This window comes from Billgrantia sulfidoxydans (assembly GCF_017868775.1).
In the GTDB taxonomy this organism is placed as follows: domain Bacteria; phylum Pseudomonadota; class Gammaproteobacteria; order Pseudomonadales; family Halomonadaceae; genus Halomonas; species Halomonas sulfidoxydans.
Map to the genome: position 1 here is coordinate 1,003,381 of NZ_CP053381.1, position 56,864 is coordinate 1,060,244.

The window sequence follows — 56,864 nt, forward strand, 5'->3', positions numbered from 1 at the left end:
GGCTGCGCGTGCAGTTCTTCAACTACCCCGGTTTCGTCGTCCACGAGGGCGATGCGCTGAAGTTCGACTTTCGGGCGCTGCGCGGCGATGGCGAGCCGTTGCGGGTGGTGGGCAATCTGCCCTACAACATCTCGACCCCGCTGATCGGCCATCTGCTCGAGGCCGGCGATGCCATCGCCGACATGCACTTCATGCTGCAGAAGGAAGTGGTCGAGCGCCTGGCTGCCAAGCCGGGCGGCGCCGACTGGGGCCGGCTGTCGGTCATGGCCCAGTACCGCTGCCGCGTCGATGACCTGTTCACGGTGCCGCCGGAGGCGTTCGTGCCACGGCCCAAGGTCGACTCGGCCATCGTGCGGCTGACCCCCTTTGCCGAGCCGCCGTGGCCGGCCGCGGACGAGGCGCTATTGTTCCGCGTCGTGCGCCAGGCGTTCGCTCAACGGCGCAAGACCCTGCGCAACAATCTCAAGGGGCTGGTCGGGCACGAGGCCCTGACGGAACTCGGCATCGACCCCGCCCGGCGACCCCAGACCCTCGCGGTGGAGGAATTCGTCCGCATCGCCAATCATCTGGCCGCTACGGAGACGACACCATGACCCAGGTACCGGAGACGCCTTTGGAACGGGAAGTGCTGGTCGACGTGGAGCCCGCCTTTCGCGACGACGAGTCCTCTCGCGACGAGTCGCGCTACGTGTTCAGCTATACCGTGACGATACACAATCATTCGAAGCATAGCGTCCAGCTGTTGGCTCGCCACTGGCGCATCACCCAGGGCAGCGGCAAGGTGCAGGAGGTGCGCGGCAAGGGGGTGGTGGGGCAACAGCCGCTGATCGGCCCCGGCCAGACCTTCCGCTACACCAGCAGGGCCATTCTCGACGGGCCGGTCGGCGTGATGGAGGGGGCCTACACCTGCGTCGACACCGCCAGCCAGCGCCCCTTCGAGGTCGCCATCGCCCCCTTCCGCCTGGCCGGTCCCAACCAGGTACACTGACGTCGGCGGCCTGAGGGCTCTCGGCCGCCGGATATCCAACGCGACGCAAGGGAAAGTGCCATGACCGTCTATGCCGTCGGCGACCTGCAGGGCTGTCACGCCGAGTTCGTCGAACTGCTGGAGCGGATCGACTTCGACCCCGCCCGCGACCGGCTGTGGCTGGCCGGCGACCTGGTCAACCGCGGCCCCGAGTCGCTCGCCTGCCTGCGTGAGGTACGGGCGCTGGGCGATGCGGCGTCGACCGTGCTCGGCAATCACGACCTGCATCTGCTGGCGGTGGCGCGCGGCGGGGCGCGGCTCAATCGCAAGGATACCCTCGACGAGATCCTCTCCGCCCCCGACCGCGAGCCGCTGCTCGACTGGTTGCAGTCGCGCCCGTTGCTGGTGCGCCAGGATTTTGCGGACCATGAAGATACGCTGATGACCCATGCGGGGCTTCTTCCCCGCTGGTCCGCGGACGAGGCGGCCGCACTGGCCGCGGAGGTCGAGGCGCGGCTCGCCAGCGAAAGCAGCGGGGCCTTCCTCGAGCGCATGTACGGCAACGAACCGTCATGCTGGCAGGCCTCCCTCGACGGCATCGATCGCCTGCGCGTCATCGTCAACGTGCTGACACGCATGCGCTTCATCGATGCCGACGGTTGCCTCGATTTCCGCGCTAAGGAGGGGCTCGACAGCGCCCCGGCGGGCTTCGCCCCCTGGTTCCGCTACCCTCGCCGCGATGACGTACGGCTGCTGTTCGGCCACTGGGCGGCCCTGGAGGGGCGTGCCGAGGGCGCCCGGGTACGCACCGAGGCGCTGGATACCGGCTGCGTCTGGGGCGGCTGCCTCACCGCGCTGAACCTCACCACCGGCGAACGCATCGGCGTGCCCGGTCGCCGGCGCCGCTGATCACGCTCACCACCGAATTCGGGAGGCCCGATGGCAACCCCATTCCAGCATCTGACGATCGACACCCTCGAGCGCTGGCTCGAGAACGACACCTCGCTCACCCTGGTCGACATCCGCGATCCGACGAGCTTCGCCGGCGGCCATATCCCCGGTAGCCGCCACCTCGACAATGACAGCGTCGCCGCGCTGTTCGAGGCGGCCCCCCGCGAACGTCCGCTGGTGGTGGTGTGCTATCACGGCCACTCCAGCCAGCAGGCGGCGGCCTGGCTGGCGGGGCAGGGCTTCAGCGAGGTCTACAGCCTCGACGGCGGCTTCAGCGAGTGGGAGTATCGCCTGCCCGGACGGGTGGAGCGTGGCGGCCCATGAGCGCAGCGCGCGACCGTTCGACCGAAGGGCTCGAGGTCTACCGCGTGGGTGGCGCCGTGCGCGATGCCCGGCTGGGCTGGCCCACCGCCGACACCGACTGGGTGGTGGTGGGGGCGACCCCCGCAGAGATGCAACGCCGCGGCTTCCGCCCGGTGGGGCGCGACTTTCCCGTGTTCCTGCATCCCGAGACTCACGAGGAGTACGCCTTGGCGCGTACCGAGCGCAAGTCCGGCCATGGCTACACGGGCTTCGAGGTCCACGCCAGCCCCGATGTGACGCTGGAGGAGGACCTGGCCCGCCGCGACCTGACCATCAATGCCATGGCCGAGACCCCGGAGGGGGAGCTGGTCGACCCCTACGGCGGCCAGCAGGATCTCAGTGCCAAGGTGCTGCGCCATGTCTCGCCGGCCTTCGTCGAGGATCCGCTGCGGGTGCTGCGCACCGCGCGTTTTCTAGCGCGCTACGCCCGGCTCGGCTTCGTCATTGCCGGCGAGACACGGGCGCTGATGGGCGAGCTCGCGACGAGCGGCGAACTCACCCATCTGGTTGCCGAGCGGGTCTGGACCGAGACCGAGAAGGCCCTGGCGGAGGCGGACCCGGCGGTCTACTTCCGTACCCTGCACGAATGCGGCGCGCTGACGCCCCTGATGCCGGAGCTCGTCGAGGAGGAGGCGGCGTTCGAGCGAGCGCTGGCGAGGCTCGCCAGGTTGCCCGGCGACCTGTCCGAGGAGGAGCGCCCCCGCTGGCGCTGGGCGCGGTTGGTGGAACACCTTAGTGATGCCCGCCAGGCGGCGCTGGCCGAGCGCCTGCGCCTGCCGCGTCGCTATCGCGACCTGGGGCGCCAGGCTGCGCTCACCCGCCAGCTGCGCCAGCAGGCGGCGCCCGGCGCGGACGACGTGAAAGCGTGGTTGGACGGCATTGATGCCTGGCGGCGCGACGAACGTGTGCCACCTCTGATCGCGCTGGTGGCACTGGACGCCCCGGGCCTGGCCGAGCGGCTCGCGCGGGCCTGGCGGGCGGTGTCGCAACTGGAGGCGAGGCGCCTGGTGGCGGAGGGCTTTCACGGCGGTGAGCTGGGCCGGGAGCTGGCCCGCCGGCGCCGGGCCATCCTCGTGCGGGAGCTGTCGGGCGACTGAGCCGTGCCGGTGGGGCTGGCGCCGGTTAACGCGGCGCCGCGCGCGGCCAATCGAACGCGATCGGCCACAGCCGCTGCTGGCCGGGGTCGAAGGCCGACCATAGTTCGGCGTAGGTTCGCCCATCGACGGGGTGCGGTGTGTCCGGCAGCAGTTCGGATAGCGGCCGCAGCACGAAGGCGTGATGCAGGATCTCGCCGCGCGGGAGCATGACGCCGTCATGCTCGCCGACGAGGTCGCCTACCGTGAGCAGATCGATATCCAGCGTGCGCGGGCTGAACTTGGGCGTGCCCTCGCGTCGGCCGTGGTCCCGCTCGATACGCTTGCACCAGGCCTGCAGCTCTCCGACCGACCAGTCGCTGTCGAACGCTGCCACCAGGTTGTAGAAGTTGTGGCCATCCTCGAAGCCCACGGGCTCGCTCTCGTAGACGCGCGAGACGACGAGACCGGTAAAGGTGGCATCGAGGAGGTCCAGGCAGCAGCGGACATGGTGCTCGCGGTCGATGTTACTGCCGATGCTGACGCTGACGCGGGTCATCGCGCGCTCCCCTGGCAAGTACCCCGTTCGATGCGCACGCCCACGGCCGCGGCGGCTGGCACCGCGCCCGGCTTGCGCAGCGTCAGCCGCAGCCAGGGCACGCCAAATTCTTGCATCAACAGCTGTGCGAGGCGTTCGGCGAAGGTCTCGACCAGGGCGTAGTCGTGCTCGTCGGCGAAGCCGGCGATGCGCTGGCTGACGGCGGCGTAATCGAGCGTCTTTGCCAGGTCGTCGTCGGCCGCTGCCGGGCGGATGTCGGTGGCCAGTTCCAGGTCGAGCGTCAGCCGCTGGCGGATGGTGCGCTCCCAGTCATAAACGCCGATGACCGTCTCGATCTCGAGAGACTCGATCAGTATGCGGTCCATGCGCGGCTCCCATCGGAAAAAACGAAGGCCCGATTGTACTGAGCGCTGTGGGGGAATGACAGGTCCATGGCGCTGTCCCCGGGGCGCCGGGGCTGGCATCATGCAGCGATGGGCGCATGAGGGAGGCGGGACCGGGTGACGGTCGAAGGGCTACTGCTGCTGTTGGGGCTGGCGTTGCTGGGCTACGTCAGCGGTTCCTGCTTGGGGGCGCTGTGGATCTGCCGCCTGGCGGGCGTCGGCGATCCTCGCCGGGAGGGCTCGGGCAACCCGGGCTTCTCCAATGTGCTGCGCCTGCATGGGCGGCGGCTGGCGGCGGCGACCCTGCTGCTCGACGCCGTGAAGGGCATGCCTGTGCTGTGGCTGGCCATGGGGCTGGGCCTGGCGCCATGGGCCCAGGGGGCGGTGGGGCTGGCGGTGCTGCTGGGGCACAGCTACCCGCCCTGGCATCGCTTCCGCGGCGGCAAGGCGGTGGCCAGCGCCTTCGGTGTACTGCTGGTGCTGACGCCTTGGGTGGCGCTGTGCTGCGCTGCGCTGTGGACGTTGCTGGCCTGGCGAGTGCGTACGGCCGCCGTGGCATCCCTGGCCAGTGCCGGGATCGCCCCGCTGGCCAGCCTGTGGCTGGCGCCGGACTACGTGTGGGTCGTGATGGCCTTCACCGCTCTGGTGCTGGTGCGGCACCTGCTCAACATCCATCGGCTGCGCCACGGTGACGAGCCGGGGCTCTAGGTGCCGGTCGGTGCCGCGAGGGTCTCCATCGGCCAGCGCGGCACCGCTTTCATCTGGCCGAGTGCGTCGCGCTCCCCGGCCAGCAGGCGGCGGGCGCCGGCCAGGGCGATCATGGCGCCGTTGTCGGTGCAGAAGCGGCCGCGGGGGTAGTAGACCCGTACGCCGCGCTTCTCGGCCTCGTGGGCCAGGCGCTCGCGCAGGCGCGCGTTGGCGCTCACCCCGCCGGCCATCACCAGCCGCTTGAGGCCGGTGTCGTCCAGCGCCCGGCGGCACTTGATCACCAGGGTATCCACTACCGCTTCCTCGAAGGCCCGGGCCACGTCGGCGCGCGCCTGCTCGTCGAGCTCGCCGGCCTGGTCGAGCTGGCGCAGGGTGGTCAAGGTATGGGTCTTGAGCCCCGAGAAGCTGAAGTCGAGACCCGGGCGATCGGTCATCGGTCGCGGGAAGCGAAAGCGCTTCGGATCGCCCGATTCGGCCAGCCCGGCCACCTGCGGGCCGCCGGGGTAGGCCAGGCCGAGCATCTTGGCGGTCTTGTCGAAGGCCTCGCCGGCGGCGTCGTCGACCGACTCGCCCAGCAGGCGATAGCGGCCCTGGCCCCGGACCTCGACCAGCTGGGTATGGCCGCCGGAGACCAGCAGCGCGACGAAGGGAAAGTCGGGCGGCGACGCCTCGAGCATGGGCGCCATCAGATGGCCCTCCATGTGATGCACCCCGAGTACCGGGATGTCCAGCGCGCGGGCCATTCCGTGCGCGGTGCTGGCGCCGACCATCAGCGCCCCGACCAACCCCGGCCCGGCGGTATAGGCGATGGCGTCCAGCTCGCCGCGGGCCAGGCCGGCATCATCGAGTACCTGCTGGATCAGCGGCAGCAGGCGCCGGGTATGGTCGCGGGAGGCGAGTTCAGGCACCACGCCGCCGTACTCGGCATGCATGGCGATCTGGCTGTAGAGGGCGTCGGCCAGCAGGCCGCGGTCGGTGTCGTAGATCGCGACGCCGGTCTCGTCGCAGGAGGTCTCGATGCCAAGGACTCGCATGGTGCAGGCTCGTGAGGCGTGAAAGCCGGCATTCTAACAAATCGGGGCGCCGCCATCCCGCTTTCGGTCGCTGGAATTTGCAATGCTTGGCAGCGCCGACTAAACTATCGTGCGCTGTACAATTGGGTCGTGCGCCCGGCAGGCCTGTCGCCAACGGCGGTGTGGTGTGTTAGAGGGCGTGCGTTCTAACCGAACTCAAGATTCTAAGGTAGGTGAGTGCTTAATGCCTTCTGTCAAAGTACGTGATAACGAGCCGTTTGACGTCGCGCTGCGTCGCTTCAAGCGTTCCTGTGAAAAAGCCGGCATTCTCTCCGAGGTGCGTCGTCGCGAGCACTACGAGAAGCCGACTGCAGAGCGCAAGCGCAAGGCGGCCGCCGCGGTGAAGCGTCACGCCAAGAAGCTTCAGCGTGAGCGCAAGCGTTTCGAACGGCTCTATTGATCCGTACTCGGGGAGTGCCGACGCCCTGGGCATCGGTGCTTCCGGAAGGATGACCAAGCGGCTGCCGTCAGGTGGCCGCTTGTCTTTCACGACCCGTTCCTCTCCCTGTTTCCATCACCCCGACGGGAGGTGGCGAGACCTGCATGGCCGGCCAGATCCCTCAGCGTTTCATCGATGACCTGCTGGCGCGCGTCGACGTGGTCGAAGTGGTGGGCGAGCGGGTACAGCTGAAAAAGGCCGGGCGCAACTATTCCGGCCTGTGCCCTTTCCATCAGGAAAAGACGCCCTCCTTCACCGTCAGCGCCGACAAGCAGTTCTACCACTGCTTCGGCTGTGGTGCCCATGGCAACGCCCTGCGCTTCCTGATGGAGTACGACAAGCTGCGCTTCCCCGAGGCGGTGGAGCAGCTGGCGTCGCGGCTGGGGCTCGAGGTGCCGCGCGAAGGCGACGACGATCCACGTGCCCAGGCGCGGGAACGCAAGCGTCAGGAAGGGGTCAACCTGCTCGAGCTCGCGGCCAGCTTCTATCGCGAGCGGCTGAAGATGGCCGAGGGGCAGGCGGCGCGGGACTACCTGGCCCGGCGCGGTCTCTCCGAGGAGGTGCAGCGCGACTTCGGCATTGGCTATGCCCCGGACGACTGGGAGGCGCTCAAGCGCCACCTGAGCGCCCGCGACATTGCAGAGGCGGTGCAGGTCGAGTACGGCCTGCTGGTGCAGCGTGAGGAGAGCGGGCGGACCTACGACCGCTTTCGCGACCGGGTCATGTTCCCGATCCGCGACGTGCGCGGGCGTACCATCGCCTTTGGCGGCCGGGTGCTGGGTGATGCCAAGCCCAAGTACCTCAATTCCCCCGAGACGCCGGTGTTCCACAAGGGGCGTGAACTCTACGGGCTATTCGAGGCCAGGCAGGCCAACCCGCGGCTGGAGCGGGTGGTCATCGTCGAGGGCTACATGGACGTGGTGGCGCTGGCCCAGTTCGGCATCCGCAACGCCGTGGCCACCCTCGGCACCTCCACCAGCGAGGAGCACCTGTCACGGCTGTTTCGCATGGTCGATGAAGTGGTGTTCTGCTTCGACGGTGACAAGGCCGGGCGCCAGGCGGCCAGTCGCGCGCTGGAAACCGTGCTGCCGCAGATGATCGACGGGCGCGAGGCGCGCTTCCTGTTCCTGCCCGAAGGCGAGGATCCGGACACGCTGGTGCGCCGCGAAGGACCGGAGGCCTTCGAAGATCGGATCACCTGTGCCAGCCCGTTGTCGGAGTTCCTGTTCGACCAGGCGGCGCGGGGCCGGGACCTGGGGCGAGTCGAGGAGCGCGAGCGTTTCGCCAGCCAGGTGCTCAAGGCCGCGAGCCGCCTGCCGCGGGGCATGCTGCAGACGGTGCTGCTGGGGGAACTCGCGCGGCGCACCGGTGTCGATCCGTCTCGCTTCGAAGCGCTCCTGGCGGTGGACGAGGGGGCGCCGGTCGAGCCGAATGTCGCGCCTGCGGCCGCTCCTGTCGGGCAGGGGATGCCGGGCGATGCGCCGGCCAGGGAGGGCTCGCTGGGACTGGTGGCGCGCGTGCTGCAGCTGCTGGTGCACGAGCCGGCGCTGGTCGACCGCCTGCCCGCCGAGGACGACTGGTGCCCCGAGGGAGAGGGAGATGCCGCGCTATGCCGCGAGCTGGTCCGGCTGTTGCGTGCCGGACGCTACCGCAGCCCCCAGGTGGTGCTGGCCCATTTCCAGGGCAGCGCTCAGGGCGAGCGGTTGGCTCGCCTGGCGCGGCGCGAGATGCTGATTCCCCGCGAGGCGCGAGGCAAGGAGCTGGAGGGGCTGGTCGACTATCTCGTGCGTCATCGCCAGCGCCAGTCGCCGCAGGAGGAGTTCGAGGCACTGCTGGCGAGGGAGCGCGGGGGCGAGCGGCTCTCGCTGGAGGCGAGGCGGCGCCTGCAGGAGTTGCTGGTCGAGCTGGCGCGCTGAGCGGTGGGGTTGTTTTCCCCGCGCTTCACCCCCACACAGGAGTATGGCGGTCAAGGCGCAGACGGCATAACCGTTTAAACTAACACACCTGAGTGTTCGAGCAAATGGGTCGCACTGGCGGGGTCGCGAGGTTTCCCGCTATACTATTGGGCTTCATGAGTTTTCTCCACCCCAGCGCTTCAGGTGCTTCATTCTTCTTCGTCGAGATAGGGTTTCTATGGCTGGAAATGCGCAGCAGCAGTCACGTCTGAAGGAGTTGATCGCGCGTGGCAAGGAACAGGGCTACCTGACCTACGCCGAGGTCAACGACCACCTCCCCGAGGATATTGCCGATCCCGATCAGGTGGAAGACATCATCGGCATGATCAACGACATGGGTATCAGCGTCGTCGAGGAGGCTCCCGACGAAGATACCCTGATGATGTCCGATCACTCCGCCGACGAGTCGGCTGCCGAAGAAGCCGTGGCTGCCCTGGCGGCGGTGGAAAGCGACGTGGGTCGCACCACCGACCCCGTGCGCATGTACATGCGCGAGATGGGCACCGTGGAGCTCTTGACCCGCGAGGGCGAGATCGAGATCGCCAAGCGCATCGAGGAGGGGACGCGCGAGGTGATGTCGGCCCTGGCCTGGCTGCCCGGTGCGGTGGACTCGATTCTCGAGGCCTACGATGCGACCCAGGACGAGGAGGCACCCGGCCGCCTCTCCGACCTCTTTTCCGGCTTCATCGACCCTGACGAAGGCATCCCCGGCGTGGCCGAGGCCGAGCTTCCCGAGGAGGAGATCCGCGCGAGCGACGACGAAGACGACGACGCCGACGACGAAGACGACGACGATAACGACGAGGCGGAAGAGGAGAGCACCGGCGGCCCCGACCCCGAGGAAGCCAAGGCCCGCTTCGAGCAGATCCGCGAGCAGAACGAGCTGGTGCGCGAGGCGATCGCCCAGCATGGGCGGGGCAGCGCGCAGGCCCAGGCCGAGATGGAGCGCCTGGCCGAGCTGTTCTCCCCGATCAAGCTGGTGCCCAAGCACTTCGAGCGCCTCGTCGGTCAGGTGCGGATCAGCGTCGAGCAGGTCCGCGCCCAGGAAAAGACGGTGATGCAGCTGTTCGTCAAGAAGGCGAAGGTACCGCGCAAGAACTTCATCAAGGCGTTTCCGGGCAACGAGTCGCGCCAGGAGTGGGTCGACGAGTTCATCGCCGAGAATGCCAAGTTCGCTGAGCGTCTGGAGCCCCTGCGTGCCGATATCCAGCGCGCCCAGCGCCGGATCGCCTTCGAGGAGGAGATGGTCCAGCTGGCGGTGGCCGAACTCAAGGAGATCAACCGCCGGCTCTCCATCGGCGAGGCCAAGGCGCGCCGTGCCAAGAAGGAGATGGTCGAGGCCAACCTGCGTCTGGTGATCTCCATCGCCAAGAAGTACACCAACCGCGGGCTGCAGTTCCTGGACCTGATCCAGGAGGGCAACATCGGCCTGATGAAAGCGGTCGACAAGTTCGAATACCGCCGCGGCTACAAGTTCTCGACCTATGCCACCTGGTGGATTCGCCAGGCGATCACCCGCTCGATCGCCGACCAGGCGCGCACCATCCGCATTCCGGTGCACATGATCGAGACCATCAACAAGCTCAACCGCGTGTCGCGCCAGATGCTGCAGGAGATGGGTCGCGAACCGACGCCGGAAGAGCTGGGCGAACGCCTCGAGATGCCCGAGGACAAGGTGCGCAAGGTGCTCAAGATCGCCAAGGAGCCGATCTCCATGGAGACGCCCATCGGCGACGATGACGACTCGCACCTGGGTGACTTCATCGAGGACAGCACCATGCAGCTACCGGTCGACCTGGCCACCGGCGAGGGTCTGATCGAGGCCACCCGCAACGTGCTGGGCGGACTCACCGCCCGCGAGGCCAAGGTGCTGCGCATGCGCTTCGGGATCGACATGAACACCGACCACACCCTGGAGGAGGTCGGCAAGCAGTTCGACGTGACCCGCGAGCGAATTCGCCAGATCGAGGCCAAGGCGCTGCGCAAGCTGCGCCATCCGAGCCGTTCTGAGCCGCTGCGCTCGTTCCTCGACGAGTGATTTAAAGCCCCGACAGCCCGGGATGACAGGACGCCCACGGCCGCATGGCTGTGGGCGTCCTGCTTTCGGGCGTTGGCAAGGCGGCAACCGAGGGAGTCGTCGGGCCTCAGGGCAGGGCGCGAGCCTGCTGCCAACGCCGGGTGAGCAGAACCAGCTCGATAACGGCGATCAGCAGCAGGCTGTAGCCGAGCAGTTCGGTGATCTCTTCGGCGGCCTCCTTGAAGGTGCGCAGATAGTGCTCCTCGAGAATGGCCATCCACATTGCGCTGCGCCCGTACAGGCGGGAGAAGACGTAGGTGACGAGAAAGCCGGCGGCGAAGAGGCCGAACGAGAAGCTGTTGCCGTAGGCGACGAACTCGTCCAGGAAGCGTCGGCGCCGCCACAGGGCGAGGGTGAGACAGGGAAGCAGTACCAGGGTGACGAGCGTCTGCCAGGCGCCGTCGAAAAGGTGCCGGTCCAGGTAATAATCCTGCTCGCGAATCAGCGAGGCGACGATCAGCGCCAGCATCAGCAGCGAGACGGTGGGGAGTTCGCGCCTGACCGAAGGCGTCCACAGCAGTAGTGCACTGGCTGACAGCACGGCGCTCTGGCACAGCTCGGTGAAGCCCAGTTCGGCGAAGGAGCGCCTGGCGGGAAGATACAGCGCCTCGTAGTAGATGCCTTGCAAGAACGCAGCGACGAGCAGGATATAGCACACGGCCCGAAGGCAAGCCGCAGCAAAGCTGATAGGCGCCGTGGGCGGCGGCGACAGGGGAGTTCGATGCATGGAGGTTCCGCTGGGGCAGGACAAACAAGATTCGCGCAGAGTGTAGCGTCATCGCGACGGGACCGCCATGGGCAGGCCCTGGCTGCGTTGCGCCTCCTCCACGATCCAGTCGTGTACCGCGGCGACCCGGCGGTCGTCCAAGGCGCCGCTAGTGTGCACGATGCCGTAGCGCTTGCCGGTCGGGATGCGCTGGGGAAAGGGCGCGATCAGGCGGCCGGTCTGCAGTTCGTCGGTGAGCAGGGCCTGCCGCGCAATGGCGACCCCCATGCCCGCCACCGCCGCCTCCATTGCCAGCCGGTGGCGATTGAACGTGTAGCCGCGGCGCACGTTGAGCGGCGGCGCCTCGATGGCATGCAGGTAGTGTTCCCACTCGGCGTAAGGGTGCCCGCCGCGCCAGGCGGTGATGTCGTGCAGCAGCGGGTACCAGGCCAGCTCCTCGGGGCGGGACAGGGCGGGGCGACGGCGCATCAGTGCGGGGGCACAAACGGGAAAGATCACCTCTTCCATCAGCGGCGTGATGGCGAGTCCCGGGTAGTAGCCGTCGTTGAGGTCGATGGCGAGGTCGAACTCGCCCTCGCGTAGCGACAGACTGCTATCCTCGGCGATGACCTGCAGTTCGATGTCGGGGAAGCGCGCCTGCAGTCGCGGCAGCCTCGGCATCAGCCATTTGCTGAGAAACGCCGGCACGCTGCGCAGGCGGATCACGCCGCTCATTACGCCACTGCGCAGGCGCTTTACCTCGAGGCCGACAGACTGGTAGGCCTCGTCGACCACGGCGGCCAGTCGCTTGCCCTCCTCGGTGAGCTCCAGGCGCCGCGGCAGGCGACGGAACAGGCGGAAGCCCAGCCGCTCCTCGAGCTGCTTGATCTGCTGGCTCACCGCACCGGTGGTGACGTGGAGCTCTTCCGCCGCGCGAGTGAAGGAGAGGTGGCGGGCACTGACGGCGAAGACCTTCAGCCAGGCGTGGGTCTGGGCATGCAGGAGTCGGCTCATCGTTTAGTTTTGCTATAGCTCCTAGCAGATATTCTCGTTTGCCGAGGGGCGCTTTCGCCACCAACATAAGGTCAACCGTGCCGTGAAGGCAAATATGTTTTAGCCAGGCTGATGCATGAGTCGCACAAGAGGCGATCGGCCGGCAGCAGACGAGGTGGCATATGGCAATCAGTGTCTTCGACCTGTTCAAGATCGGGATCGGTCCTTCCAGTTCCCATACGGTGGGGCCGATGCGGGCCGCCTACGATTTCGTTCAGGCGCTGCGCGACGAGGACCGCCTCGAGCGGGTGGCGCGAATCGAGATCCGCTTGTACGGTTCGCTGTGCGCCACCGGCAAGGGGCACGGTACCGACCGTGCCGTGGTCATGGGCCTGATGGGTGAGCGCCCCGACCAGATCGATCCGGCCATCGTCACGCCCTGCATCGAGGAGCTGCTCGAAGCGAACACACTGATGCTCGACGGCCGCCTGGCGATCCCCTTCCTGTGGGCGCGCGACATGCAGTGGCACGAGGAGTGCCTGCCCTATCACCCCAATGCCATGACACTGATTGCCCACGGCCACGGCGGCGAACAGTGGCACAACACCTACTATTCGATCGGCGGCGGTTTCGTCGTCGACGAGGCGCAGGCCGAGCGCGGCGAGCTGGACCAGGACACCACTGCGCTGCCTTACGACTTCAACTCGGCGGCCGAACTGCTGGCCCTGTGCCGCATGCACGACATGCGCATCAGTGAGCTGATGCTGGAGAACGAGAAGGCCTGGCGCAGCGAAGCCGAGGTGCGTGACGGGCTGTGGCAGATCTGGCAGGCCATGCGGGCCTGTGTCGATGCCGGGCTCGAACACGAGGGCGTGCTGCCCGGAGGGCTCAACGTCAAGCGGCGTGCCGCGGCGCTGCACCGTCGGCTGCTGGCGGCGCGGGACGACCAGAGCCTGATCGCCTCGACCTTCGGGGCGATGGATTGGGTCAACGTCTTCGCCCTGGCGGTGAACGAGGAGAACGCCGCCGGTGGTCGCATGGTGACCGCGCCGACCAACGGCGCGGCCGGTATCATTCCCGCCGTGCTGCACTACTACATGAAGTTTCAGTCCGGCGCCTGCGAGCGCGACGTGGTCGATTTCCTGCTCGCGGCCGGTGCGGTAGGCATCCTGTGCAAGAAGAACGCTTCCATCTCCGGTGCCGAGGTCGGCTGCCAGGGCGAGGTGGGCTCGGCGTGCGCCATGGCCGCAGCGGGACTGGCGGAAGTCATGGGGGGGAGCGTCGGCCAGGTGGAAAATGCCGCCGAGATCGGCCTGGAGCACAACCTCGGTCTGACCTGCGACCCGGTGGGCGGGCTGGTGCAGGTGCCTTGCATCGAACGTAACGCCATCGCCTCGGTCAAGGCGATCAACGCCGCCCAGATGGCGTTGCGTGGCGATGGCGAGCACTTCATCTCGCTCGACAAGGCGATTCGCACCATGCGCGACACCGGCCGCGACATGCAGGACAAGTACAAGGAAACCTCACGCGGCGGCCTGGCGGTCAACGCCATCGAATGCTGAAAGCGGCAGGGTGGCGCTAGCCGCCCTGTCGAGCCCTGTCTCTCGACGCGATGTCCCGGCGGCATCGCGTTTTTCGTTCGCAAGCTACTGAAGTGCCGGTACCTCTACGCCATTGGTCGAGTTCGACCCTTCGGCTATTGCCCCGCGGGAGTCTCTCCTCTAGCTTACGTTAACGTAAAGGTTAGAAGTCCGGGCGAGGCCAAGCCAGTCTTCGCCTTCACCACAACGACAACAATCAGCATGGATCGCCGCGACGATCCAGAGAGGACGTCTCATGACCCAGGAGTTCATACTGGAAACTCGCGGGTTGACCAAACAGTTCCGCGGCTTTACCGCCGTGGATGACGTCAACCTGCAGGTCCGGGAGGGGCATATTCACGCCTTGATCGGCCCCAATGGCGCCGGCAAGACGACCGTCTTCAATCTTCTTACCAAGTTCCTGCCACCGACACGGGGCGAGATCCTCTACCGCGGCAAGGCGATCACCGGCATGAAGGCCAACGAGATCGCACGCATGGGCATGGTGCGCTCGTTCCAGATATCCGCGGTGTTCGCCCACATGACTGCGCTGGAGAACGTGCGCGTGGCGCTGCAGCGACCAATCGGCACCTCGTTTCACTTCTGGAAGTCCGAGCGAACCCTCGAGCACCTCGACGAGCGGGCGATCGAGCTGCTCGACGAGGTCGGCCTGCGCGACTATGCCGACGTGCTGACCGTGGAGATGCCCTACGGGCGCAAGCGGGCCCTGGAGGTTGCCACCACGCTGGCGATGAACCCGACCCTGATGCTGCTCGACGAGCCGACTCAGGGCATGGGGGCGGAGGACGTCGATCGCATCGTCGAGCTGATTCGCCGGGTGGCCCAGGGTCGCACGGTATTGATGGTCGAACACAACCTCAGCGTGGTGAGCCGTCTTTGCGACCGGATCACCGTGCTGGCGCGCGGCGCGGTGCTGGCGGAGGGCGACTACGAGACGGTGTCCGCCGATCCGCGGGTGAGGGAAGCCTACATGGGCAGCGAGGCTGCGGCCGAGGAGGCCAGCGCATGAACCAGGTCGTCGAACAGCCGACTCGCAGCGACTACCGCGATCACGACGGTGCCGAGATGCTGCGCATCCGTGACCTGCACGCTTTCTACGGTGAGTCCCACATTCTGCATGGGGTCGACATGGAGGTGCGTCGCGGCGAGCTGGTCACCCTGCTGGGTCGCAACGGCGCAGGCCGCAGCACCACGCTCAAGGCGATCATGAGCATGGTCGGCCGGCGTACCGGCTCGATCACGATCAACGGCACCGAAACCATCGGCATGAAGGCGCATCGCATTCCGCGGCTGGGGGTCGGTTACTGCCCCGAGGAGCGCGGCATCTTCGCCAGCCTCGACGTGGAAGAGAACCTGCTGCTGCCGCCCACGGTGCGCTCGGGAGGCATGTCGATCGACGAGATCTACGAGATGTTTCCCAATCTCTACGAGCGCCGCCGCAGCCAGGGCACACGCCTTTCGGGCGGCGAGCAGCAGATGCTGGCCATGGCGCGCATCCTGCGCACCGGCGCCCGCATGCTGCTGCTCGACGAGATCACCGAGGGGCTGGCACCGGTCATCGTGCAGAAACTGGGCGAGGTGTTGATCAAGCTGCGTGACCGCGGCATGACCATCGTGCTGGTGGAGCAGAACTTCCGCTTCGCCGCGCCATTGGCGGATCGCCACTACGTCATGGAGCACGGCCGTATCGTCGAGGAGATCAGCGCGTCCCAGCTGCCATCGAAGCGTGATCATCTCAATGCCCTGCTAGGAGTCTAGCCACCCGACGGAGCAAGCCCGGCTCGCCGTGCCCAGGCCGGCGGGCCATTCGCAAGCCGCGCCTTTCAGGCCACATAGAACCACAACAACCGGGTTTCACCACTGATCGTCACCACAACGAATCGCGACTTTCCCGCGTGCGCGTGACAACAACAACCCGCCCAACCGGGCTTTGGAGACGAAAATGACCTTCATCAAGAAGACCCTCGCCAGCAGTATCGCCATCGCCGCCACCGCCGCCATGGCGACCGCCGCCCAGGCGGAGATCAGCGACGGGACGGTGCGCATCGGCTATCTCGCCGACATGTCCGGCACCTATCGCGATCTGGCCGGTCCGGGCGGCCTCGAGGCCCTGGAGATGGCGATCGAGGATTTCGGCGGCAGCGTCGACGGCGCGCCGATCGAGGTGTTCAGCGCCGACGACCGCAACAGCGCCGACGTGGGCGCCAACACCGTGCGCGAGTGGGTCGACCAGCGCAATGTCGACCTGGTGGCCGGCATGGTCGCCTCATCGGTGACCATCGCCGTGACCAACGTGCTGGAAGCCAACGACAAGCTGGGCATCGTATCCGGCTCGGCGGCCTCGAGCATCACCAACGAGCACTGCACGCCGAACCATATCCACTGGGTCTACGACACCTACCCGCTGGCCAACGGCACCGCCCGTGCGGTGGTCGAGCAGGGCGGGGACACCTGGTTCATGCTCACCGCCGACTACGCCTTCGGCCATGCGCTCGAGGCAGACGTCACCAAGGTGGTGGAGGAGAACGGCGGCGAGGTCATCGGTGGTGTGCGCCATCCGTTCCCCACCGACGACTTCTCCTCCTACATCCTCCAGGCCCAGGGCTCCGGGGCCAAGATCATCGGCCTGGCCAATGCCGGTTCCGATACCGTCAACGCCATCAACACCGCGAGCCAGTTCGGCGTGGTCGAGGCGGGCCAGCAGCTTGCCGGCCTGCTGGTGTTCCTCAACGACGTCTACGCCATGGGTCTCGATGCCACCCAGGGCCTGCTGCTGACCACCGGCTGGTACTGGAACATGGACGACGAGTCGCGCGAATGGGCCGAGCGCTACTACGAGCGCGTGGGCAGCATGCCGACCATGGTCCAGGCCGGTATCTATTCCAGCACCATGCACTACCTGCAGGCCGTGCAGGCCACCGGCAGCGACGATACCCAGACGGTGCGCGAGTACATGATGAAGCAGCCGATCCACGACTTCTTCGCGCGCAACGGGCGTATCCGCGAGGATGGCCGCATGGTGCACGACATGTACCTGGCCCGCGTGAAGTCGCCGGCAGAGTCCACCCACGAGTGGGACCTCTACGAGATCCTCACCTCCATTCCCGCCGAGGAGGCCTACCGCCCGCTGTCGGAGAGCCAGTGCGACCTGGTGCAGAACTGAAGCATGGCAAGTCGGCGGCGGCTGCGGCCGCCGCCCGTCTGACGGCGAGGAGAACCTGACATGACGATGATATTCGGCGTGCCGTTGGCGGTGTTCATGGGCCAGCTTCTGCTGGGCCTGATCAATGGCGCCTTCTACGCCCTGCTGAGCCTGGGCCTGGCGGTGATCTTCGGCCTGCTGAAGATCGTCAACTTCGCCCATGGGGCCATGTACATGCTGGGAGCCTTCGCCACGCTGCTCGGCCTGCGCTACCTGGGCATCAACTACTGGGCCGCGCTGCTGCTGGCGCCGTTGGCGGTGGGGCTGTTCGGCATGCTGATCGAGCGAGTCCTGCTGCGCCGCATCGGCCATCTCGACCACCTCTACGGCCTGCTGCTGACCTTCGGCCTGGCGCTGATCTTCGAGGGCTCGCTGATCAACCTGTTCGGCGTCTCGGGCGCCCGCTACCCGACACCCGAGTCGCTCGCCGGCGGCTACCAGCTGGGCTTCATGTTCCTGCCCAAGTACCGCGCCTGGGTGCTGCTGGCGGCCGTCGTCGTGTGCTTCGCCACCTGGTTCATCATCGAGCGCACGCGCCTCGGTGCCTACTTGCGCGCCGGCACCGAGAACCCGGCGCTGATGCAGGCCTTCGGTGTCAACGTGCCGCTGCTGGTCACGCTGACCTATGGCTTCGGCGTGGCACTCGCCGCCTTCGCCGGTGTGCTGGCCGCACCGCTCTATCCGGTGTCGCCGACCATGGGTTCCAACCTGCTGATCGTGGTCTTTGCGGTGGTGGTCATCGGCGGCATGGGCTCCATCCTGGGTGCCGTCGTCACCGGGCTGGCGATGGGCCTGATCGAGGGCCTGACCAAGGTGTACTACCCCGAGGCGGCCAATACCGTAATCTTCCTGGTGATGATTCTGGTGCTGCTGCTCAGACCCACCGGACTCTTCGGCAAGGAGGCATGACGACATGGCCACGACCCAAACCATGACGCCTTCCATGAAGCGCGAGCGTCGCGCCACCCTGCGCCGCAACGCCTTCTATGCGGTACTGGTCGCGATCGGCCTGGTGGCGCCCTTCGTCGCCTACCCGGTGTTCCTGATGAAGGTGCTGTGCTTCGCCCTGTTTGCCTGTGCCTTCAACCTGCTGCTGGGCTATGCCGGCCTGCTCTCGTTCGGCCACGCGGCCTTCCTGGCCACCGGCGGCTACGTGACCGGCTACCTGCTGTCGAGCTACCCGGCACTGACTCCCGAACTGGGCATCCTGAGTGGCACAGCCGCCGCCGTGGTGCTGGGCACTGTGTTTGGCATCCTGTCGATCCGGCGCCAGGGCATCTACTTCGCCATGGTCACCCTGGCCCTGGCGCAGCTGATGTTCTTCTTCTACATTCAGGCGCCCTTCACCGGCGGCGAGGATGGCCTGCACGGCGTGCCGCGTGGCGACCTGTTCGGCTTCATCAGCCTGCGCAGCAGCCTGGCCATGTACTACTTCGTCTTCGCGGTCTTCCTGTTCGGTTTTGCCCTGATCCAGCGCGCCGTGCACTCGCCGTTCGGCCAGGTGCTCAAGGCGATCCGCGAGAACGAGCCGCGGGCGGTGTCGCTCGGCTACAACGTCGATGCCTATAAGCTGGTGGCGTTCATCCTCTCCGCCGGCCTGGCCGGCCTGGCCGGCTCCACCAAGACGATAGTGTTCCAGCTCGCCTCGCTGACCGATGCCCACTGGCACATGTCCGGCGAAGTAATCCTGATGACCTTGCTCGGCGGCGTGGGCACGCTGTTCGGTCCGGTGGTGGGGGCGGGGCTCGTGGTAAGCCTCCAGCATCTGCTGGCGCAGTCGCCGCTGGGCAACTGGGTCGGTCCGATCCTGGGGGGAATCTTCGTGCTCTGCGTGCTCAGTTTCCGCAGCGGTATCGTGGGCGAGGCGCTCAAGATGTATCGCAAGAACTTCAAGTGAGGATTGTCGGCAAGCCTCTTCCTGGCGCCCTGCGGGGCGCCTTTTTTATTCCGTCGCCGTGCAGGCCCGCTCCAGGCTGGCGGGCAGGTGCTCGACCAGGTAATCGACGAACTGGCGCACCTTGGCGGCGTGCTGGCGGTGTCGCGGCATCACCGCCCAGACCCCGGCATCGCGGCACTGGAAGCGGGACAGCACTTCGACCAGCTCGCCGCTGGCGAGATAGGGCGTGACGTAGTAGTCGGGCAGCTGTGCCAGCCCCAACCCCTTGAGCGCCGCATCCAGCAGCGCAATCCCCGAATTGGCCTGCCAGGGGCCCTGTACGCGTACCTCGCGGTGTAGCCCTTCGATATCGAAACGCCAGACATCGCGCGAGCCGATCAGGCAGCGGTGATGGGCGAGTTCCGCCACCGAGTGCGGATGCGAGATGCCCTGGAAGTAGGCGGGGGAGGCGACGACGAATTCGTGCCGCTCGCACAGGCGGCGCGCCACCAGCGAGGAGTCCTGCAGGGTCCCCATGCGTATGACCACGTCGTAGCCTTCGTCGATCACGTCCACCTGGCGGTTGGTCAGGTGCAGGCGCATCTCGAGCTGAGGGTGCAGGCGCAGGAAATCATTGACCAGTGGGGCGAGGAAACGCTCGCCGAAGGTGGTGGCACAGCTGATCTGGAGCACGCCGTGGGGGCGCTCCTGCAGGCTCTGCAGGTCGCTCTCGGCCTCGCGAAAGCCGTCGAGCAGTTCGCGGCAGCGCGCATAGTAACGTTCGCCGGCATCGGTGAGGTGGATCTGGCGCGTGGTGCGGTAGAGCAACGGCAACCCCAGCTCCTGCTCGAGCTGCGCCACCTGCCGGCTGATGTGCGAGTTGGAGACGTGAAGCTGGCGTGCCGCAGCGGCAAAGGTGCCGAGGCGGACCACTTCGACGAAGGCCTCGATGCCGTCCCAGTGAGCCATGGGCACTCCATTATTGCTCAATTGGAATAATGTTGTGTCGTTGTTTCTATATCATCATAACCTTGGCCACACCTAGACTGATAGGGGTAGTTACTCACCATCAGGAGATCCGAATGAAGTCGCGTGCCGCCGTTGCTCTTGAAGCGGGCAAGCCCCTCGAGCTCACCGAAATCGATGTCCAGGATCCCAAGGCCGGGGAGGTGCTGGTGCGCATCGCCGCGACCAGCGTCTGCCACACCGACGCCTTCACGCTGTCGGGCGCCGACCCGGAGGGGCTGTTCCCCTCGGTGCTGGGCCACGAGGGGGCCGGCATCGTCGAGGCGGTGGGGCCGGGCGTCACCAGCGTCCAGCCCGGCGATCACGTCATCCCGCTCTACACCGCCGAGTGCGGCCAGTGCAAGTTCTGCCGCTCGGGCAAGACCAACCTGTGCCAGGCGGTGCGCGCCACCCAGGGCCAGGGGCTGATGCCCGACGGCACCTCGCGCTTCTCGCTCGACGGCCAGATGCTGCACCACTACATGGGCTGCTCCACCTTCAGCGAGTACACCGTGCTGCCCGAGGTCTCGCTGGCCAAGGTCTCCAAGGAGGCACCGCTGGACAAGATCTGCCTGCTCGGCTGCGGGGTGACCACCGGCATCGGCGCGGTGCTCAACACCGCCAAGGTCGAGCCGGGTTCCACCGTCGCCGTGTTCGGCCTCGGCGCCATCGGCCTGGCGGTGATCCAGGGCGCCCAGATGGCCAAGGCCAGCCGCATCATCGCCATCGACGTCAACCCGGACAAGTTCGCGCTGGCCAAGCAGTTCGGCGCCACCGACTTCGTCAATCCCAAGGAGCACGCCGACCCGATCCAGCAGGTGATCGTCGACCTGACCGACGGCGGGGTCGACTACTCCTTCGAGTGCATCGGCAACGTCAACGTGATGCGCTCGGCGCTGGAGTGCTGCCACAAGGGCTGGGGCGAGTCGGTGATCATCGGCGTGGCCGGGGCCGGCGAGGAGATCTCGACGCGGCCGTTCCAGCTGGTGACGGGCCGGGTGTGGCGCGGCTCGGCGTTCGGCGGGGTGAAGGGGCGCAGCGAGCTGCCCGGCTACGTGCAGCGCTACATGGACGGCGAGATCAAGATCGACGAGTTCATCACCCACGACATGCCGTTCGAGCAGATCAACGAGGCGTTCGAGCTGCTGCATGCGGGCAAGAGCATTCGTACGGTGCTGCACTTTTAACAGGCGCCCGGTGCCGCGCCCATGACCGGCGTCCGGTGCCTAACGATGAGGCGTGATGGCGGCTGCGCACAGGGAGCTGCCTAGAAATTGCCGTTCCGGTCGCTATCCTTGGGTAGCGACCGCAAGGAGACTGCACCATGACCATGACCGAGAACCTCGAGCCGATATCGAGCAACAAGAGCTTCGGTGGCTGGCACAAGCGCTACCGGCACCGCTCGCGAGCGCTGGATTGCGAGATGGAGTTTGCCATCTACCTGCCGCCGCAGGCCGAGACGGAGCGCGTACCGCTGCTGTGGTGGCTGTCGGGGCTGACCTGCACCGACGAGAATTTCATGCAGAAGGCGGGCGCGCATCGCGTGGCCGCGGAGCTGGGCATCGCCATCGTCTGCCCCGATACCAGCCCGCGAGGTACCGACCTGCCGGGCGAGCACGACAGCTACGACTTCGGCTCGGGTGCGGGCTTCTACGTCAATGCCACCCAGGAGCCCTGGAAGCAGCACTACCGCATGTACGACTACGTGGCGGAAGAGCTGCCGTCGGTGGTGCGCCAGCACTTCCCGCTCAACGGCCGGGAAGCGATCAGCGGCCACTCGATGGGCGGCCACGGAGCGCTCATCCTGGCCCTGCGCCGCCCCGGTCACTACCGCTCGGTGTCGGCCTTCTCGCCAATCGTCAACCCCTCCCAGTGCCCCTGGGGGCGCAAGGCCTTTCGCGAGTACCTGGGCGACGATCCCGGTGCCTGGACGCAGTACGATGCCTGCGAGCTGGTGGCCAAGGGCGCTTCGAGCCAGCACCTCTTCATCGACCAGGGGGAGGCCGACCAGTTCCTGGAGGAGCAGCTCAGGCCGGAGCGCCTCGAGGCGGTGTGCGAAGAGCAGGATCACCCCCTGACGCTGCGTCGTCAGCCGGGGTATGATCACAGCTATTTCTTCATCGCCACCTTCATCGAGGACCACCTGCGCTACCATGCCGAGCATCTTCACAAGCAGTGAGCAAACCGCCCGCCAGGGTGGGTCATGATCCGGAACTGGCTCTCTCGCACGCTACGTTGGGCGGCCCTCGTCGGGGCCGCCTTCGTCGTCCTATCCATCGTCCTGGTGCTGATGCTCAGGTTTGTGCCCGTCTATGGCTCCATGGTGATGCTGGAGCGCAAGATCGAAGCATGGACGGCAGGTGAGTCGCTCCCCATCCGCCACCAGTGGCGGCCCTGGGAGGAGCTCTCCGTCCACGCCAAGCTGGCGGTGATCGCTGCCGAGGATCAGCGCTTCGCCGTCCACCGCGGGTTCGACGTGGACGAGATGCGCCGGGCCTGGGAAGCGAGCCGCAACGGGGCGCGGCTGCGCGGGGCCAGCACCATCAGCCAGCAGACCGCCAAGAACCTGTTCCTGTGGACGGGGCGCAACTGGGTGCGCAAGGGCTTCGAGGCCTGGTTCACCGTGCTGATCGAGGCGCTATGGCCCAAGCAGCGCATCCTCGAGGTCTACCTCAATGTCGTCGAGTGGGATCATGGCGTGTTCGGCCTGGAGGCGGCCGGCCAGCACTACTTCGGGGTCTCCGCCGCGCGCCTCAGCGAGACCCAGGCCAGCCGCCTGGCGGCGATCCTGCCCAACCCGCGCCACTGGGACGCGACCCGCCCGGGCCCTCACGTCGAACGTCGCAGCCAGTGGATTCGCCAGCAGATGCGCAACCTCGGGCCAGGCTACCTCGAGCGGCTGTCGGCCGATTGAGCTGCCCTTCGCCTGCCGCAATGACCGAGCCTAGCGACGCGCCTGGCCGCGCGCCGCGAGTACCACGCCCACGATGGTGATGGCCATGCCGACCAGTGCCGCCGGTGGCAGGCGCTCGTCGAACAGCCACCAGGCCTGCAGCGCCGTGACCGGCGGCACCAGGTAGAACAGGCTGGCCACGCGCGAGGCCTCGCCGCGCCGGATCAGCGCCATCAGCAGCAGGATGGCGGCAATGGAGAGCACCAGCACCAGCCAGCCCAGGGTCAGAATGAAGGTGGGCGTCCATTCGACATGGCGCTCCTCCAGCAGCAGCGCACCGAGGCCGAGCAACATACCGGCGGCGAGATACTGCACCACCGTCCCCGAGAGCAGTGGCATGCCGGTGCAGAAGCGCTTCTGGTACAGCGTGCCCAGGGTGATGCCCGCCAGCGCGACCAGCACGCAGGCCAGCGCAGCGAGACCGAAGCCCTGGAACGAGGCCGTACTCGGGTCGAGCTTGCTGCCCAGCACCAGGGTGATCCCGGCCAGCCCCAGGGCGAGCCCGAGCCACTGCACGGCGCTGATGCGCTCGCCCAGCAGCGGCCCGGCCAACGTTGCCGTCAACAGCGGCTGCAGGCCGACCAGCAGTGCCGTGAGGCCCGCCGGCATGCCCAGGTAGATGCCGTAGAACACCCCGCCGAGGTAAGCCGCGTGCACCAACAGCCCCGATACGGCGATGTGTCCCCGCAGCCGCCAGCTGCTCGGCCAGGTTCCTCCCATCACTTTCACCAACGGAATCAGCAGGGCGAGGGTCAGCACGAAGCGGATGGACAGGAAGGTGAAGGGTTCGGCATGGGGGAGGCCGAACTTGGCACCAATGAATCCGGTACTCCACAGGGCCACGAACAGTACCGGCATGCCTGCCAGCAGGGCGGCATCGAGACGAGAGTTGGCGGGCGACGTCATCGCGGGGAAGGTCCTTGTTACACGACAAACCAAGGGTCGACGATACTGGGTTGCCGGTGCGAGCGAAAGCTAGCAGGTTAACTTTTTCGTCCGAGGCGATGGGATGAGAAGAAGTGCCTGGCGCAATGATTACATTATGTAACTTAAAAATCTGAACTCTGTTCGCTCCCCTCCGTCAGACTTCTTACATTCACAGCAACACCCTTGGAGGTATTCAATGCAACGGATGACTGCACTGTTCTCGGCCGCCCTGCTCACCGCCGGGCTGATGACCGTACAGGCGCATGCTCAGCAGGACCCCGCCCAGGATCCGGCCGGCCAGCCGCAAGCGCAGGCACCCGCACAGGACTTCTCAGACGACCAGCTCCAGCAGTTTGCCGATGCCTCCCAGGAAATCGCTGTGATTTCACAGGAATACACCGAGCGTCTGCACGCGGCCGAAGACGAGCAGTCCCAGCAGGAAGTGCGTATGGAGGCCAACGACAAGATGGTCGAAGTGGTCGAGCAGAACGGCCTCGACGTCGACACCTTCAATGCCATCGGCCATGCCATTCAGCAGGATCCCGAGCTGATGCAGCGCGTACAGGAGATGGCCGAGCAGTCGTAAGCCGGTCCCCTCCACCGAGCTAGAAAGGCCACCCGCGGGTGGCCTTTCTTGTGTCCGGCGCAAGCGCACCTTTATGCTCAGGGCGAGCGGCATGACGTCTGGCATCGACCTGGGAGCCCTACCGACATGGAAGCGGAACTACTCGAAATCCGGCAGCACATGGGGCGCTTTCCGCCCTTCGATGCCCTCGACGATGAATTGCTCGACAGCGTGGCCGGGCAGGTCGAGGTCGCCTATTTCAAGGCCGGCTCCGACATCCTCCGGCTCGATCAGGCGCTGCACGAGTTGTGCTATATCCGCAGCGGCGCGGTGGAGGTTCGACGGCGCACGGGGGATCTCTACAATCGCCTGGGCGAGGGCGACATCTTCGGTCAGTTCAGCCTACTGAGGAACCATCGCGTGCGCTTCCCGGCGCGAGCCCTGGAAGACACGCTGATCTACTACATCCCCGAGGCGGTATTCCTGCGCCTGTGCGAGGCCGACGAGCATTTCGCCGATTTCGTGGAATTGGAGCGCCCACGACTGGAAGCCGCGGTGGAGGAGCACAAGAAGGCCAACGACATGATGATCACCCGGGTGCGCAAGCTGCTGACGCGCTATCCGGTGATGGTCGAGGCGGGGGCCTCGGTACAGGAGGCGGCACGCCAGATCACCGAGGCCCAGGCCTCGGCGGCACTGATTCTCGACGCACCCGACGGCGACCCGCGGCATACCTTTACCGACAGCGAGGATCGCCCCTGGCGGCTGCGCGGCATCCTGACCGACAGTGACTTTCGTACCCGTATCGTGGCCGAGGGGGTGTCACCCGATACGCCGGTGGGCGACCTGGCGAGCGGGCGGCTGATCACCATCCAGTCGGACGAGTCGGTGCACGAGGCCATGCTGTGCATGCTGCGCAACAATATCCATCACCTGCCGGTACTCTACCGGCGCCGGCCGGTGGGCATCGTCCATCTCTCCGACATCATTCGCTACGAGACCCACAGTAGCCTCTATCTCGTCAGCAACATCTTCCACCAGTCCAGCATCGACGGGCTGGCCCGCCTGGCGCCCGACGTGCGTGCCGCCTTCGTGCGCATGGTGGAGGAGGGCGCCAGCTCGCAGATGGTCGGCAGCGCGCTGTCCACCATCGGGCGCAGCTTCGTGCGGCGTCTGCTGGAGCTGGCCGAGGAGGCGCTGGGGCCACCGCCGGTGGCGTACTGCTTCATGGTCAACGGCTCCATGGCCCGCAACGAGCAGACCATCGTCACCGACCAGGACAATGCCCTGATACTCGCCGACGATTTCGACCCGGCCCGGCACGATGCCTACTTCCTCAGCCTGGCGCAGTTCGTCAGCGACGGCCTGGCGGCCTGTGGCTACACCTACTGCAAAGGGGAGGTAATGGCGACCAATCCCCAGTGGCGCCAGCCCGTGTCGGTATGGAAGCGCTATTTCAGCGAGTGGATAGCGTCGCCCACCCCGGAGCGGTTGCTGCACTGCTCGATCTTCTTCGACCTCGACAGCGCCTACGGCGAGGAGGCCTACGTCGAGCAGCTGCAGGACCTGATCGCGCGGCAGGCACCGAACAGCCCCCGGTTCCTCGCCGCCATGGCACGCAATGCATTGAACCGCAAGCCGCCGCTGGGCTTCTTCCGCACCTTCGTGATGGAAAAGGATGGCAAGCACAACAACTCGATCAACCTAAAGCGCCGCGGCACCGCGCCGCTGGTCGACCTGATCCGCGTGCATGCGCTGGCGTGCGGCTCGCGTGCCCAGAACAGCTTCGAGCGGCTGGACGACATTGCCGCCACGCAGCTGCTGGCCCCGGGCGTGGGCGACAAGCTGCGCTACGCCATGGAGCTGCTCTCCGTGGTGCGGATTCGTCACCAGGTCCTCGACCTGCAGCATGAGCATGAACCGGACAACAACATCGAACCGGAGAACGTCGCCGACAGCGAGCGCCACCACCTGAAGGATGCCTTCCAGGTCCTGAGCCATGCCCAGAAGTTCCTCAAGTATCGCTACCCGGTGCCGCCACACGCCGGCCGGGCGCGCTGAGCCATGCTGTCTCATCGCTTGACCGCGCGTTCGCAAGGGCATGAGTGGCCCTCTTACCTGCAGCGTCGGGCGGCCGAAGCCCGAGCGCCGGTGCTGAAGGCGTTCTTCGCGGCGGACTGGCCGGCGCCCGAAACGCCCATCGGCGAGGCACCGCTGGTGGCCCTGGACCTGGAGACCACCGGCCTCGACGTGCAGCGCCATGCCATCGTCAGCATCGGCCTGGTGCCCTTCAGCCTGCAGCGAATCCCCCTGGCCGAGCGCCGCTACTGGGTCGTGCGCCCCAGCCGTCCGCTGTCCGGGGCCTCGGTCGCCTATCATCACATCACCCACTCGGAAGTGGCCGGGGCGCCCGACCTGGAATCGATCCTGCCCGAGCTGCTCGAGGCATTGGCGGGGCGGGTCGTCGTGGTGCACTTCCGCCACATCGAGCGGCCCTTTCTCGACGAGGCGGTCAAGGCGCGGCTGGGAGAGGGGATCCGCTTTCCGATGATCGACACCATGTCGCTGGAAGCGCGGCTCCACCGGCTTTCGCTGTGGTCGCGCCTGCGGCGCTGGATGCGGCGTCCGCCCGTGTCGATACGCCTGGGCGACAGCCGGCGGCGCTACGGGCTGCCCGATTACCAGGGGCATCACGCCATGGTCGATGCGCTGGCGACGGCGGAGCTGCTCCAGGCCCAGGTGGCGCGACACTACGACCCCGCGCTGCCCGTCAGCGCGCTATGGACCTAGACGTTATCCAGGCTGGCGGCGGCTCAGAGCCAGAGTTCGGCGAAGGTGGCCCCATCCACGGGACGGCCGAAGTGAAAGCCCTGCACGCCGGTACAACCCAGCGCACGCAGGGCTTCGGCCTGCTCGGCGGCCTCGACGCCTTCCGCCACCGTCAGCATGCCCAGGGTCTGGGCCATGGCGATGATGGTGGCGACGATGGCGTGGTCGTGGCTGCTCTTGAGCATGTCCTGGACGAAGGACATGTCGATCTTCAGGGTGTCGGCGGCGAAACGCTTGAGATAGGAGAGCGACGAATAGCCCGTGCCGAAGTCGTCGATCGCCATGCTGAAGCCGGCCTTGCACAGGGCTCGGGTGATGCGCACCGTCTGCTCGGGGTTGCGCATCAGGCCGCTCTCGGTCAGCTCCAGCCCCAGCTTGCCGGGAGGCACGCGCATCGCGATGCGCTGGATGTGCTCGGCCAGGCGCGGGTCGTCCATCTGCTGGGCCGAGACGTTGACGCACAGGCGTCCGGGAAACGGCTTGCCCTGGCGTTCCCAGGCCATCAACTGCTGGCAGGCGGCCTCCAGCACCCATTCGCCCAGGGCACAGATCAGGCCCTGCTCTTCCGCCAGCGGAATGAAGGTGCCCGGGCTGACATGCCCGAGGATCTCGTCGTGCCAGCGGCACAGCGCTTCCGCCCCGGTCAGCTTGCCCGTCTTGAGGCTGAACTGCGGCTGGAAGGCGAGCGATAGCTTGCCCTTGGCCAAGGCCTCGCTGAAGCGTAGCTGCAGCAGCTCGTACTGATGCAGTTCGTCCGCCATGGTGGCGGTGAAGAAGCGGGTGCGGCTGCTGTCCCGCTTGGCATGGTTGAGCGCGATGCTGGCATGCTGGAACAGCGACTGGGCCGTATCGGCATCGCGAGGGAACAGTGCCGCACCGACACTGGCGGAAATCGAGAAGCTGCGTTCCGACAGCTGGATCGGTGCCGTGAGACTGTTGCGGTACCGCTCGATGGCGTGCGCCATGGCGGCCGGTCGGGTGTCGGTGAGCAGGACCATGAACTCGTCGCCCCCCAGGCGGGCGACGAACTCCCCGGGTTCGGTCTGGGCGCCGAAACGGCCGGCGATCTCGGCCAGGATGAGGTCGCCCAGTTCGTGCCCCTGGGTATCGTTGATCTGGCGGAAGCGCTGCAGGTCGAGATAGAGCAGGCCCAGGCAGTTGTCACGCAAGCGGGCCTGTTCGCAGGCCTCTTCCAGCCGTTCCATGAAATAGCGCCGATTGGGCAGGCCGGTGACGCTGTCCCAGTAGATGAGCTGCTGGATACGGTAGTCGCTGCTGCGGCGTTTCTCCTCCTCGGCCCGGCGTGCCATCTCGGCGCCCGCCTGGGCCGCGGCGATGCGCAGCACTTCCGGGGCATAGGCCGCGAGCTCGAGAGGGCGGCTGGAGAGCACCGCGAGCAGGCCGACGAGGTGCCCTTGCGGTGCGCGCAGCGGAATGCCCACGTAGCTCTCGACGCCAAGCTCCTCGAGCATCGTATCGTCAGGAAAGCGTTGACGGACGCCGTCGGCAAATTCGCAGACTTCGCCGTCCAGCACGTGTTCGCAGGGCGTGCCGGTCAGGGCATAGACCGATGTCGGCTGGAACGCTCCCTTCGACCAGAAGGCGACGGTACGGATGGAGGCGCTGTCGGAAAGCAGCTTTCCGATGAGCACGTGCTCCCCATCGAGGATCGTGGAGATGCGCTCGACCAGGTGATCGAACGCCTGGGGAGTGCCGGCCTTGCCCAAGCCATCGGCGAGCAGACGAAAGGCGTCTTCGGGTGCCATCATGGGCGAGAGCGGCTCCTTAGGCATCGTTGTAATGATCTACTCGAAATATGCCCGAAGCGACAGCACGTTGCTAGTGGCCGATAGCCGCATGAAAGGGTTGACGAATGAGGCTTTTTCGTCCTGGCAGGGAGAACCCCGTCTAGGCGGGCGGCCGGCGGCCGCAGCAGTCGGGCCAGGCTCGAAGAGCGAAGCCGCCGGCGGCAGGCGGCCCGGTGGGCGCCTGCCGCCGGCAAGCGCCGGTCAGCTGCGCGGCTCGCTCATCAGGCCCTTGATGATGGCGTAGCAGCCTGCCAGCAGCACCAGCGTGAAGGGCAGGCCCGTCGAGACGGCCATCGCCTGCAGGGCGGTCAGCCCGCCGCCCAGCAGCAGGGCGATGGCGATGACGCCCTCGATGATGGCCCAGAACACGCGCTGCGGCTTGGGCGCGTCGACCTTGCCGCCGGCGGTGATGGTATCGATCACCAGCGAGCCGGAATCCGACGAGGTGATGAAGAACACCACCACCAGCACGATACCCACGAAGGAGGTGATGGCCGTCAGGGGCAGTTCGCCCAGCATGACGAACAGCTGCAGCTCGAGGGCCGCGTCGCGGACACCCTCGAAACCGTCACCGACCAGTTGGTCGATGGCCGTACCGCCGAAGGCGGTCATCCACAGCACCGAGACCAGCGAGGGCACCAGCAGCACGGCGATCAGGAACTCGCGCACGCTGCGACCACGGCTGACGCGGGCGATGAACATGCCGACGAAGGGCGACCAGGAGATCCACCAGGCCCAGTAGAAAGCGGTCCAGCCCTGGCTGAAGTTGGCATCCTCGCGGCCGAACGGGTTCGACAGTGCCGGCAGGTTGACGACGTAGGCTCCCAGGTTCTGGAAGAAGCCGCTCAGGATCAGCAGGGTCGGCCCGACCAGGATGACGAACAGCAGCAGCAGTACGGCCAGCCCCATGTTGATTTCCGACAGCCGGCGTACGCCCTTGTCCACCCCGGCGAGGATCGACACGATGGCGATGGCGGTGATGCCGAGGATCAGCAGCACCATGGTGGCGTCCGATTCAGGTATGTTGAACAGGTAGCTGAGGCCCGCTGATGCCTGTGACGCGCCAAGCCCCAGCGAAGTGGCGAGCCCGAACAGGGTGGCGAAGACTGCCAGGATGTCGACGATATGGCCCGGCCAGCCCCATACCCGCTCGCCCAGCAGCGGGTAAAAGATCGAGCGCATGGTCAGTGGCAGGCCCTTGTTGAACGAGAAGATGGCCAGCGCCAGCGCCACTACGGCATAGATCGCCCAAGGGTGCAGGCCCCAATGATAGATCGTCGCGGCCATGCTCAGGCGAGCGGCGCCTGCAGGATCGTCCGCGGCCGCCCCCAGCGGCGCCCAGTCGGTGCGCACGCCGTCCTCCGCGGTGGTGCCGCCGAGGGCCGCGCCGAAGTGCGACATCGGCTCGGAAACGCCGTAGAACATCAGGCCGATGCCCATCCCCGCGGCGAACAGCATGGCGAACCAGCCTAGGTAGGTGAAGTCTGGTTTGGCATGCATGCCGCCGATGCGCACCTTGCCCAATGGCGACACGATCAGGGCCAGGCACAGCAGCACGAAGACGTTCCCGGCAAGCAGAAAGAACCAGTCCAGGTTGCCGGTGAGCCAGTCGCGCAGGGCGGTGAACAGCGGTTCGACCTGGTCCTGCAGGGCAAGGGTGAGGACCACGAAGAACACCGTGACCAGTGCCGAGATGGTGAAGACCTTGCCGTGGAGGTCGATGCTGAAGCCGAGCTTGTCGGTGGCCAGGTTGTCCTGCCCGATGACGTAGTCGGTATCGATCAGGTTGGCCGGCCCTTCCGGCGCTGGCACGCCCTCCGAGGGCTCAGGTTCCCTGGCACGGTCGGCGCGAGAATCGTTATTCACGTTACGCTCTCCCAATGAAAGGTCTAAGTTGTAATGGCGATGAACGGATCGGGTCAGGCGCGTGAGGGTCTGACCAGGAAGACCGAGACATCGGTGTGGGTGGCGATCTTGCCACCGTGGGACGGCATGATGACGTCGAGATGCTTCGGCGGGTGGGTCGGCATGACCACGAGGTCGGTGCCCACATCATCAATCGCCTGGATCAGGAGGTCGTCGAGATCGGCGACCGGGTCTGCGCTGCTGATGGTGTGGACACTGACCGGCTGGCCATGCAGTGCCGCCTGTTGCTGGGCAAAGGCCTCCAGCTTCTGCTGGTACTCCTCTGGCGTCCTGGCCACGCTGCTCGGGGCGGTGGACGTCACCCCGACATAGCAGACTTCGGCCTGGTAATGCCGGGCCAGGTCGGCCACGGCCTGCAGGGAAGGCTCGAGCACTTGCAGATGGGCAAGATCGACCGGGACCATGATTTTGCTGTACATGTCGTGCTCTCCTGGTTTACGTGGTGTCGGCTCTCCGACGAGACGTACGCGGGTGCACGTTGGGGACGTTACACAACGTCAAGTGTGGCGGCTTTGGCGCGTGGTGTCAGTTCAAGAACCGGCATGCGAGACGCGTCCAAGCGACTATTATTGAGACAAGAATGATACATGAAAGGCACGACGTTGCCGAACCGGCGTCATGGCGCATGCTGTCCGCCGCCTTTGCGTAACGCAAGGTTTTCTTTGGGTAACGGCGAGTTAACCGATATCCTGGCGGGTGTCCCCAGTCCCCGTTCAACGCTATTTGGACCCTGTGGGGATTGCAGCCATCGCCCGGAAGGGAATAGGGTCATGGCAATACCGACAAGAACAAGGGCCAGCCTCCGGAGGCCGCGTCTCCGCCAGTGCCTGGCCATGAGTGGAAACTCTGCATGAACGAAAGCCTGCAACAAGAACGCAACCACAGCGCAAGGGAAGCCGATCACGAGGCGGACACCAACTTCGTCCGTTTCATCAACGTGCAGAAGAGCTACGACGGGGTCGAGCTGGTCGTCAAGGGCTTCAACCTCGACATCCGGCGTGGCGAGTTCGTCACGCTGCTGGGCCCTTCGGGGTCGGGCAAGACCACCTGCCTGATGATGATGGCGGGCTTCGAGACCCCGACTCACGGCCAGATACTGCTCAAGGGCGACCCGATCAACGACCTGCCGCCGCACAAGCGGGGCATCGGCATGGTCTTCCAGAACTACGCTCTCTTCCCGCACATGACGGTTGCCGAGAACCTCGCCTTCCCGCTGGAGGTTCGCCACCTGTCCCGGGCCGAGGTCAAGCGCAAGGTCGAGCGCGCGCTGGCCATGGTGCGCCTCGAGCATTTCGGCGACCGGCGCCCGGCACAGCTGTCGGGTGGCCAGCAGCAGCGCGTGGCCCTGGCCCGCGCGCTGGTCTTCGAACCCGAACTGGTCCTGATGGACGAACCGCTCGGCGCGCTCGACAAGAACCTGCGCGAGGAGATGCAGTACGAGATCAAGCGCATCCATGCCGATCTGGGCGTCACCATGATCTACGTGACCCACGATCAGACCGAAGCACTGACCATGTCCGATCGCATCGCCGTGTTCAATGACGGCGTGGTCCAGCAGCTCGCCTCACCCGAAACGCTCTACGAAGCGCCCGAGAACGCCTTCGTCGCCAATTTCATCGGCGAGAACAACCGGCTCTACGGGGAGGTGACCGAGACCCTCGGTGACAACTGTCAGGTGCGTCTCGACAGCGGCGAGACGGTAGTGGCCAAGGCCGTCGCGGCGGGAGGGATCGGGGCGCGCACGACGCTTTCCCTGCGTCCGGAGCGCGTCGCCATCGTCTCGGGCGAGACCGATCAGGCGTTCGATAACCGCTTCCGCGCCGAGGTCAAGGAAGTGATCTACCTCGGCGATCACCTGCGCACCCGCGTCAGTGTCTGCGGTAACGATGAATTCATTCTCAAGACTCCCAACGCGAAGGGATTTACTTCGCTGAGGCCGGGCCAGTCGATCGACATCGGCTGGTCCAGTAGCGACTGTCGGGCTCTCGATGCCTGAATGCGCTCAACCCTGAGCAGTGCAACAAGTACAACAAGCGGAGATCGACGATGAAATTCCACGACAAGCAAGCAGGGAAAATGACGCTCAAGCTGATGACGTGCGCCGTGGCGGGCGCCTCGGCCATGGGCTTGGCAAGCCTGGCGCAGGCGCAGCAGACGCTCAACATCGTCTCCTGGGGTGGCGCCTACACCATGAGCCAGCAGAAGGCCTACCACGAGCCGTGGATGGAGCAGACCGGCGACGAGATCATCAACATCGACCGCAGCGGTAATGCCTTGGCCGGCCTGCGGGCCCAGTCCCAGGCGGGTAACGTGACCTGGGACCTGGTCGACATGCTGCCGGCCGACGCGATGATCGCCTGTGCCGAGGGGCTGATCGAGCCGCTGGATCACGACGAGCTGCTGGCCGACGCGCCGGACGGTACGCCGCCGAGCGAGGACTTCGTTGACGGTGCCCTGGGCGAGTGCTTCGTCGCCTCGATCGTCTACTCCAACATCGTCGCCTTCAACACCGAGATGTTCCCCGAGGACAACCAGCCCAGCACCATCGCCGATGTCTTCGACCTGGAGCAGTTCCCCGGCAAGCGCACCCTGCTGCGCAAGCCGATCAATAACCTCGAGTGGGCGCTGGTGGCCGATGGCGTGGCACCGGAGGACGTCTACGATGTGCTCGAGACGGAGGAGGGCATCCAGCGCGCCTTCGCCAAGCTCGACACCATCAAGGACCACGTGATCTGGTGGGAGGAGGGCGCCCAGCCGCCGCAGCTGCTCGCCGACAAGGAGGTGGCCTTCGGTTCCGCCTACAACGGCCGGATCTTCGATGCCATGGTCTCCGAGGACCAGCCCTTCGAGATCATCTGGGATGCCCAGGTGTTCGAGCTGGACGGCTGGGTGGTGCCCGTCGGCAAGCTCGACAAGGTCAAGGATTACCTCTACTTCGCCACCGACACCCAGCGGCTCGCCGACCAGGCCCAGTACATCTCCTACGGCCCGGCGCGCTACTCCTCCTCGGACATGGTCTCGGTGCATGCCGAAACCGGTATCGACATGATGCCGCACATGCCGACGTTCCCGCCCAACTTCGCCACGGCGATCCAGAAGGACGACGAGTTCTGGGCCGACTACAACGACGAGCTGACCCAGCGCTTCGACGCCTGGCTGGCCCAGTAAGCCGAGACTCCCACCCGGCCGCCTGGCCGGGTGGGGTACCGCCGATTCTCATGTCGTGATGTCGTTTTTCCTGGAGTGGCCAGAGTGTCCGAATCTCCCGCTTCCCCCTTGACTACCGCCGATGGCGTGCCGCTCAAGGTCAGCCTGCGCCGCGCCGTGCGACGTTCGAAAATCAAGGCCTTCCTGCTGGTATCGCCTTTGCTGCTATTCCTCGGCATCGCTTTCGTCATGCCGATCATCGAAATGCTGTGGCGCAGCGTCGACAATCCCGAAGTCACCACCCACCTGTCGCGTACCGTCGCCGCCCTGGAGGGCTGGGACGAGGAGTCCCTCCCCGGCGAGCCGGTCTTTGCCGCCCTGGTGGAGGACCTGCGCGAAGGGCAGGCCGCACGCAACCTGGGGCTGCTGTCGAGCCGCCTGAACTACGAGAAATCGGGCATGCGCTCGGCGATCAACCGCACGGCGCGTCAATTGCGCACCATTGAGCCGCCCTACCGTGAAGCGCTGATCGAGCTCAACGACACCTGGGGCGAACTCGATACCTGGAAGCTGATCCAGCGCGAATCGACGCCCTACACGCTCACCTACTACCTGGCGGCGGTGGACCGCCAGCTGACGCCGACGGGCGAGATCGTCCAGGTGCCCGACCACCTCAAGGTGCACGTCTCGCTGTTCTGGCGCACCTTCTGGATGAGCGCGGCGATCACCGGCCTGACGCTGCTGTTGGGCTACCCGATCGCGTTCCTGCTGGCCAGCCTGCCGCTGCGCCATTCGAACCTGCTGATGATTCTGGTGCTGCTGCCATTCTGGACCTCGCTGCTGGTACGCACCACGACCTGGATCGCCATCCTGCAGTCCCAGGGGGTGCTCAACGACGTTCTGGTCGCGCTCGGCGTGATCGCCGACGAGGCGCGCTGGCAGATGATTCACAACAAGACCGGCACCATCGTGGCCATGACCCACATCCTGCTGCCGTTCATGATCCTGCCGCTCTATTCGGTGATGAAGACCATACCACCGAGCTACATGCGCGCGGCCCGCTCGCTGGGCGGCAAGCCGTTCCTGAGCTTTCGGCGGGTCTATTTCCCGTTGACCATCCCGGGCATCGCCGCCGGCGGCATCCTGGTGTTCATCCTCTCGATCGGCTACTACATCACGCCGGCGCTGGTGGGCGGACAGTCGGGGCGCTTCATTACCAACTACATCGCCTACCACATGCAGACCTCGCTCAACTGGGGGCTGGCCGCGGCTATTGCCTCGATCCTGTTGTTCGTGGTGATCGTCTTCTACATGGTCTTCAATCGCCTGATCGGCGTCGACAAGGTCAAGCTGGGGTAATCCGATGGCCATTCCTTCCTACGCGACGCGCGGCGAGCGCATCTGGCATTACGTCTTCCTGGGCCTCTGTGCGCTGATCTTCCTGTTCCTGGTGGGGCCGCTGCTGATCATCATCCCGCTGTCGTTCAACGCACAGCCCTACTTCTCCTTCTCGGAGGCGATGCTCAAGCTCGACCCGGCAGGTTATTCGCTGCGCTGGTATGAGGATTTCTTCACCTCCAGCGCCTGGCTCGGCGCGATCAAGAACAGCTTCATCATCGGTATCGCCTCGACGATTCTGGCGACGATCCTGGGAACGATCGCGGCGCTGGGCCTCTCCAACCGGCACATGCCGGCACGCGGAGCGATCATGGCACTGCTGATCTCGCCGATGATCGTGCCGCTGATCATCTCCGCGGCGGCGATGTTCTTCTTCTTCTCGAAGATCAACCTGGCCCAGACCTACCTCGGCGTGATCCTGGCGCATACCGCGCTCGGCATACCGTTCGTCGTCATCACCGTGACGGCCACGCTGTCGAGCTTCGACACCACCCTGATACGGGCGGCACACAGTTTGGGGGCCAATCCCACGCGCACCTTCTTCAAGGTGGTGCTGCCGCTGGTGACGCCGGGTGTCGTGTCGGGGGCCCTGTTCGCCTTCATCACCTCCTTCGACGAGGTGGTGGTGGTACTGTTCGTCTCGGGGCCGGGGCAGCGCACCATGCCGATCCAGATGTGGTCCGGTATCCGCGAGCACATCAGCCCGACGATTCTGGCCGTGGCGACGCTGCTGGTGCTGCTCTCCATGCTGCTGCTGACGACGCTGGAACTGTTGCGGCGACGCAGCGAGCGACTGCGGGGCATCGCGCCGGAGTAGCGAATCGGCGCAGCAACCGATCCCGTCCGCAGGGGCACCGAGAGGTGCCCTTTTTCGTTCTCGGCACGACCGAGCGAAACCCCGGGAGGCGCCTGTGGCAGACCTGCCCATGTGCCAGTTTGTACCACCGGGAAGCGGCCGATGGTGAACCGGGGCGAGGTGCCCGTGGCGTCGTTAACTTGCTGTCATAAAAGAATAAAACAATGTATCTGGGGAAGCTGGCATGGCCCCTGCTGCAGAAGAAACGAGGACGAAGTCAAACAGGGAGAGATCCACATGAGCCATGACAAGCGTGCAAGCAGATCTGCCAGGCGCATGACCGCCTTGGCCTCGGCTGTGGCAGTAGCGCTGGGGACGTTGTCTCTTGCAGGCTGCGGCAACGACGAGGATGAGCTTCCCCCCGTTGAGGAGGAGCGTCCCGCCATGGAGGAGCAAGGTTCACCCATGGAGGATGCGACGTCTGATCCGGGCATCGACCAGACCGGTACGGCTTCTGGCGATGGTGCCGCGGAGCCCGTGACCGGTGTCGAGGAGAGCCCGGAGGGTTCGAATCCGGGGGCTTCCGACGACGTGGCTCCCGAACAGGATCCGCTCCCCGAGGCCGAGCAGGAAACGGCGCCCGATGAGCAGCCCGAGGGTCAGCAGGCCACCATGGATGAGGGGCAGGAAGAGGAGCCCGAGGAAGAGCAGGGCGGCAGCAACTGATCTGGCGCCAGTCGAACACGAGCCCTCACCGAGCCGGTGAGGGCAGGGCAGGAAGCCCATTTCATTCGTCGTGAAGGCGATCTCCAGGAGGTGGAAGCATGATGTCCAAGGAATTTCTGAAGAAGCTAGGCATTCTCGGTGTGACCATGGGACTGACGGCCAGCCCGCTGGCCATGGCGCAGCAGACACAGCAGGACGAATTCCAGACGCAGCAAGGCGCCGAGCAGCCCCCTTATCCGGCCACCGACGAGGCACCGGGACAGGATCCGGCCATGCCGGGTAGCGAGGCAGAACCAGGCATGCAGCAGGATCCGGGCATGCAGCAGGATCCGGGCATGCAGCAGGATCCGGGCATGCAGCAAGACCCGAGCATGCAGCCGGAGCCAGGCATGGAGCAGGATCCGGGCATGCAGCAGGACCCGGGCATGCAGCAGGACCCGGGCATGCAGCAGGACCCGGGCATGCAGCAGGAGCCGGGCATGCAGCAGGAGCCAGGCATGGAGCAGAATCCGGGCATGCAGCAGGATCCGGCCATGCCGGGTAGCGAAGCCGACCCGGCTGCGCCCGGCGTGCAGGATGACCCCGGCTTCGGCGAAGGCGCCGAGGCGGTGCCGGGCGAAGAGCCCGAGTACGAGTACGAGAACGAGGAGGAAGAGTGGGACTATCCGGAGGATGACGAGGAGCACGAGAACCACTGATCCTCAAGGTTACGGCCCCGGCCGAGTGGCTGGGGCCGGAGGAGCAAGACCGACGCAAGGAGGCGTCACCCAAGCATGACGCGGCGCAATCCGCTGGCGGCCCGCCACCCTCCCCCCTTGCACCGTCAGCCGGATTGCATGGCGTGCTTCGCCCCCGAGCTCCCACGGGGGCTTTTTTGTGTCTTGACGGCAATGCATCGAAACGCTGCGGTGCTACTCTTCCTCCAGGCGGCGGTAGAGGGTGCGCCGGGCGATGCCAAGGATATCGGCGGTGCGTCGCTTGTTGCCCCCCGTCGCCTCGAGCACTTTCTGAATGTAGCGCTTCTCGACCTCTTCCAGGCTGGGCCAGCTCTGCTTGCCGCTGGATATCAGCGCTTTTCCCGTCTCGATCTGGCGGGCGGCTCCGCGCTGCTCCTGGCCATGCAGGCGGATGCGCTCCGGCAGGTCGGTATGGCTGAGCAGGCCGTTTTCCGCCAGGGTCACGGCGCGCATGACGGCATTCTCGAGCTCGCGAACGTTGCCAGGATAGGGGTAGTCCAGCAGGGTCTGCAGGGCCAGCGGCTCGATGCGCTCGATGCTCTTGCCCTGGGCGCCGGCGTGCTTGTCGATCATGGCCGAGATCAGTCGCTCGATATCGCCCTGGCGTTCGCGCAGGGGGGGGATTCGCAGCGAGAAGGTCTCCAGGCGGTAGAACAGGTCGCTGCGGAAGTTGCCGCTTTCGATCTCCTGCTCCAGGTCGCGGTGGGTGGCGGCGATGATGCGCACGTCGACCGCCTCCTCTTTTTCGGCGCCCACCGCCTTGATCATCTTCTCCTGCAGCGCCCGCAGCAGCTTGGCCTGCAGGCCGGGCGACATTTCACCGATCTCGTCGAGGAAGAGACTGCCGCCGTTGGCCGCCTGGAACAGGCCCTGGCGCGACTCGTTGGCACCGGTGAAGGCCCCCTTCACATGGCCGAAGAACTCGCTCTCCATCAGTTCCGAGGGAATGCTGGCACAGTTGATGGCCACGAAAGGCGCTTCGGCCCGCGGACTCTCGGCATGGATGGCGCGGGCCAGCAGCTCCTTGCCGGTGCCGCTCTCCCCGAGGATCAGGATGGGCGCATCGCTCTTGGCCAGGCGGGCCGCATCGTGGAAGAGCGATTGCATGGTCTCGCTTTCGCCCACGATGCCGTGGAAATGGCCGCTCGGCTCGTCCTGGGCCAGGCGCTCGGCCAGGCGCTGGTTCTCCAGGACCCGAAAGATCGCCTCCCCCACGCTCTCCAGGTCCAGCGGCTTGGTGAGGAAGTCATCGGCACCGATCTTGAGTGCCTCGACGGCCTGGTCGATGGTGCCGAAGGCGGTAATGACGATGAATCCCACGCGGCTGCCCTCATGGCGCAACTGCTCGAGCAGCTGCATGCCGCTCATGCCGGGAAGGCGCACGTCGCTGATGACCAGGGCCACTTCGCTGTGGCTCAGGGTGACGACGGCTTCCTCGGCGCTGCCGACGCCCAGCGTCCGGTAACCGGCCTCCTGGAGTTCCTCCTCCAGGAGCTCGAGAATGGCAGCATCATCCTCGACGATCAGTATCGGAAGGTCGGTATGGCTGTGGCTCCCAGTCACGTGCTGTTCCTCCTTCATCGGTATCGTTCAGTGGCAGTCCGATCTCGAAGCCGGCTCCCCCCAGTTCGCTGTCGAACACCCCGACGGTACCGCCGTGGTCGTTGATGATTCGGTGCACCATGGAAAGCCCGAGGCCGCTACCCTGGCCTACGGGCTTGGTGGTGAAAAATGGATCGAAGACCTTCGATTTGTCCTTGTCGGCGATGCCGGCGCCATCGTCTTCCACCCACAGCGTCAGCCAGCCCTCCTTCTCCCGCGAGACGATGCGAACCCGGCTGACTTCCTTGGCCTGGGCGGCATTGCGCAACAGGTTGGTCAAGACCTGGATCAGTTGCTGGCCGTTTGCCAGCAGCGGAGAAGAAGACGGGACAAGGTCGAGCTCGAGCCGAATGTCACTTCGCTCGAAGTCCTCCTCGACCAGCTCGCGCGCCGTCGCCAGGAGTTCGGTCAGGTCCAGCGGCTCCTTCTCGACGTTGTGACGGCGGCCGAGCTCCATCAGCTGGCGTACGATCTCGACGATGCGCTCCACCTCGCAGCGAATGCGCCCGAGCTTGGCCCGGTCCGCCTCGTCGAGCGTGTCGCGTCGGGCCAGGCGCTGGGCCTGGCCATTGATCACCGTGAGCGGCGCGCCGATCTCGTGCGCCACCCCGGCCGCCAGCACGCCCAGCTCGGCGAGCTTCTTCGACTTGCGCAGGCGTTTCTCGAGCTCGATCTCCTTGCGGCGGCGCGCCTCGATGTCGGCATCCTTTTCGGCCATGGCGTCCAGCATGCCGTTGAGCGCCACGGCGAGCCGCTCGTACTCCTGCGGGCCCTCGGCTTCGGCACGCTGGCCGCGGTCCCCGGCCTCGACGCGCTGCATCACCGCAAGCAGGCGCTCCAGCGGCCGCTCGATATGGCGGCGAAACCCCCACCAGATGCCCAGCACGATACCGGCCGCACCGATGACGAAGGCCAGCAGCGCCAGCTGGCTGAGAAACCCGGTGTAGTTCTCGATGCCGGTATTGAGCCGGTTGACCTGAAGCACGCCCTGCACCTCGCCGGTGGCGGACACCAGCGGCTTCAGCGCCGAGTAGTAGTGCCAGCCTTCGTGTTCGCGGTAGGCGGCCCGCATCTCACCCTCCTCGGCCACCTCGCGTATGGTCTCGGGGCTGAACAGCGCCTGGCCCAGCCCCAGGCCGTAGATCTCCCGGCCACTGGCGTCGAACACGTAGGCACCATAGATGCGGTGAAACGAAAAGGCGGAGTAGAGCGACTCCTCGAGCGGTTCGGTGGCGTTGCGCGTCAACGCCTGGCTCAGGGTGGTGCCGATCACGTTGGTGATGACCTGAACCTCCCGTTCCAGGCGGTTGCGCACGTTGTCCTCGAGCGACTTGATGGCCACCAGACTGAAGATCAGCAGGGCGAGAAAGAGCGGTGCGATGACGGTCAGGAGTATGAGGTTGCGTAGGCGCATGGCAGCTCGCGAACGGTGGTCGGCGAATGCGGCAGTGCCGGTGCTCAAGCCCGGCGCCGCGATTGAGTTCAATCCACCGGCCTCAGCCGGTAGAGACTGCCCTGTGGATCGTCGTCGATCAGGTAGATGGCGCCATCGTGCCCCTGGTGGACATCGCGGATGCGCCCGATCTGCCCGTCGAGTATCAACTCCGTGTGGCTGACCCGTTCGTTCTCCAGCACCAGGCGGTAGAGTTGCTCGCTGTGCAGCCCGCCGGCCAGCAGGTTGCCTCGCCATGCCTCGAACATCTCCGAGGTGACCTCGGCCAGGCCGGAGGGGGCGAAGCGATCGGCGAAGACGTGCACGGGATCGCGCATGCCGGGCAGGGAGTCCTCGCCGACGGGGCGTCGGGAGACGTAAGTCTTGCCCAGGCTCACCTCGGGCCAGCCGTAGTTCTCGCCGCCCTGCAGCAGGTTCAGTTCGTCGCCGCCCAGCGGGCCATGCTCGGTGGCCCAGGCCTCGCCCGACTGGGTGACCACCAGGCCCTGGGGGTTGCGATTGCCGAAAGTGAAGATCTCGTCGAGGGTCTCGTCGTCATCGACGAAGGGGTTGTCGTCGGGAACCCTACCGGTTTCGGTCAGGCGCAGCACGCTGCCGGCATGGTCGCTTCGATCCTGAGCCCGCGATGGGCTGCCGCGCTCGCCGACGGACATCAGCAGGGTGCCGTCGGGCAGCCAGGCGAGCCGGGAGCCGTAGTGGCGGCCGGGGTCGGCAGGGCGGCCCTGTTCAAACAGCAGTTCGACGTCGCTCAGCGCGGTATCGTCGAGCCGTGCCCGGCTCAGGGCGGTGACGGTGCCGTCGTCGCCGGGCTTGCTCCAGGTGAAGTAGAGCCAGTCGTGCTCGCCGTCGCCGTAGCGGGGGTGCAGCGCCAGGTCGAGCAGCCCGCCCTGGGTGCGGGCGCTGACCTCGGGCAGGCCATCCAGATGAGCAATGCTGCCGTCCTCCTCGACCCGTGCCAGGCGCCCCGGGCGCTCGCTGATCAAAAAGCGGCCATCGGGCAGCATTATCACCGCCCAGGGATGCTCGAACCCGGTGGCGATACGTTCGAGGCGCAGCTCGAGCTGCTCGGTCGCGATGCTGTCGGCGACGACCTCGACGGCCTGGGCCGAACCGCAGCCGGCGACGAGGCCGGCCAGCAGTGGAACCGCCAGCCGTCTGCTTGCTTCATGCATGATTCTCTCCCTTGCATTTCGCTACCGCCCCGATAGATAGAGACCCTGGGGCGGCCTGGGTGTTCCCATCACCCGCGTGGTGCCGTTGGCTAGCCTACATCAGGATCGCCAGCAGGATCGGCAGGTAGAGCAGGGCCAGCAGCGTCGAGCAGAACACCAGGCTGGCCACGTATTCCGGTTCACGCTTGGCACGCTGGGCGAACAGGTAGTTGAACACGGCCACCGGCATGCTCATCTGCAGCACCAGGATGCTGAGTGCCAGCGGCGACAGGCCCAGCAGCGTGCCGATGCCCCAGGCCAGCAGCGCCGCGACCGGGATGCGCAGCAGGCTGAAGCCGATCCCAGAGCGGAGGTTCTTGACCTTGATGCTGGCCAGCGACACGCCCAGCGTGATCAGCATCAGCGGCACGGTGAAGCCCGAGATCAGCCCCACGCTGTTGGCCAGCCAGCGCGGCAGCTCGGTGTCGCTCAGCAACAGGGCCAACGCTATCAGGATAGCGTAAACCGTGGGTGTCCTGACCAGGGTTCTCAGCGGGTTGCCGGTGCTGGCGATCACGGCCCCGATGGTGAACTGGAACAGCGAGACCGTGACCATCACCGTGATGCCGAAGGCAAAGCCGGCGCTGCCGAAAGCGTAGAGCACCACCGGCAGCCCCATGTTGCCCGTGTTGGGGTACATCATCGGTGCCAGCAGCACCCGCCAGTCGCGGCGCAGCAGGCGTGCCATGGCGAAGGTGGCCAGGCCCATGCAGACCATTACCAGGGCGGTGGCGAGCATGGTGCGCCCGAAACTGCCGGCGTCGATCTCGGCGCCGGTGAGCGAGGCGATCACCAGCGCCGGGGTGCCGATGTTGAACACCAGGCGCGTGACGAAATCCACGGGGTAGGGCTGGCCCAGGCGAATCCAGGTGAAGCCCAGGCCGGCACCGGCCAGCACGGGAGCCATCACGGCAAAAAGGTCGGCGAGCATCGGGCGTCCAGGGTAGTGAGCAAGCGAAACATTGTCGTGAAGAGTGGCGGTTCGTTGCAAGCGCCGCAGGGAGAGCGTGCTGCCCAGGCAAGGCTGGGGCACGCGAGCCGGTTTCACCTTGGTGTCGGTGGCCTTCTCCCGGTAAGCTGCGACTCTTGTTCGCAAGGAATTCTCAAATGCCAGCCAATGCTTCCGCCAACAGCTTCCAGGCCTTGGTGCGCCTGCTGCGCTATGCGCGCGGCTACCGGCGCCGCATCGTCGCCGCCACCATCTGTTCGGTCATCAACAAGATCTTCGACATCGCCCCCGAGATCCTCATCGGCGTAGCCATCGACGTGGTGGTCAACCAGGAGCGCAGCTTCGTCGCGCGGGTCGGCTTCGAGACGGCCCAGCAGCAGATCGTGGTGCTCGCCGTGCTCACCTTCTTCATCTGGGCCGGCGAATCGATCTTCGAGTACCTCTACAAGATCCTGTGGCGCAATCTGGCCCAGCGGCTTCAGGCCGACATGCGCCTGGACACCTACGAGCACGCCCAGCGCCTCGACATGGCCTACTTCGAGTCGAAGAGTTCGGGGCAACTGGTGGCGACCATGAACGACGACGTCAACCAGCTCGAGCGTTTCCTCGACGGCGGCGCCAATTCGCTGATCCAGGTCGGCGTCACCGTGGTGGCGGTAGGGGCGGTGTTCTTCGTCATCTCGCCGCTGATCGCGCTGCTCGCCTTCACGCCGATCCCGCTGATCATCTGGGGCGCCTTCTTCTTCCAGCGCAAGGCCGGCCCGCTCTACGCGGAGGTGCGCGAGAAGGTTGGCGACCTGGCCAGCCGGCTCTCCAACAACCTCTCCGGCATTGCCACCATCAAGAGCTTCACCAGCGAGGCGCGCGAGGCCGAGCGACTGCGCCAGGTCAGCGAGGCCTATGTCGAGGCCAACCGCCGCGCCATCCAGGTCAGCTCCGCCTTCATCCCGGTGATCCGCATGGCGATCCTGGCCGGTTTCCTCGCCACCTTCACCGTGGGCGGCATGATGGCACTGCGCGGCGATCTCAACGTTGGCGCCTACGGCGTGCTGGTGTTCCTCACCCAGCGCCTGCTGTGGCCGCTGACGGGGCTCGCCGAGGTGATCGACCTGTTCGAGCGCGCCATGGCCAGCACCCGGCGCATCCTCGACCTGCTGGCGGTGCCGATCACGGTGAAGGACAACGAAGGCCAGTCGCTGGCCGAGCCGGTGCGCGGCGAGGTGAGCTTCGAAGCGGTGAGCTTCCGCTATGACGCCAGCGGCGTGGGCGTGGACGGCGTCAGCCTGCACGTGCCTGCCGGCAACACCCTGGCGCTGGTGGGCGCCACCGGTTCCGGCAAGTCGACCCTGATGAAGCTGCTGCTGCGCTTCTACGATCCCGCCGCCGGCCGGGTCTGCATCGACGGCCAGCCGATCGGCGAGGTGAGCCTGGCCTCGCTGCGCCAGGCCATCGGCCTGGTCAGCCAGGACGTCTACCTGTTCGAGGGCTCGATTCGCGACAACATCGCCTATGGGCGACCGGAGGCCGACGAGGCAGCGATAGTGGAAGCCGCGAGGACGGCGGAAGCGTGGTCGTTTATCCAGGCCCTGCCCCAGGGGCTCGATACCGCCGTGGGCGAGCGCGGCGTGCGCCTCTCCGGAGGACAGCGCCAGCGGCTCTCGCTGGCGCGCGCCCTGCTCAAGGACCCGCCGATCCTCGTGCTCGACGAGGCCACCAGCGCGGTGGACAACGAGACCGAGGCGGCCATCCAGCGCTCGCTGGCCAAGATCGGACATGGCCGCACGGTGATCATGATCGCCCACCGCCTCTCGACCATCGTGCATGCCGACGAGATCGTGGTGATCGACGGTGGGCGGGTCGTGGAGCAGGGCACCCATGCCGGGCTGCTGGCACGGGACGGGCGCTACGCCGCCCAGTGGCGGGTGCAGACCGGCGCGCTGGAGGCGAGCGAGGCGCTCGGCTGAACCCCCTCGACCAGGCCGACGGTGGCGGCTTCGCCTGCCACCGTCATGTCGCTAGATGAACAGGGATACCCAGATCACCGTCACCACCACCAGCAGGCCCGCCAGCACGCGATAGTTCTGCCACCACGGCTTGCCGGCGAGGTCTCGGGACTCCTCGCGCCAGGCCGCCCGCGACCAGACGCAATCCTTGAGCTCCTCCTCCTTTGGTGCTTCGGTGCTCAGCGTGACGCCGACGAAGATCGACACGCAGAGCAGCAGCATGAGGCCGGTGCCGTAGAGGAACTGCAGCCGGTAGAGTTCGAAGATCTCGCCGGCCAGGAAACCGACCATGCCGATCGGCGCGCCGATGACCAGGGTCCAGAACCCCGCTGCCGCGGTGGCCCGCCGCCAGAACAGTCCGCCGAGAAAGATCACCACGGCCGGCATCGTGACGTAGCCCAGGAACGACTGGAAGTACTCGACGATGCCCTCGAAGGTGAGGATCACCGGCGCCCATAGCCCCGCAAGCACCATGAACACGCCGACCATGGCGCGGCTGATCAGCAGCAATTGCTTCGCGCTGCGCTCCTTCTTGCGTGTCCTGATGAAATCGTTCACCACCAGCGAAGACGCCCCGTTGAGCACCGAGTCGAGCGTCGACATGAGCGCCGCGACCAGCGCCGCCAGCACCAGGCCGCGTAGGCCGATAGGCAGGAGATCGAAGGCCAGCGTGGGCCAGATCAGGTCCGCCTCGGCCAGGTCCGGGTAGATGGCGCGGCCCATGGTGCCGGGCAGGATCAGCAGGAACAGCAATGGCAACTGGAGAAAACCCGCCAGCAGTGCCCCCCAGCGGCCGTGGTCGACACTCTTGGCGGAGAGCACCTTCTGCATCACGATGTGGTTGGTCGTCCAGTAGTAGAAGCCCAACCACAGCACCCCGGTGAAAATCCCCGGCCAGGGCAGGAAGTCGTCGTCGGCCGGCTTGATCACGCTGAAACCGTCCTCCGGCGCTGCGTCCTGCACGGCGCTCCAGGAGCCCAGCTCGCGAAAGACCATGAAGAAGATGACGCCACCCGCGACGTAGAGCAGCACGCACTGGATGGTGTCGGTGATGATGACCGCCCGCAGCCCACCGAGAATCACATAGCCGCCGCCGAGCAGCGCCATGGCGCCAATCAGCACGCCCAGCGGCACGTCGGGGAACAGTAACTGCAGGGTGATGCCGCCGGCAAACAGCGCGCCGGCGCTGTCGATCAGGATGGCGGTGAAGATCGAGAACAGCGAAAAGGCATAGCGCGAGCGCTGGTCGTAGCGGCGGGCTAGGAACTCCGGCATGGTGCTGACACGCGAGCGCAGGTAGAACGGCAGGATGAAGAGCACGAAGAACACCAGTACCAGGGTGGCCATCCACTCGTAGTTCCACACCGCGATGCCATCGTGATAGCCCGCGCCTGCCAGGCCGATGTAGGAGGTGCCAGAGAGGTTGGCGGAAACCAGGCTGAGCCCGACCAGGGGCCAGAGGGTGCCGCGGCCGGCAAGGAAGTAGCTCTCCGAATCCTGCTGCTTGCGTCCCGCCCAGAAACCGATGCCGAGGATCATGGCCACGTACAGGCCGACGATCAGCAGATCGATAGTCGCCAGTTCGAACTCGGGCACGGCTCCCTCCTCAGCCCTTGGGTCATCCATGAAGTGGCTGCGTAGGCTGCCTCGAGCCAAGGTAAATGCCTTCGCAGCCTGCCCCTCAAACCGTAGTCCAGCGGTTGCCGGGCAGCAACGAACGCTACACAGAGCGCTGCGCGAGAAGGGCGACCGCTAGCCCCGGAAGGCGTTGGCCCTGCAATCATCGATGACCGTCGTAGCCTTTGAACCAGCAGCGGAGAAGAAGCCTGCTGCAGCGTTTTCTTCCAGATGGAGGTAGTGAGGGTCGAACTCGCCGGCTTCCTTCAACCTCTCCAGATCAGGGACGGCGAGGTGCATTCTGCTGGTCTGGATCAGGCCATTTTCTCGAAGCGCCTTGAGGGCCCGGCTCATGTGGACCGCGCTGATGCCTGTTGCATCCGCCAAGTTGGCTTGCGTAATCGGAAAATGGAAGGTGCCGTTCTCGACGAGCCCCACTGCCTGCAGGCGCACCAGAAACTCGCAGAGGAGATGTGCAATCCGAGTGTAGGCGTCGCGGCGTCCGATATTGACGACCCACTCCCGCAAGATCGAGGCGTCCACCAGCGTTTCGCGCCAAAAGGCGGCGGAAATTCGCGGGAAGCGCTCGCATATATGGCGAAGGTCTTCGAGCTGAAAGAACCCGATCGTGCAAGGAGTTATCGAGACGATACTGCAGTCAATACGTTTCAGATAAAGGTTTTGCAAATCTGGTATGTCACCGGGAATGTGCAAAGCCATGATTTGTCGATCGCCAACCGTGGTCAGCTTGTAACTGCTGGCGAAGCCCTTCAGAACCAGGAAGGAGTGAAGCGGGCAGTCACCGATACGCACTATGTCCTGGTTGGACTCAAACACCATGGTGTGTACTGGCAAGTCGCGTATTGCCTGCGTCTCTTCTTCGCTCAAGGAGAAAACGCTTTCCCATTTCCGGATCAGCAAAAGGCTGAGATAAGAAGGGCTTACATCCATGCTTGTGCTCCATACCTATGCAGGAATGAAGCAAGTCAATGCGACAGTGTCTCTGCTTGTTTTTTGATCCTAATTTTACCTTATCATACTCGCCTTCCAGATACATGACAGGAAGTTTTTCACTATTGCAGCCCAACACAGCCTAGCACCCTTGGCATTTGTCTTCCTTAACAAGGCGCTGTCGACGGAAAAAGGGCAAAGGCTAGGGCGGAGGCAAGCCGCCGAGAGATAATCACATGGACTGCGGTATGCCCGAACCAGGAGACCAGGACATCATGAGTCGCCTGTCTTGACCAGCAGGGCATCGAGGCTGACCGGCACCTCGTCGCCGATCTGCTCGTAACCGAGCAGCAGCAGCACCGAGCGCAGGGTGGGGTCGGCCATCAGCGCCTGCCCGTCCAGCGCCACCCGCTCGGCGTTGGTGACCTGCACTTGGTCGCGTCCGGTCTTGGTGAAACGTACCGGCAGCGACTCCTCGCGCACGGCATTGCCCGAACGCACCGTCATCGTCAGTTCCTCCACCAGGGAATCGCCCACCTCCAACCGATCCAGCCGTCCGGGCGGGAACTGCGTGGTCAGCGTGGCCATGGGGCGCTCGGTGATGCCGGCAAGCCACGGCGGCAACGGGCCGAGACGCTCCACCACGTCGCTCTGGTTGAGCCGCAGCGGCAGCTGCAGGGTGCCATCGGTATCCGCGCTGCCGGAGAGTCGGCGCACCTCGTGTTGGCGCGGCACGGGGCCATCGGGGCCGATCTGCATCACCGTGGCGGAGACCCGCGAGCGCTCGGGATCCAGCTCCCAGGCCGCCAGCGGCAGGGCGAACAGCAGGGCGGAGGCGCCCAGGGCCATCAGTGGGAAGGAGGAAAAAAGGCGTTTCATCAGCGGGCGTCTCCTGGAGCGGAAGGCTCCCCCAGAAGACACGCCAAACGCCGAGAAGTGCCCGAAGCGCCGGTATGGAAAAAGCCCTTCCCGGGGCTCTGGCCTCGCCCAGCCGCATTCGCTATCATACGGCGGCGCAATGCAGGGCCTATAGCTCAGTTGGTTAGAGCAGGGGACTCATAATCCCTTGGTCGCTGGTTCGAGTCCAGCTGGGCCCACCATTACAACAGTGCTTTCCCCAGTTTGAGATGCACTGCCCCTCGCTCCTCCTTGCTGGGTTTGATGGCCGACAACAGTCACCTATCAGGTACCTACGCGGGGACAATCGTGAACACGGAAAGTCATTCTCAACTCGCAGCCTTCATCTGGTCTGTGGCGGACCTGCTACGCGGCGATTTCAAGCAGTCTCAGTACGGCCGCATCATCCTGCCCTTCACCCTGCTACGGCGCCTGGAGTGCGTGCTGGAGCCCACCAAGGCCGAGGTACTGGACGCCGCGCGGGAGCACCAGACCAAGCCCGACGCCGTACGCGAGAAGCTGCTGCTGCGCGCTGCCGCTCAGCCCTTCTTCAACGCCTCGTCGCTGACCCTGGGCAAGCTCTCCGACACCCAGACCGGCGATGACTTGATGAGCTACGTGCAGTCATTCAGCCAGCACGCCCGAGAGATCTTCGAGCACTTCGAGTTCGAGAGCTTCGTTCAGCAGCTCAATGCCAACAACCTGCTCTACCAAGTGGTGCAGCGCTTCGCCTCCATCGACCTGAGTCCCCAGCGGCTCTCCAACTTCGGTATGGGCCTGGTGTTCGAGGAGCTGATCCGCAAGTTCGCCGAGAGCTCCAACGAGACGGCGGGGGAGCACTTCACACCGCGCGACATCGTCCACCTGACCACGTCGCTCGTGCTCACCGGCCAGGAGGAGAAGCTGCGCCCCCATGGCATCGTCACCGTCTACGACCCCACTGCGGGCACTGGCGGCTTCCTCTCCGAGAGCGACGAGTACATCCAGCAGATCAGCCGCGACGTCACCGTCTCGCTGCACGGCCAGGAGCTCAACCCCGAGTCCTATGCCATCTGCAAGGCCGACATGCTGATCAAAGGCCAGGCGGTGGAACAGATTAAGCTCGGTAACACCCTCTCCGACGACCAGTTGGCTGGCGAGTGCTTCGACTTCATGCTCTCCAACCCGCCCTTCGGCGTTGAGTGGAAGAAGGTCCAGACGCCGATCACCAATGAGCACAAGCAGAAGGGCTACGACGGCCGCTTCGGCCCCGGCCTGCCGCGGGTCTCCGACGGTTCGCTGCTGTTCCTTATGCACTTGGTGAGCAAGATGCGCTCCCGCCAGGAGGGCGGCTCGCGCATCGGCATCATTCTTAACGGCTCGCCGCTGTTCACCGGTGGCGCCGGCAGCGGCGAGTCCGAGATCCGCCGCTACCTGTTGCAGCACGACCTGGTGGAGGCCATCGTCGGCCTGCCCACCGACATGTTCTACAACACCGGCATCGCCACCTATGTGTGGATCCTCTCCAACCACAAGCCCGTCGAGCGTCGCGGCCAGGTGCAGCTGATCAATGCCGCCGGCAGGGCCAGCAAGATGCGCAAGTCGCTGGGCAGCAAGCGCCAGTTCATCGCCGACCGCGACATCGAGGAGATCGTGCGTCTCTACGGCGCCTGCCAGGAGAGCGAGGAGAGCAAGCTCTTCCCGGTGGAGGCCTTCGGCTACCGGCGCATCACCGTGGAGCGCCCGCTGCGTCTCAACTTCCAGGCTAGCCTCGAGCGCCTGGCCAAGCTCGACGACGAGAAGCCGATCCAGAAGCTCGCGGAGGGCGAGCGCGAGGCGATCAAGGCCGCCTGCGCCAGCCTGGACCCGGAACAGCGCTTCACCAATCGCGACGCCTTTACAAAGGCGCTGAAGGCCGCCCTGAAGGAGGCGGGCCTAAAGGTCGGCGCCCCAGCGCAAAAGGCGATTCTCAACGCCCTCTCCGAGCGCGACCCCGAGGCAGACATCTGCCTCGACAAGAAGGGCAACCCCGAGCCCGACGCCGGCCTGCGCGACAACGAGAACGTGCCGCTGGGTGAATCGGTATTCGACTACTTCGAGCTCGAGGTGAAACCCCACGTCCCCGACGCCTGGATCGACGAGGAGAAGCGCGACCCGCTGGACGGCCGCATCGGCATCGTCGGCTTCGAGATCCCCTTCAACCGGCACTTTTACAAGTTCACCCCTCCGCGCCCGCTGGAGGAGATCGACGCCGACCTCAAGGCCTGCACCGACCGGATCAAGCAGATGATCGAGGGGCTGTCGGCATGACATTCCCTAAGTATTCCGTGTACAAGGACTCCGGTGTTGATTGGCTGGGGGAGGTACCGGCGCATTGGGAGGTCGTAAAACTTAGCTACCTCGCTATATCGAAGGGTGGTGGAACCCCTCCTAAGGACGAACTCCAGTATTGGAATGGAAGCATTCCGTGGGTTACCCCCAAGGATATGAAGCGACAGTGGATTTCCTCGACCATTGATACACTTGCCGAGGCGGCGCTCCACGCTTCTCCGGTCAGCATGGTTGAACCAGGCCACGTTTTGATCGTTTTCAGATCTGGCATATTACGCCACAGAATTCCGGCTGCCATTAATAAAGTGCCAGTGACAGTAAACCAGGATGTTAGGGCGTATAATGTTAGGCCTCGCCTTTCACCTGATTTTTTCTTGAGGCTGATCCAGGGCTTGAATCGCGAACTTCTTCCGGAGTGGTCAAAACAGGGTGCAACGGTAGAAAGCCTGGATTCTGAACTCGTCAACTCAACCCTGCTTCCTGTGCCGCCGCAGGACGAACAAGAAGCCATCACTGCCTTCCTTGACCACGAAACCGCCCGCATCGACGCTTTGGTGGAGCAGCAGCAGCGCCTGATCGAGCTGCTCAAGGAGAAGCGCCAGGCGGTGATCTCCCATGCCGTCACCAAGGGGTTGGACCCCAATGTAGCGATGAAGGATTCTGGGGTGGAGTGGCTGGGCGAAATACCGTCGCATTGGGGTGTTGTGGCTTTACGCCGAGTTCTACAGCGAATTGAACAAGGCTGGAGTCCTGAATGCTTTAGCTTTCCAGCGGATGAAGGCACATGGGGTGTTCTTAAAGCTGGAGCTGTAAATAATGGGGTTTATCGAGAGGGCGAGAATAAAGCTTTGCCAGAAGGAGCTGAGCCAAGGAATAATATTGAGGTTATGCCTGGTGACCTGCTGATGTGTCGAGCCAGTGGCTCGTCTGAACTAATAGGTTCAGCGGCCTATGTGGAATCAACAAGGCCAATGTTAATGCTGTCTGACAAGCTTTTTAGACTTGTAGCAAGTCAAGAAGTGCTCCCCGAGTTTGTTGCTCTTTCTTTTGGCAGTATACCGCTTCGTCGTCAGATCGGACTGTCAATTAACGGGGCTGAGGGACTTGCAAACAACCTCTCTCAAGCTGCAATAAAAAATCTCAAAATTACGCTCCCGCCAATATCGGAACAGCGCCAAATTGTCTCAGAAACAGCAATGGTATTGAATGGTCTGAAGGAGCAGGTGGACTTAGCTGTCGTTACTGTCGAATTGCTGCAAGAGCGCCGCTCCGCCCTGGTTTCTGCGGCCGTTACCGGCAAGATCGACGTGCGTGGCTGGCAGCCACCAGCGGGCTCATCGGTCCCCAAAGCTACACAAACGGAGATGGTATGACCCAAGGACGCAGCATACGGCTTTTCTTGGTGGATGGCACGCCCAACGGCCTGCTTACCGCCGAGATCATGAACTGGACCGGCCACGTGCTCACCGGGCCGCGCAGCAAGCTCAGCGAACTGATCCAGCGCCCCGAGTGCGGCCGCACCGGGATCTACTTCCTGGTCGGTACGGATCCTGATGGTGATTTACGCCCTCTGGTATACATCGGAGAAAGTGATGATGTCGCTACGCGGCTTAAACAACACAATCGACCGGAAGACAAGGGCGGCAAGGATTTCTGGGAGAAGGTGTGCCTCGTCACGAGCAAAGACCTGAACCTGACCAAGGCCCATGTGAAGTACCTAGAAAGCTTACTGATACAGAAAGCTAGTGCCGTGGGGCGTTGTAAGCTAGCTAATGGCACAGCACATGATTATGTGGGATTGCCGGAGTCCGATCGTGCCGATATGGCTTTTTTTATCGAACAGGTTCGTACAGTACTTCCCGTTCTTGGTATGGATTTCCTACGCAGTACTACAAAAATATCCCTAAGCCCTGGGCTTGAGCATAAACTGCACACAGAGCTAGAGACAAGCCAGGGCGGAAGTTCAGTAAGCCCTAGGCTGAAGATGGAAGTGAAAAGGCAAAATATTGTCGCCTTCGCCCAAGAAGTAGATGGTGAATTCATCGTTCTTGAAGGTTCTCTCGCCCGGGGAGAATGGATAGACTTGAAGCATAACTACCGGCATCTCTATAAGCAGCTCTGTGATGAAAAGGTGCTATTGGACGATGGGAACGGATTCAAGAAGTTTACGCATGACTATGCCTTCACCAGTCCGAGTCCAGCAGCGGCCATAGTCGCTGGGCGTGCCGCTAACGGTCGCGTGGACTGGAAGGTTGAGACGACCGGACAAACCTATGCTGATTGGCAAGATCAGCAGGTCAGCGCTGCAGCTGCGTATGCCGGGGAGGCTGAGCAGTAGTGATCGGCAAGACTTGGTAGCGGCCGTCCACCTCTTTATGCTCATGGGTAACAACACCCCCCACGCCTCTCATGGAAGCGCACCTTGGGGGCACTTTTTTCTGGTCAGCGCTGCCGGGTGATCCAGAGGGAGTCGATAGCATGGGAGAGGGCTTCCCTGATGACTGGCGGCAACGCCCTCTGTGGAATGTCTCAGCCTAAGTAGGCTTCTCCTTCTAACCCTAAAGCGCTAGGCTGTTACGTATAATTACGCCAGGCGCAGGGGATCACATGGCGGACAGCAGGGAAGGCCAATTCCAGCAGGACATCATCAAGGCCATGGTGGCCGGCGGCTGGAAGACTGGCACTGCCAGCGGCTACGACCGTACTTCGGCACTCTACACCGAGGACCTGCTCGGCTATGTGCGCGAGGCCTGGCCCGAGCGCTGGGAGAAGTTCTGCAAGGCCAACCCTCAGGCCCCCGAGCAGGGATTCGTGCAGAAGGTGGTTCGCGAGTTGGAGCGGGCCGGCACCCTGGAGGTGCTGCGCCATGGCTTCAAGGTGCCGGGGGTGAAGTTCGACCTTTGCAGCTTCCAGCCGGATCACGGCATGAACCCCGATTCCCTGGCCCGCTATCGCGCCAACCGACTGCGGGTGGTACCGGAGGTCTCCTATTCGCCTCACGCCAGGGAGCAGGGCAAGGGCGGCGAGAGCACCGGCCAAAACTACAATCCCCGCCTCGACCTGGTGCTGTTCGTTAACGGCATCCCCACCGCCACTCTGGAGCTCAAGAGCCAGTTCAAGCAGACGGTGGAAAACGCCAAGCGACAATATCGCCAGGACCGCCCGATCAAGGACCCCATCACCCGCAAGCCGGAGCCGCTGCTGACTTTCAATCGCGGCGCCCTGGTCCACTTCGCAGTGAGCCAGGACGAGGTGGCCATGACCACCAAGCTGGCCGGCAAGGATACGTACTTTCTGCCCTTTAACCGCGGCGCCGAGGAGGGCGGGGCTGGCAACCCGCCCGCACCGGACGAGCAGAGCTACGCCACCGCCTACCTGTGGGAGGAGGTGTTCGCCCCGGACGCCTGGCTGAAGGTGCTCGGCCGCTTCCTGCATCTGGAGCAGAAGACCGTCGAGGACTTCCACGGCCGTCGCACCACCAAGAAAACGCTGACCTTCCCGCGCTATCACCAGTGGGAAGTGGTCAATCGCCTGGTGCAGGCCACCCTGGCCGAGGGGCCCGGGCGCCGCTACCTGGTGCAGCACAGCGCCGGCTCGGGCAAGTCCAATTCCATCGCCTGGTGCGCCCATCAGCTGGCCAATCTTTACGGCGATGACGGCAAGAAGCTCTTCAATTCGGTGATCGTGGTCACCGACCGTACGGTGCTCGACAGCCAGCTGCAGGACACCATCTATCAGTTCGAGCACGCCCACGGCGTGGTGAGGCCCATCACCCGAGACATCGGCAACCAAAGCAAGTCCGAGCAGCTCGCCGAGGCCCTAGCCAGCAACACCCGTATCATCATCGTCACCATCCAGACCTTCCCGGCGCTCTTCGACGCCTTGGATAAGCGGCCCCAGCTCGCCGAAGGTAACTATGCGGTGATCGCCGACGAGGCCCACTCCTCGCAAACCGGCAGCTCAGCCAGCAAGCTCAAGGCGCTGCTGGCGGCCGCGGGAGAGACCACAGAGGGCGATGACGACGAGATCAGTGCGGAGGCCATGCTGGACGCTGCCGTGGCCTCCCGGCGCCCCAGCGAGCGGATCAGCTACTACGCCTTCACCGCCACCCCTAAGGCCAAGACCATGGAGCTGTTCGGTCGTCCGTCGGATCCCGATCTGCCGGCCTGCGCCGACAACAAGCCCGAGCCGTTCCATCTCTACTCCATGCGCCAGGCCATCGAGGAGGGCTTCATCCTCGATGTGCTTAAGAACTACGTCACCTACAGCACCGCCTGGAAGCTCGCCCACCCGGATGGCGAGGACCAGGAGGTCGATACCAAGAAGGCCTCGCGCACCCTGGCCAAGTGGGTGCGGCTGCACCCCTATAACATCGCCCAGCGGGTGGAGGTGATCGTCGAGCACTACCGCGACAACGTTCGTCACCTGCTCGACGGCCAGGCCAAGGCCATGGTGGTCACCGCCAGCCGCCAGGAGGCGGTGCGCTATCAGCTGGCCATGCAGGGCTACATCAAAAACAAGGGCTACGGCGACGTGCACCCTATGGTCGCCTTCTCCGGCAGCGTGCCTGCCGACGAGGTGATCCCCGAGGAGGTCACCGAGACCAGCCAGCGGCTCAACCCCGGGCTCCAGGGGCGCGACCTGGCCGAGGCATTCGACACCGACGACTTCAACGTGATGATCGCCGCCAACAAGTTCCAGACCGGCTTTGACCAGCCCAAGCTCTGCGCCATGTACGTGGACAAGAAGCTCCAGGGAGTGGACTGCGTGCAGACCCTCTCGCGGCTCAACCGGCTGTTCCCCGGCAAGCAGACTTTCATCCTCGACTTCTACAACGACGAGCAGGACATCCTCGACGCCTTCGCCCCCTACTACCGCAAGGCGGAGCTGGCTGACGTCTCCGATCCCAACGTGGTCTACGACCTGCAGCGAAGCCTGGACGCCAGCGGCATCTACCATTGGCCGGAGGTGAAGGCCTTCGCCAAGGCCTTCTTCGACCCCAAGGCACCGGCATCGAGCCTCAGTTACTACTGCCGACCCGCCCAGGATCGCTTCAAGCATCGCTACAAGCTGACTCTCGAACAGCTGCAAACCTGGAAGGAGGCCCGCCGCATTGCCGAGCAGAGCGGCGACGACAAGGGGCTCAAGCGCGCCGAGCAGGAGCTCAAGGAGGCCGGCACCACCCGCGACGAGCTCGACCTGTTCCGCAAGAACCTGCAGAGCTTCGTGCGCACCTACGAGTTCCTCAGTCAGATAGTCCACTTCGACGACCCCGAGCTGGAGCAGCTGTGCGTCTACGCCCGCCATCTCTATCCGCTGCTGCGCACCGACCGGTTGTTAGAGGAAGAGAGCATCGACGTCAGCGAGCTGGAGCTGACCCACTACCGCCTCACCAAGCGCGAGGAGAAGCGCCTGCGCCTGGAAGAGGCCGAGGGCGACTACGGCCTCACCCCGGTCAGCGACGTGGGTTCAGGCAAGCCCCACGACCCCGAGAAGCAGCGCTTGGCCGAGATCATCGATCGGCTCAACGACCTCTACGGAGCCGAGGTCAGTGACGACGACAAGCTGCATTTTGCAAACGGCATCGCCGACCGTATCGAACGTGACGAGGCGGTGATGGCCCAGGTACGCGGCCACAGCGAAGACCAGGTGATGCACGGCCTTTTCCCGAAGAAGGTCACCGACGCAGTGCTCGATGCGCTTAGTGACCACGAGAAACTCAGCATGCCGCTGCTGGAGGATGAGGAGACGGGCAGGCAATTTGCGCTGTTGATACTCAAGTTGTTGGAGGGAAGGGTGGATCACTCTTCCGCTGAAAGGCTTAAATAAACAAGAGGATGGAAGCATGTCTAATTCTACAGCTAAGTCGGCAACACCTTTTGGCTTCGAAAAAGGCCTTAAGGTCGAAGAAGTTACTTGCGATATAGAAGAAATTAATTTTGGAATTTATGTAACTAGTCAGCCCCCAAAACCTCACTCAAGTTTTTCTAGCTATGTCCTTAGAATTGCTCCTCAGTCAGGCCTGTACTGGGTCAAAGGGATAAGTGGTGATATTGAAACGGATAGTGCTGGGACTATGCTAAAGTCAAGGGCAGATAATATGATTGAGAGACTGGCAAAGGTATATG

At 65.0% G+C, this 56,864-nt stretch carries 50 protein-coding genes and 1 tRNA gene (2 of these 51 only partly in view); 34 read left to right on the forward strand and 17 right to left on the reverse strand.

The window, feature by feature from the left end; all coding sequences use genetic code 11:
* The 5 genes in view from rsmA to HNO51_RS04860 are tightly spaced (at most 60 nt apart) and all read left to right on the forward strand, a layout consistent with a single transcriptional unit that may run on beyond the window.
* Positions 1–593, forward strand: the 3' portion of a protein-coding gene (rsmA, locus tag HNO51_RS04840; protein ID WP_209538614.1) for a 16S rRNA (adenine(1518)-N(6)/adenine(1519)-N(6))-dimethyltransferase RsmA. The gene continues 220 nt to the left of window position 1, outside the view; only the last 593 of its 813 coding nucleotides appear in the window; the start codon falls outside the window, past its left edge; its stop codon occupies positions 591–593.
* A complete protein-coding gene (gene apaG, locus HNO51_RS04845; RefSeq protein WP_209538615.1) occupies positions 590–988 on the forward strand; it encodes a Co2+/Mg2+ efflux protein ApaG in 399 nt (132 codons plus the stop codon). Before rsmA ends, apaG begins: the two co-directional genes overlap by 4 nt.
* Before the next feature lie 60 nt (positions 989–1,048).
* On the forward strand, positions 1,049–1,876 hold the full coding sequence (locus HNO51_RS04850) for a symmetrical bis(5'-nucleosyl)-tetraphosphatase (RefSeq protein WP_209538616.1): 828 nt from the start codon (positions 1,049–1,051) through the stop codon (positions 1,874–1,876).
* 30 nt (positions 1,877–1,906) lie between these two features.
* Complete coding sequence (gene glpE, locus HNO51_RS04855; RefSeq protein WP_197449882.1) at positions 1,907–2,242, forward strand: thiosulfate sulfurtransferase GlpE; 336 nt, start codon at positions 1,907–1,909, stop codon at positions 2,240–2,242.
* Entirely contained in the window at positions 2,239–3,378 is a 1,140-nt protein-coding gene (locus HNO51_RS04860) for a tRNA nucleotidyltransferase/poly(A) polymerase-related protein (protein WP_209538617.1), read from the forward strand. Before glpE ends, HNO51_RS04860 begins: the two co-directional genes overlap by 4 nt.
* Positions 3,379–3,403: 25 nt before the next feature.
* On the opposite strand, the gene folK is transcribed toward HNO51_RS04860, so the two are convergent.
* On the reverse strand, positions 3,404–3,913 hold the full coding sequence (folK, locus tag HNO51_RS04865) for a 2-amino-4-hydroxy-6-hydroxymethyldihydropteridine diphosphokinase (protein WP_209538618.1): 510 nt from the start codon (positions 3,911–3,913) through the stop codon (positions 3,404–3,406).
* Complete coding sequence (gene folB / locus HNO51_RS04870; RefSeq protein ID WP_209538619.1) at positions 3,910–4,278, reverse strand: dihydroneopterin aldolase; 369 nt, start codon at positions 4,276–4,278, stop codon at positions 3,910–3,912. Before folB ends, folK begins: the two co-directional genes overlap by 4 nt.
* Positions 4,279–4,413: 135 nt before the next feature.
* Between folB and plsY the strand changes: the two genes are divergently transcribed.
* Positions 4,414–5,004, forward strand: coding sequence for a glycerol-3-phosphate 1-O-acyltransferase PlsY (plsY, locus tag HNO51_RS04875; protein ID WP_422674253.1), 591 nt, complete (start codon positions 4,414–4,416; stop codon positions 5,002–5,004).
* Here plsY and tsaD read toward each other — a convergent pair.
* A complete protein-coding gene (tsaD, locus tag HNO51_RS04880) occupies positions 5,001–6,038 on the reverse strand; it encodes a tRNA (adenosine(37)-N6)-threonylcarbamoyltransferase complex transferase subunit TsaD (protein WP_209538620.1) in 1,038 nt (345 codons plus the stop codon). The two genes, plsY and tsaD, sit on opposite strands and share 4 nt — an antisense overlap.
* A 223-nt stretch (positions 6,039–6,261) precedes the next feature.
* On the opposite strand from tsaD, the gene rpsU reads away from it, so the two are divergent.
* The 3 genes from rpsU to rpoD all read left to right on the forward strand — a co-directional run bounded on the left by rpsU (position 6,262) and on the right by rpoD (position 10,509).
* Positions 6,262–6,477, forward strand: coding sequence for a 30S ribosomal protein S21 (gene rpsU / locus HNO51_RS04885; RefSeq protein WP_010629611.1), 216 nt, complete (start codon positions 6,262–6,264; stop codon positions 6,475–6,477).
* Between the two features lie 143 nt (positions 6,478–6,620).
* Positions 6,621–8,432, forward strand: coding sequence for a DNA primase (gene dnaG, locus HNO51_RS04890; RefSeq protein ID WP_197449887.1), 1,812 nt, complete (start codon positions 6,621–6,623; stop codon positions 8,430–8,432).
* A gap of 217 nt (positions 8,433–8,649) precedes the next feature.
* On the forward strand, positions 8,650–10,509 hold the full coding sequence (gene rpoD, locus HNO51_RS04895; RefSeq protein ID WP_197449888.1) for an RNA polymerase sigma factor RpoD: 1,860 nt from the start codon (positions 8,650–8,652) through the stop codon (positions 10,507–10,509).
* Between the two features lie 106 nt (positions 10,510–10,615).
* Here the strand turns inward: rpoD and HNO51_RS04900 are convergent, their stop codons facing one another.
* Together HNO51_RS04900 and HNO51_RS04905 are read right to left on the reverse strand one after the other, a co-directional pair.
* Positions 10,616–11,275 carry a hypothetical protein gene (locus HNO51_RS04900; protein WP_209538621.1) on the reverse strand — a complete coding sequence of 220 codons (660 nt, stop codon included), beginning with the start codon at positions 11,273–11,275 and terminating at the stop codon, positions 10,616–10,618.
* A 48-nt stretch (positions 11,276–11,323) separates the two neighbouring features.
* Positions 11,324–12,268, reverse strand: a complete 945-nt coding sequence (locus HNO51_RS04905; RefSeq protein ID WP_197449890.1) for a LysR substrate-binding domain-containing protein — start codon at positions 12,266–12,268, stop codon at positions 11,324–11,326.
* A gap of 161 nt (positions 12,269–12,429) precedes the next feature.
* Here HNO51_RS04905 and HNO51_RS04910 point away from each other — a divergent pair, with 161 nt between their 5' ends.
* From HNO51_RS04910 to HNO51_RS04935, 6 genes are all read left to right on the forward strand, one after another.
* Positions 12,430–13,809 (forward strand): L-serine ammonia-lyase, encoded by a 1,380-nt coding sequence (locus HNO51_RS04910; protein WP_209538622.1) that lies wholly within the window; start codon positions 12,430–12,432, stop codon positions 13,807–13,809.
* 274 nt (positions 13,810–14,083) lie between these two features.
* Positions 14,084–14,857 (forward strand): ABC transporter ATP-binding protein, encoded by a 774-nt coding sequence (locus HNO51_RS04915; RefSeq protein ID WP_197449892.1) that lies wholly within the window; start codon positions 14,084–14,086, stop codon positions 14,855–14,857.
* Positions 14,854–15,606 carry an ABC transporter ATP-binding protein gene (locus tag HNO51_RS04920; RefSeq protein ID WP_234283580.1) on the forward strand — a complete coding sequence of 251 codons (753 nt, stop codon included), beginning with the start codon at positions 14,854–14,856 and terminating at the stop codon, positions 15,604–15,606. The genes HNO51_RS04915 and HNO51_RS04920 overlap by 4 nt, the downstream gene beginning before the upstream one ends.
* 184 nt (positions 15,607–15,790) lie before the next feature.
* Positions 15,791–17,011 carry an ABC transporter substrate-binding protein gene (locus HNO51_RS04925; RefSeq protein WP_209538623.1) on the forward strand — a complete coding sequence of 407 codons (1,221 nt, stop codon included), beginning with the start codon at positions 15,791–15,793 and terminating at the stop codon, positions 17,009–17,011.
* 60 nt (positions 17,012–17,071) lie between these two features.
* Positions 17,072–17,959, forward strand: a complete 888-nt coding sequence (locus tag HNO51_RS04930) for a branched-chain amino acid ABC transporter permease (RefSeq protein ID WP_197449894.1) — start codon at positions 17,072–17,074, stop codon at positions 17,957–17,959.
* A gap of 4 nt (positions 17,960–17,963) precedes the next feature.
* On the forward strand, positions 17,964–18,947 hold the full coding sequence (locus HNO51_RS04935) for a branched-chain amino acid ABC transporter permease (protein WP_197449895.1): 984 nt from the start codon (positions 17,964–17,966) through the stop codon (positions 18,945–18,947).
* Positions 18,948–18,992: 45 nt separating this feature from the next.
* Here the strand turns inward: HNO51_RS04935 and HNO51_RS04940 are convergent, their stop codons facing one another.
* Positions 18,993–19,895: a LysR family transcriptional regulator gene (locus HNO51_RS04940; protein ID WP_209538624.1), complete on the reverse strand. Its 903-nt coding sequence runs from the start codon at positions 19,893–19,895 to the stop codon at positions 18,993–18,995.
* A gap of 113 nt (positions 19,896–20,008) precedes the next feature.
* Between HNO51_RS04940 and HNO51_RS04945 the strand changes: the two genes are divergently transcribed.
* The 3 genes from HNO51_RS04945 (at position 20,009) to mtgA (ending at position 22,845) form a co-directional block, all read left to right on the forward strand.
* Positions 20,009–21,118 carry an S-(hydroxymethyl)glutathione dehydrogenase/class III alcohol dehydrogenase gene (locus HNO51_RS04945; RefSeq protein WP_209538625.1) on the forward strand — a complete coding sequence of 370 codons (1,110 nt, stop codon included), beginning with the start codon at positions 20,009–20,011 and terminating at the stop codon, positions 21,116–21,118.
* A 137-nt stretch (positions 21,119–21,255) separates the two neighbouring features.
* Complete coding sequence (gene fghA, locus HNO51_RS04950; protein ID WP_197449898.1) at positions 21,256–22,110, forward strand: S-formylglutathione hydrolase; 855 nt, start codon at positions 21,256–21,258, stop codon at positions 22,108–22,110.
* Between the two features lie 24 nt (positions 22,111–22,134).
* The gene (gene mtgA / locus HNO51_RS04955; RefSeq protein WP_197449899.1) at positions 22,135–22,845 is read left to right on the forward strand and encodes a monofunctional biosynthetic peptidoglycan transglycosylase; all 711 of its coding nucleotides are present in this window, start codon (positions 22,135–22,137) and stop codon (positions 22,843–22,845) included.
* A 30-nt stretch (positions 22,846–22,875) separates the two neighbouring features.
* Here mtgA and HNO51_RS04960 read toward each other — a convergent pair whose 3' ends face one another.
* Positions 22,876–23,790, reverse strand: a complete 915-nt coding sequence (locus HNO51_RS04960) for a DMT family transporter (protein ID WP_197449900.1) — start codon at positions 23,788–23,790, stop codon at positions 22,876–22,878.
* A gap of 217 nt (positions 23,791–24,007) precedes the next feature.
* Between HNO51_RS04960 and HNO51_RS04965 the strand changes: the two genes are divergently transcribed.
* The 3 genes from HNO51_RS04965 (at position 24,008) to HNO51_RS04975 (ending at position 27,166) form a co-directional block, all read left to right on the forward strand.
* On the forward strand, positions 24,008–24,397 hold the full coding sequence (locus tag HNO51_RS04965) for a DUF4168 domain-containing protein (protein WP_209538626.1): 390 nt from the start codon (positions 24,008–24,010) through the stop codon (positions 24,395–24,397).
* 126 nt (positions 24,398–24,523) lie between these two features.
* Positions 24,524–26,437, forward strand: coding sequence for a DUF294 nucleotidyltransferase-like domain-containing protein (locus HNO51_RS04970; RefSeq protein WP_209538627.1), 1,914 nt, complete (start codon positions 24,524–24,526; stop codon positions 26,435–26,437).
* 3 nt (positions 26,438–26,440) lie between these two features.
* Entirely contained in the window at positions 26,441–27,166 is a 726-nt protein-coding gene (locus HNO51_RS04975) for a 3'-5' exonuclease (RefSeq protein ID WP_197449903.1), read from the forward strand.
* 23 nt (positions 27,167–27,189) lie between these two features.
* On the opposite strand, the gene HNO51_RS04980 is transcribed toward HNO51_RS04975, so the two are convergent.
* The 3 genes from HNO51_RS04980 to HNO51_RS04990 all read right to left on the reverse strand — a co-directional run bounded on the left by HNO51_RS04980 (position 27,190) and on the right by HNO51_RS04990 (position 31,358).
* Positions 27,190–28,974, reverse strand: a complete 1,785-nt coding sequence (locus tag HNO51_RS04980) for a putative bifunctional diguanylate cyclase/phosphodiesterase (RefSeq protein WP_197449904.1) — start codon at positions 28,972–28,974, stop codon at positions 27,190–27,192.
* Between the two features lie 240 nt (positions 28,975–29,214).
* A complete protein-coding gene (locus tag HNO51_RS04985) occupies positions 29,215–30,879 on the reverse strand; it encodes a BCCT family transporter (RefSeq protein ID WP_197449905.1) in 1,665 nt (554 codons plus the stop codon).
* Between the two features lie 53 nt (positions 30,880–30,932).
* Complete coding sequence (locus tag HNO51_RS04990) at positions 30,933–31,358, reverse strand: universal stress protein (protein ID WP_197449906.1); 426 nt, start codon at positions 31,356–31,358, stop codon at positions 30,933–30,935.
* 431 nt (positions 31,359–31,789) lie between these two features.
* On the opposite strand from HNO51_RS04990, the gene HNO51_RS04995 reads away from it, so the two are divergent.
* The 6 genes from HNO51_RS04995 to HNO51_RS21200 all read left to right on the forward strand — a co-directional run bounded on the left by HNO51_RS04995 (position 31,790) and on the right by HNO51_RS21200 (position 37,704).
* The gene (locus tag HNO51_RS04995; RefSeq protein ID WP_209538628.1) at positions 31,790–32,935 is read left to right on the forward strand and encodes an ABC transporter ATP-binding protein; all 1,146 of its coding nucleotides are present in this window, start codon (positions 31,790–31,792) and stop codon (positions 32,933–32,935) included.
* Between the two features lie 50 nt (positions 32,936–32,985).
* Positions 32,986–34,107, forward strand: a complete 1,122-nt coding sequence (locus HNO51_RS05000; protein WP_197449908.1) for an extracellular solute-binding protein — start codon at positions 32,986–32,988, stop codon at positions 34,105–34,107.
* Positions 34,108–34,191: 84 nt separating this feature from the next.
* Positions 34,192–35,445 (forward strand): ABC transporter permease, encoded by a 1,254-nt coding sequence (locus HNO51_RS05005; RefSeq protein WP_242597207.1) that lies wholly within the window; start codon positions 34,192–34,194, stop codon positions 35,443–35,445.
* Positions 35,446–35,449: 4 nt separating this feature from the next.
* A complete protein-coding gene (locus HNO51_RS05010) occupies positions 35,450–36,301 on the forward strand; it encodes an ABC transporter permease (RefSeq protein ID WP_197449909.1) in 852 nt (283 codons plus the stop codon).
* Between the two features lie 276 nt (positions 36,302–36,577).
* Positions 36,578–37,006 (forward strand): hypothetical protein, encoded by a 429-nt coding sequence (locus tag HNO51_RS05015; protein WP_197449910.1) that lies wholly within the window; start codon positions 36,578–36,580, stop codon positions 37,004–37,006.
* 98 nt (positions 37,007–37,104) lie between these two features.
* Positions 37,105–37,704 carry a hypothetical protein gene (locus HNO51_RS21200; RefSeq protein WP_338035275.1) on the forward strand — a complete coding sequence of 200 codons (600 nt, stop codon included), beginning with the start codon at positions 37,105–37,107 and terminating at the stop codon, positions 37,702–37,704.
* 213 nt (positions 37,705–37,917) lie between these two features.
* On the opposite strand, the gene HNO51_RS05025 is transcribed toward HNO51_RS21200, so the two are convergent.
* From HNO51_RS05025 to HNO51_RS05040, 4 genes are all read right to left on the reverse strand, one after another.
* Complete coding sequence (locus HNO51_RS05025) at positions 37,918–39,306, reverse strand: sigma-54-dependent transcriptional regulator (RefSeq protein ID WP_242597208.1); 1,389 nt, start codon at positions 39,304–39,306, stop codon at positions 37,918–37,920.
* Positions 39,254–40,759, reverse strand: a complete 1,506-nt coding sequence (locus HNO51_RS05030) for a sensor histidine kinase (RefSeq protein WP_209538630.1) — start codon at positions 40,757–40,759, stop codon at positions 39,254–39,256. The genes HNO51_RS05025 and HNO51_RS05030 overlap by 53 nt, the downstream gene beginning before the upstream one ends.
* Before the next feature lie 68 nt (positions 40,760–40,827).
* Entirely contained in the window at positions 40,828–41,970 is a 1,143-nt protein-coding gene (locus HNO51_RS05035; protein WP_209538631.1) for a PQQ-dependent sugar dehydrogenase, read from the reverse strand.
* Between the two features lie 94 nt (positions 41,971–42,064).
* Positions 42,065–42,940, reverse strand: a complete 876-nt coding sequence (locus HNO51_RS05040; RefSeq protein WP_197449914.1) for an AEC family transporter — start codon at positions 42,938–42,940, stop codon at positions 42,065–42,067.
* Positions 42,941–43,116: 176 nt separating this feature from the next.
* On the opposite strand from HNO51_RS05040, the gene HNO51_RS05045 reads away from it, so the two are divergent.
* Complete coding sequence (locus tag HNO51_RS05045) at positions 43,117–44,922, forward strand: ABC transporter ATP-binding protein (protein WP_209538632.1); 1,806 nt, start codon at positions 43,117–43,119, stop codon at positions 44,920–44,922.
* Between the two features lie 51 nt (positions 44,923–44,973).
* Here HNO51_RS05045 and HNO51_RS05050 read toward each other — a convergent pair whose 3' ends face one another.
* The 3 genes from HNO51_RS05050 to HNO51_RS05060 form a co-directional block, all read right to left on the reverse strand.
* On the reverse strand, positions 44,974–46,557 hold the full coding sequence (locus tag HNO51_RS05050) for a sodium:solute symporter family transporter (protein ID WP_209538633.1): 1,584 nt from the start codon (positions 46,555–46,557) through the stop codon (positions 44,974–44,976).
* A 156-nt stretch (positions 46,558–46,713) separates the two neighbouring features.
* A complete protein-coding gene (locus HNO51_RS05055) occupies positions 46,714–47,529 on the reverse strand; it encodes a Crp/Fnr family transcriptional regulator (protein WP_209538634.1) in 816 nt (271 codons plus the stop codon).
* Between the two features lie 273 nt (positions 47,530–47,802).
* Positions 47,803–48,408, reverse strand: coding sequence for a hypothetical protein (locus tag HNO51_RS05060; RefSeq protein WP_209538635.1), 606 nt, complete (start codon positions 48,406–48,408; stop codon positions 47,803–47,805).
* Between the two features lie 144 nt (positions 48,409–48,552).
* Between HNO51_RS05060 and HNO51_RS05065 the strand changes: the two genes are divergently transcribed.
* The 6 genes from HNO51_RS05065 to HNO51_RS05090 form a co-directional block, all read left to right on the forward strand.
* Positions 48,553–48,629: transfer RNA gene (locus HNO51_RS05065), tRNA-Ile, on the forward strand.
* Between the two features lie 106 nt (positions 48,630–48,735).
* Complete coding sequence (locus HNO51_RS05070) at positions 48,736–50,715, forward strand: type I restriction-modification system subunit M (RefSeq protein WP_209538636.1); 1,980 nt, start codon at positions 48,736–48,738, stop codon at positions 50,713–50,715.
* On the forward strand, positions 50,712–52,109 hold the full coding sequence (locus HNO51_RS05075; protein WP_209538637.1) for a restriction endonuclease subunit S: 1,398 nt from the start codon (positions 50,712–50,714) through the stop codon (positions 52,107–52,109). Before HNO51_RS05070 ends, HNO51_RS05075 begins: the two co-directional genes overlap by 4 nt.
* Positions 52,106–53,074 carry a GIY-YIG nuclease family protein gene (locus HNO51_RS05080; RefSeq protein ID WP_209538638.1) on the forward strand — a complete coding sequence of 323 codons (969 nt, stop codon included), beginning with the start codon at positions 52,106–52,108 and terminating at the stop codon, positions 53,072–53,074. Before HNO51_RS05075 ends, HNO51_RS05080 begins: the two co-directional genes overlap by 4 nt.
* A 269-nt stretch (positions 53,075–53,343) precedes the next feature.
* Positions 53,344–56,565, forward strand: coding sequence for a type I restriction endonuclease subunit R (locus tag HNO51_RS05085; protein ID WP_209538639.1), 3,222 nt, complete (start codon positions 53,344–53,346; stop codon positions 56,563–56,565).
* 16 nt (positions 56,566–56,581) lie between these two features.
* Positions 56,582–56,864, forward strand: the 5' portion of a protein-coding gene (locus tag HNO51_RS05090) for a hypothetical protein (RefSeq protein WP_209538640.1). 266 nt of this gene lie beyond the right edge of the window; only the first 283 of its 549 coding nucleotides appear in the window; the start codon lies at positions 56,582–56,584; the stop codon falls past the right edge of the window.

Coding starts and splice junctions, on each gene's coding strand:
- HNO51_RS04860 (WP_209538617.1), top strand. CDS start 2,239: ATGAGCGCAGCGCGCGACCGTTCGACCGAAGGGCTCGAGGTCTACCGC.
- HNO51_RS05030 (WP_209538630.1), bottom strand. CDS start 40,759: ATGCGCCTACGCAACCTCATACTCCTGACCGTCATCGCACCGCTCTTT.
- HNO51_RS04945 (WP_209538625.1), top strand. CDS start 20,009: ATGAAGTCGCGTGCCGCCGTTGCTCTTGAAGCGGGCAAGCCCCTCGAG.
- HNO51_RS04970 (WP_209538627.1), top strand. CDS start 24,524: ATGGAAGCGGAACTACTCGAAATCCGGCAGCACATGGGGCGCTTTCCG.
- HNO51_RS05045 (WP_209538632.1), top strand. CDS start 43,117: ATGCCAGCCAATGCTTCCGCCAACAGCTTCCAGGCCTTGGTGCGCCTG.
- HNO51_RS04995 (WP_209538628.1), top strand. CDS start 31,790: ATGAACGAAAGCCTGCAACAAGAACGCAACCACAGCGCAAGGGAAGCC.
- HNO51_RS05040 (WP_197449914.1), bottom strand. CDS start 42,940: ATGCTCGCCGACCTTTTTGCCGTGATGGCTCCCGTGCTGGCCGGTGCC.
- HNO51_RS04935 (WP_197449895.1), top strand. CDS start 17,964: ATGGCCACGACCCAAACCATGACGCCTTCCATGAAGCGCGAGCGTCGC.
- HNO51_RS04915 (WP_197449892.1), top strand. CDS start 14,084: ATGACCCAGGAGTTCATACTGGAAACTCGCGGGTTGACCAAACAGTTC.
- HNO51_RS04990 (WP_197449906.1), bottom strand. CDS start 31,358: ATGTACAGCAAAATCATGGTCCCGGTCGATCTTGCCCATCTGCAAGTG.
- HNO51_RS05000 (WP_197449908.1), top strand. CDS start 32,986: ATGAAATTCCACGACAAGCAAGCAGGGAAAATGACGCTCAAGCTGATG.
- HNO51_RS05035 (WP_209538631.1), bottom strand. CDS start 41,970: ATGCATGAAGCAAGCAGACGGCTGGCGGTTCCACTGCTGGCCGGCCTC.
- HNO51_RS05075 (WP_209538637.1), top strand. CDS start 50,712: ATGACATTCCCTAAGTATTCCGTGTACAAGGACTCCGGTGTTGATTGG.
- HNO51_RS04920 (WP_234283580.1), top strand. CDS start 14,854: ATGAACCAGGTCGTCGAACAGCCGACTCGCAGCGACTACCGCGATCAC.
- HNO51_RS04930 (WP_197449894.1), top strand. CDS start 17,072: ATGACGATGATATTCGGCGTGCCGTTGGCGGTGTTCATGGGCCAGCTT.
- HNO51_RS05015 (WP_197449910.1), top strand. CDS start 36,578: ATGAGCCATGACAAGCGTGCAAGCAGATCTGCCAGGCGCATGACCGCC.
- HNO51_RS04910 (WP_209538622.1), top strand. CDS start 12,430: ATGGCAATCAGTGTCTTCGACCTGTTCAAGATCGGGATCGGTCCTTCC.
- rpoD (WP_197449888.1), top strand. CDS start 8,650: ATGGCTGGAAATGCGCAGCAGCAGTCACGTCTGAAGGAGTTGATCGCG.
- HNO51_RS04905 (WP_197449890.1), bottom strand. CDS start 12,268: ATGAGCCGACTCCTGCATGCCCAGACCCACGCCTGGCTGAAGGTCTTC.
- HNO51_RS05010 (WP_197449909.1), top strand. CDS start 35,450: ATGGCCATTCCTTCCTACGCGACGCGCGGCGAGCGCATCTGGCATTAC.
- folB (WP_209538619.1), bottom strand. CDS start 4,278: ATGGACCGCATACTGATCGAGTCTCTCGAGATCGAGACGGTCATCGGC.
- HNO51_RS05085 (WP_209538639.1), top strand. CDS start 53,344: ATGGCGGACAGCAGGGAAGGCCAATTCCAGCAGGACATCATCAAGGCC.
- fghA (WP_197449898.1), top strand. CDS start 21,256: ATGACCATGACCGAGAACCTCGAGCCGATATCGAGCAACAAGAGCTTC.
- HNO51_RS04975 (WP_197449903.1), top strand. CDS start 26,441: ATGCTGTCTCATCGCTTGACCGCGCGTTCGCAAGGGCATGAGTGGCCC.
- HNO51_RS04960 (WP_197449900.1), bottom strand. CDS start 23,790: ATGACGTCGCCCGCCAACTCTCGTCTCGATGCCGCCCTGCTGGCAGGC.
- apaG (WP_209538615.1), top strand. CDS start 590: ATGACCCAGGTACCGGAGACGCCTTTGGAACGGGAAGTGCTGGTCGAC.
- rpsU (WP_010629611.1), top strand. CDS start 6,262: ATGCCTTCTGTCAAAGTACGTGATAACGAGCCGTTTGACGTCGCGCTG.
- dnaG (WP_197449887.1), top strand. CDS start 6,621: ATGGCCGGCCAGATCCCTCAGCGTTTCATCGATGACCTGCTGGCGCGC.
- glpE (WP_197449882.1), top strand. CDS start 1,907: ATGGCAACCCCATTCCAGCATCTGACGATCGACACCCTCGAGCGCTGG.
- HNO51_RS04900 (WP_209538621.1), bottom strand. CDS start 11,275: ATGCATCGAACTCCCCTGTCGCCGCCGCCCACGGCGCCTATCAGCTTT.
- HNO51_RS04980 (WP_197449904.1), bottom strand. CDS start 28,974: ATGATGGCACCCGAAGACGCCTTTCGTCTGCTCGCCGATGGCTTGGGC.
- HNO51_RS04925 (WP_209538623.1), top strand. CDS start 15,791: ATGACCTTCATCAAGAAGACCCTCGCCAGCAGTATCGCCATCGCCGCC.
- HNO51_RS21200 (WP_338035275.1), top strand. CDS start 37,105: ATGATGTCCAAGGAATTTCTGAAGAAGCTAGGCATTCTCGGTGTGACC.
- HNO51_RS05055 (WP_209538634.1), bottom strand. CDS start 47,529: ATGGATGTAAGCCCTTCTTATCTCAGCCTTTTGCTGATCCGGAAATGG.
- HNO51_RS04940 (WP_209538624.1), bottom strand. CDS start 19,895: ATGGCTCACTGGGACGGCATCGAGGCCTTCGTCGAAGTGGTCCGCCTC.
- HNO51_RS05080 (WP_209538638.1), top strand. CDS start 52,106: ATGACCCAAGGACGCAGCATACGGCTTTTCTTGGTGGATGGCACGCCC.
- HNO51_RS04965 (WP_209538626.1), top strand. CDS start 24,008: ATGCAACGGATGACTGCACTGTTCTCGGCCGCCCTGCTCACCGCCGGG.
- folK (WP_209538618.1), bottom strand. CDS start 3,913: ATGACCCGCGTCAGCGTCAGCATCGGCAGTAACATCGACCGCGAGCAC.
- HNO51_RS04850 (WP_209538616.1), top strand. CDS start 1,049: ATGACCGTCTATGCCGTCGGCGACCTGCAGGGCTGTCACGCCGAGTTC.
- HNO51_RS05060 (WP_209538635.1), bottom strand. CDS start 48,408: ATGAAACGCCTTTTTTCCTCCTTCCCACTGATGGCCCTGGGCGCCTCC.
- tsaD (WP_209538620.1), bottom strand. CDS start 6,038: ATGCGAGTCCTTGGCATCGAGACCTCCTGCGACGAGACCGGCGTCGCG.
- mtgA (WP_197449899.1), top strand. CDS start 22,135: ATGATCCGGAACTGGCTCTCTCGCACGCTACGTTGGGCGGCCCTCGTC.